The sequence below is a fragment of the Exiguobacterium sp. UBA3968 genome, assembly GCF_002385115.1.
In the GTDB taxonomy this organism is placed as follows: Bacteria; Bacillota; Bacilli; order Exiguobacteriales; family Exiguobacteriaceae; genus Exiguobacterium_A.
Map to the genome: position 1 here is coordinate 174,567 of NZ_DGCW01000008.1, position 48,733 is coordinate 223,299.

Genomic DNA, 48,733 nt, shown 5'->3' on the forward strand with positions numbered 1-48,733 from the left:
CATCTCCGTCAGCTCGGCATATGAAGCGATTGTATCGGATGACTTCGTCCGGTCAACGATCGCAACGACACTTTGCGCTGCTAGTTCGACGACGTATTGTCCTGTCGCCCCATAACCGTGTAACGCGAGTCTCATCGAACCACTCCTTTGTAAGCACGCATTGTTTCAAGTAAATGGGCATGACCCACTTCCGATTGACGGACGAGTGGCAAGCGCGGTGCACCGACAGCAAAGCCAAGTTCTTCAAGCGATGCTTTAACTGGAATCGGATTGACGTCACTGAACAAAGCACCGATGACTGGTAACAAGTCTGCCTGAATCCGGCGGGCCGTGGCGAGATCTTGCGCGAGTAACGCTTCAGCAAGTGCTTGTGTCTCTGCTGGATACGGATTTGAAAGAACCGAGATAACCCCCTGTGCCCCCCATGCCATGTAAGGTAGGATTTGATCATCATTTCCACAGAAGACCGCGAAGTCTTCCGGAATCGCCGCCATCAGTTCACCCATGAAGCTGACGTCTCCACTCGCTTCTTTAAACGCCTGGATCCGAGGATGACGTGCCAATGTCACCGCTGTTTCGACGGCAATCGCAACACCAGTCCGTGACGGGACGTTGTACAGCATGATTGGTAATTGTGTAGCATCAGCAACTGCCGTGAAGTGTGCGATGAGACCAGCTTGTGATGTTTTATTGTAATAAGGCGTCACAAGCATCACTGCGTCCGCACCGAGGCGTTCTGCGAGTAATGTTTTCTCGATCGTTACTGCCGTGTTGTTCGAACCCGTTCCTGCAATGATGGGTACTCGTCCTGCCGTGACCTGAACGGCAGTCGTCAGTAGTTGTTCGAATTCCGTATTCGTCAATGTCGAGCCTTCTCCTGTCGTCCCTCCGACGACAAGTGCCTGAATCCCTGCTGCGAGTTGTTGCTCGATCAAGCGTTCGAATACATGTAAATCCAACTCGCCTGCTTCATTAAATGGTGTGACGAGTGCTGTACCTGCTCCTTTGAACATGAAGAACTCCTCCTTTTTTATGAATGAATCGACTGTTCGATCGCTTGGCGTGCAACTTGTACGGCGTTCGACGCAGCACCTTTTCGGATGTTGTCAGCTACACACCAAAGATGGAACGTGTTCGCGAGACTATCATCTTGTCGAATCCGACCGACGTAGACGTCGTCCGTCCCACTCGCATCGAGTGGCATCGGATAGCGTGTATTCGCGACATCATCGACGAGGACGACGCCGGGTGCGTTTTTAAGTGCTTCACGGATCGTTGCAACCGTCGTCGGTTGTGTAAACGTGACATTGATTGCAACCGAGTGAGAGTTCGTGACCGGAACCCGGACACACGTCGCACTGACAGGCAATGCTGGAAGATTGAAGATTTTTCGTGTTTCATCAATCATCTTCTGTTCCTCTTTCGTATAGCCGTTCTCAAGGAACACATCGATATGCGGCAAGATGTTATCGTGAATCGGATGCGGATAATTGACAGGTTCTTCTCCGCGCGCCCCACGCGCCAAGTCCTCGATCCCTTTTTGACCAGAACCCGATACTGCCTGATACGTCGTGTAATTGATCCGTTCGAATCCCAGTGACTGGAGCGGTGCTAAGGCGACGACGGATTGAATCGTCGAACAGTTCGGATTCGCGATTAAGCGATCCATCGCTTGAATTGCTTGTGGATTAACTTCTGGTACGACGAGTGGAATCGTCTCCTGCATCCGGAAGGCACTTGAGTTATCGACGACGAGTGTTCCATTTTCAGCTAGTAAAGGGGCATATTGTTCACTGATCGTTCCGCCCGCTGCGAACAGCGCGACATCGATACCGTCTTCCGTAATGTTCGGTGTCAACGCTTGAATCGTGATGTCTTCTCCTTTGAACTGTACCGTGTTCCCTGCTGAACGAGCAGAAGCATAGGCGGATAAGCGGCTGACCGGGAAATCCAGTTCTGCGAGTACTTGTAACATTTTTTGACCGACGGCGCCGGTTGCTCCAATGACGGCTACATGATACATGCTGTTTTCCTCCTTATAACTCGAACGCGTTTGCAATCGCTGCAACCGTCCGTTCAATATCTGCTTGTGCAATCGTATACGAGATGCTGATTTCTGATGTCGTGACTTGATAGAACGGGATGTTCTCTGCTCGGAAGATCGCGAACAACTTTGAGGCAACACCTGTCGCATCCCGCATCCCGATTCCGACGACAGACAACTTCGCGTGCTGATCGTGGCGATCGACCTTGACTGTCGTGAAGCGATCCATGATATCTTTCAATGCTTCATCGAGGAACTCTTCTTCGTCGAGTGGACAAGAGAACGATAAGAAGATGTCACTGTCGAACGTCGTTTGACTGATCATGTCGATATTGACGTGACGGTTCGATAAGAGTTCGAAGATATCGGCTACTGCTGCGTTCGTTTGCGGTACGTGTTTGATTGATACCGTCAAGACGTTCTTCGTGACACTGACACTCGTGACCGCTTTTTGTTCCATTGTTTCCGTCGCTTCCATGATCCATGTTCCCCTTTTTGATTCAAGTGTTTTCCCGACGAAGATGTGTACGCCGTATTTTTTTCCTAATTCGACACTCCGCATTTCCATGACCTTCGACCCGAGAGCGCTCATCTCCATCATCTCATCATATGAGATGTGCGGAATCGGTTGAGCAGTGGCATGGATTCGTGGATCAGCCGTATACACACCGTCGACATCAGTGTAGATTTCACACCGTTTATCAAGGACTGCCGCAAGAGCAACAGCCGTCGTATCCGATCCGCCTCGTCCGAGTGTCGTCACGTCACCAAGTTCGTTGACACCTTGGAATCCGGCGACGATGACGACATCGTACGTTTCGAGTTTTTGTCGTAATAGATCTCCATCGATCTGTTTGATTTTACTTTTCGTATGCACGCCCATCGTGCTGATCCCTGCTTGCGCGCCCGTTTGCGATAACGCTTTGACACCGAGCGAGTTGAGGGCGATGCTGAGTAATGAAATCGTCTGTTCTTCTCCGATGGCAAGCAACCGATCGAGTTCTCGCCGCTCAGGGCGATCCGTGATGGCTTGTGCCTGAGCGATCAAAGAATCTGTCATCTTGCCCATCGCCGAAACGACGACGACGAGTTTTTCACTTTCGGCTGCGCGACTCTTCAAATAATTCGCAATAGACTGAATCTGTTCGACAGTCGCAACCGAGCTTCCACCAAATTTAAGTACAGTTGTCACAATCCTATCTCCTTTGTCCCGATACAGAAAAAAACGACGGGCCGGTAGGAGCGTTCCTACGGCCCGTCGTTATCACGATCGGACAAACGAAGACAAAGTCATTCGTTCTTTTACGTAAGATAGCGCTCCGAAACATCGGTTTCGGCAGTACAACGGATCTTAACCGTTGTACCAGCAAATAAGAAGAAGCATCTTCTCGTTCACTTCGGCGGACTTCCCCTTTCACATCATTCAGCATGCTTGCCTTCAAGAATGATGCTACTCATGTCATCCGCGCCTCTATCTGTCGGTTGTTAGTTACAGTTATAGCAGACATCTTTTGTTAAATCCAGTCATTTGACTGATTTTTTCAAAATTCGTCAATTCGCAAGATGCTGTTTCGCGAGTTCGAGTTGCTCCGAAACGGCAGCAAACCCTGTACCGCCGTAGCTTGTCCGGCGTGCCACTGCTTGAACCGGATCGAGGAGCGGATAGACGTCTTCTGTGATATCAGGATGGAACGTTTGATACGTCTCGAGATTCAAGTCCTTCAGGAAACAACCGTTCTGCACACAGTAAAGGACGGCTTTCCCTACGATTTCATGCGCTTCCCGGAACGGTATGCCTTTCGTTACAAGGTAGTCGGCGAGTTCCGTTGCATTCGAGAAGTCTTGCATTGTCGCCTTCTTGAGCGCTTCGGTCTTAAACGTCGCGGATTCAATCATTCCGGTGAAGATTTGAACGGACTTGAGAACGGTATCTGCTGTATCGAAGACCCCTTCCTTATCCTCTTGCATGTCTTTGTTGTAAGCGAGTGGTAATGCCTTCATCGTCGTCAAGAAGCCCATCAGGTTGCCGTAGACGCGACCTGTTTTTCCACGAATCAATTCAGCAAAATCAGGGTTTTTCTTTTGTGGCATCATGCTTGAGCCTGTCGAGAAGGCGTCAGACAACTCGATGAAGCCGAATTCTTGCGACGCCCAGATGATGATTTCTTCACAAAAACGTGAGAGATGCATCATGACGGTCGAGGCGATTCCGAGATATTCAATGACGAAGTCGCGGTCGGAGACAGCATCGAGACTGTTCGGATAGACCGACTCAAAACCGAGCAACTCGGCAGAACGGAAACGGTCGATCGGGAACGTGGTCCCCGCGAGCGCGCCTGCCCCGAGTGGTGATTTCCGAATTCGTTTTTGATTGTCCGTCAACCGTTCGACATCACGTTCGAACATCCAGAAATAAGCGAGCAAGTGATGCGCAAGCGAGATTGGTTGTGCCCGTTGCAAATGCGTATACCCCGGCATAACCGTCTCGATATGTTGCTCAGCTTGTTCCTTAATGACCGATTGGAGCTCGCGTAATGCCGTCGTCAACGCTTCGACATGCTGCTCCATCCATAGATGTAAATCGATTGCGACTTGATCGTTTCGGCTCCGTGCCGTATGCAGTTTCCCTGCAACTGGACCGATCTGTTCCGTCAACAAACGCTCAAGATTCATATGAATGTCTTCGTCCGCTAATGTGTAGGAATGGTCCTTTAACGTCGCTTCGAGTTGCTTTAATCCTTGCTGGATTTGTGTCCACTCATCTTGAGCGAGAATCCCTTGTTCAAATAACATCTGTGCATGTGCGAGACTGCCTTTCAAATCAACGCTTGCTAATTTTTGATCGAACGTGATTGATGCTCCGAAGGCTTCCGCTTGAGCGGAAGCACTTTCCGTAAAACGTCCACCCCAGAGTTTGGTCATTTCGTTACACCCGCCTGACGATGTACACTCGCATGCGTTGAAACGGCAAGACCGTGTAATTTGATGAAGCCTTTTGCTGCTTCATGATCGAATGCATCTTCTTTCGTGTACGTCGCAAGTTTCTCATCATAAAGCGAGACAGCCGACTGACGACCTGTAACAGTTGCATTTCCTTTGAACAGTTTAACGCGAACTTCTCCGGTAACGTCCTGTTGTGTTGCCGTCAAGAAAGCTTTCAAGCCTTTCGTCAATGGCGCATGGAAGAGACCGTTGTAGATTGTTTCTGCGTATTGTTTGCTGAGTAATGGTTTGAAATGCGCGACGTCCTTCGTCAATGTAATCGTCTCGAGTGCAGCGTGCGCTTTGAGTAAAACAGTTGCGCCTGGGCACTCATAGACTTCCCGCGATTTGATACCGACGAGACGGTTCTCGACGTGGTCGATCCGTCCGACCCCATGTGCTCCAGCGATGATGTTCAGTTCCGTAATCAGTTTCGCTAATGGATACTTCGTCCCGTTGATAGAAACTGGAACACCTGCTTCAAAGCCGATAATGACTTCTTCTGCCTGATCCGGAGCGTCTTCTGGTGCTACCGTCAACGCATATGCGTCTTGTGGTGGTTCTGTCCATGGATTTTCTAGGACGCCACATTCATTACTCCGTCCCCAAAGGTTCATGTCGATCGAGTATGGGCTGTCGAGGTTGATCGGGATTGGCACATTGTTTTCTTTCGCGTAGGCGATCTCTTCTTCCCGTGACCATTTCCATTCCCGAACCGGTGCGATGACTTCGAGTGACGGATCAAGTGCCGCGACCGAAACTTCGAACCGGACCTGGTCGTTCCCTTTTCCGGTACATCCGTGTGCGACCGCCGTCGCACCATGCTGATGTGCGACTTCGACGAGCTTTTCTGCGATCAATGGACGCGAAAGCGCTGAGATCAACGGATAGGCATTTTCGTAATGGGCGCCATATTGAAGTGCTGGCAAGACAAAGTCTTGTGCGAATTCTTCTTTGACATCGAGAACGATTGATTCGATCGCACCGACGAGGAGTGCTTTTTCCTTGATGACGGATAAATCTTTTCCTTCTCCGACATCCATGCATAAGGCAATGACATCATAGTCCTTGCTCAACCATTTGATGGCTACTGATGTATCGAGTCCCCCAGAGTACGCTAAGATTAATTTTTGTTTTGACATGTATAATTCCCTCCTGGTTTTTAATTCATTTGTCTGTATAAAAATTCATTATGAATTATATATATACATAGAAAACAAAAAAAAGAAACCCTTTTTGCAGGATTTCTTTCAAAATAACTTACATTTTCTTCTCCATCGTCCGGTGTGGAATGCCCGCATCGTCGAATTCATCGGAGACGATCGTATAACCAAGACCTTGATAAAACGGGATGGCTTGGACTTGTGCACCGAGTGTCAGCAGTTGTTTTCCTTCACGCCGCGCGACACGTTCCATCGCCTGCATCAACTCACCACCGTATCCTTTTCCTCGGGCTGTCGACAGCGTCGCCACACGTTCCACCTTCATCCGTTGGTCGTCATATGGACGTGTGCGACCCGTTGCAACCGGTCGACTCTGTTCATCGAGGACAAGCAGATGAATCGCTGTTTCATCATGTGTATCGTATTCAAGATGACGTGGTACGCCTTGTTCCTCGACAAAGACACGCTCCCGGATCATCCGAACGGCTTGTTGTTGTTCTGCTGTACGTACTTGAATGACTGTCATGACTGATATTCCTCCCGTAATCGATCGACATATGCCATCGCATCATCCCGATTCGTAAATTGTGCTTGTGCCTGAACCGCACTTCCTCCACCTCGTCCATTGAATGCTTGGACATGCGCTTTAGCGAACTTCCCGAGATGGGGTTCCCCTGGACTACTCATCAGTAACTTGTTTGTCGTCGCATTCCAGACGACGCCGACGCGTCCCGCACCTTGGATCGCTTTAGCGAGTTGCTCGGACGCTTTGATTTCTTCATTCAGATGTTCAAACATCAGAATGCCTTCTTGTTGTTCTAAAGCTTGAGTGAGCGTGAATGTTGCAAGTTGTTCCTGGGCGTGTTCGACCTGTTTCGTTAAGCGTTTCTGTTCTTCTTGTAACGCTTGAACGGCTTCTAGCATTTGAACCGGCTTGACTGACAAAGCTTGCGCCGCTTCCCTCAAGGCGTGACGTTCTGACTGAACAAGTTGGTATGCCCGTTCCTTTGCGACATAGGATAGACGAATGTTCCCACGAATCCGTTCGACCCCAGTAAAGAGAATCAACTCGAGCTGTGCCGTCGAATCGAGATGCGTCCCACCACAGGCACTATAATCAAGTGTGCCGATTTGAACGACACGAATTCGTCCTTCGACTTGTGGTGTTTTTCGTAATGGTAGACGTAGGGCTTCCTCCTCGTCATATTCAGTCGCCGTGATCGGTAATCCTTGTTCAATCACATGTCGTAATCGTCGATCCAGCTGTTCTTGTTGAATAGTTGTCCATTCAGGTGTCTCGATATCAAGCGTCGAAACCTCACTTCCCGTCCGAAAACTAAGCGTTTTGATGTTCGACTCATCGTGTAAGATCGCAGAGATGACGTGTTGTGCCGTATGTTGCGCCGCATGATCAATTCGGACTGCATCATCTATGATCCCGGTGACGTCTCCTGTGAGCGGATTCGCCAGTTGATGCCAGACGACACCGTCTTCGATTTGAACGTCAAGGACAGGTTGGTTGTTCAATGTTCCACGATCCGCTGGCTGTCCACCGCTCTCCGGATAAAAGTAACTTTTCTCTAAAGCAACCCAATAGCCGTCTACTTGTTTTGTCGCACGAAGGGATGTCTGAAAGGTTCGGACATCGGATTCTATTTGTTCGGGGCGCATGCCTCGACCACCTTTCTCTGTCAGTTTCACTCTGTATTATGCCATATTTCATCCAGAACCGTTTGTCGGCTTGCCTTTTTCCTAGTACACTAGACGAAAGACTACCGATCGCGAAGGGACGAAATGCCGTGATTCAGCACATCAATAAAAATTCACCACTCCCCATTTACTATCAAATTGAAGCTGCCTTAAAACAACAAATCGAAAGCGGCGTCCTTCAACCTGGAGACTTGATTCCGTCCGAGCGCGAATTCGCCGAGGCCCACCAAATTAGCCGAATGACGGTTCGTCAAGCCATTTCAAACTTGGTCAACGCTGGTTACTTGATTCGTCAAAAAGGACGAGGAACATTCGTCGCGAATAAAAAAATCGTCATGCAACTTTCCGGTTTGACGAGTTTCTCGGAAGAGATGGAACATCTTGGACTAGAACCGACGAGTGCGCTCCTCTCCTATCAAATCATCGACGCGTCGATGACGATCGCAAATAAGCTCCGGATTCGTGAAGGCGCATCCGTATATGAATTGAAGCGTTTACGTATTGCTGATGAGCAAGCTCTTGCTCTTGAGACTGTCTACATCCCAGAGCAACTCCTGCCTGGACTCGATCAAGACGTCGCGACCGCATCACTTTATGCATTTGCTGAAGCGAGTGGATTAAACCTCGGACGTGCGAGTCAAACGTTTGAATCACGTCTCGCGACAAAGGAAGAAGCGAGTCACCTTGGCTTGTCGACCGCTTCGCCTGTCTTATCCGTCGAGCAACTGACGTATCTCGCGACGGAACAACCGTTTGAATACGTCATCTCTGCTTACCGAGGAGATCGATATACCTTCACTGTCGAAATGGAACGCCAACGTTGAAAAACCCCTCGAACCGCCGTACTGTGACGGTGATTCGAGGGGTTTTCGTGTATAGATTACTGCGCAGGGATCGTTTCTGTCTCTGGTGCTTGTTCTGTCGTATCTTGTACAGCATCCGTTTCATCTGCGATCGGCTTGACTTCTTGACCTTGCATCGCTTTCGCTAAGTTGCTCTTCACTTGTTCCAGTTGATTCGGATCGAGGTGGTATTCCCATTTCCCGCTAATGCCGATATAGCCTTCTCCAGCGAGCTGATACTCCGTTGTGTCACGGAGTGCTGCAGTGAAATCTGCTAAGCGTGTGTAATCATTCGGTCCTAAGTTTGTTTCAACATTATCACCCACGGCATCCAAAATATCACGGTATGCACTGAGCGAACGGAAACTTGCCGCTTCTTTTGCGACCGCTTGAATGACTTGCATCTGTTTTTGTCCGCGACCGATATCACCGAGCGGATCATCATGACGGTTCCGGACATAGGCCAGTGCCTGTTCCCCCGTCAAATGTTGCTTTCCTTTATCAACGGTGATGGTACCCGCTTTACGTTTTGAATCTTGTTCTTTAAACGCATACCGTACATCGATATTGACACCATCTAATGCATCAATCAATTGAACGAATCCTTGGAAATTAACTTTGATGACGTGATCGATTTGAATCCCGAGTAGGTTTTCTGTCGTTTCACGTGCTAATTTAATGCCGTTGTAGGAATTCGATTTATCCATCGAACCGAAGTAAAGGGCATGTGTGATCTTATCTTGCTCAACAGCTGTCTTGCCGTACGGGATGTCATATTTCGAATAATCGATGTTCACAAGTGAATCACGTGGGATACTCGTCAACACTAATTGTTCCGTCTTTTTGTTCAAAATTCCGACGATCATGACGTCTGAACGAGCTGGTTCATGACGTTCCTTGCTTTTTTTCGTTTCATCCGTTCCGAGAATCAAGAATGATTCAGACGGAACATCATCATATTTAGAGCTCACTTTTGAGCCGGGAATCTTAATCTGCGTCTTTGCCAATGTTTCTTGCGTTTTGATAAAAACAGCTCCAGCATAACCAGAACCGATGATTGTGACGAGCAGGACGAGTGCAGCGACGACTTTCATGAACATCTTGCCAGCACTTGGCTGTCTCTTTCGTGCGGATCGCGTTTCCATCATGTAAACCCTCATTTTCATGTAAATTTTCCGTAAAGTTCGCTAATCTCCATTATCCGGACATTTAATGAAATGTCAATTTACGTTTCGATTAAAGAAACCGCACAGAATAGTTGCATCTAAAATAATTCCGGTATCGTAGCACTTTGCCTGATTAGCATGAATGCTACCAGCATGTCGTCTTTCGTTATTTCCTCACCTATCTCACGTTAAAATATAAAATCGCATGAGACCGGGCTTTATTCCCTTCTTTCATGAACCACAAAAAAGGTACAAAGCCAATTGATGGGGTGGCTCTGTACCTTGTAATTCATTCGTGTTTCTCCATCATGCTTTCATGAAATTCAAATAAGCAGCCCGCCCTGTACGTTTAGCGTCATCTGACAATAAAGAGGCGGCCTCTTCGTCGAGGATCACCATGACATCGGCATGGCGTTTGAGCACGGTCGCCGGACAATCCGTCGTCGCGACCCCTTCCATCATATCGCGTACGGCTTCTGCCTTTCGTTCGCTTGAAGCGACGAGAAGGATTTTTTTTGCTTCCATGATCGTACCGATTCCCATCGTGATCGCTTTCGTCGGCACTTCCTCCAATCGATCAAAGAAACGTTGATTCGCTTCTCGCGTCGATTCCGTCAATTCCGTCACGTGTGTCTTCGCATCGAACGGCGTACCTGGTTCATTGAAAGCGATGTGTCCATTCGCTCCGATTCCGAGCAATTGGATATCGATTCCTCGCTTGCGCACGAGCGCCTCGTATCGTTCACTTTCTTTAACCGGATCTTCCGTATTCCCGATTGGTACGAAAGACTCTTTGAAACGTACATCATTAAACAAGTGTTCTTGCATGAACGTATGGTAGCTTTGTGGATGTTCTGGGCTAAGACCGACATATTCATCTAGATTGACCGTCGTCACATGTCTGCAGTCAAGCGAGTCCTTCCGCCATTCTTCATACACACCGACCGGTGAACTGCCCGTCGCAAGCCCTATTGTTAATCCTTCCGGATGACGCTCAATTTCCTGTTTCAAAAATTGATACGCCACATGCGCTAATTCTTCTCCTTTTTCTACAATCATCCATTTCATGAGGTAGACTCCTTTCCGTTCGTGATCCGGTATCGCGTACCACGATGAATCGTTTCTTGAATGTGTAATCCCTCGTCGAGCAACACAATATCCGCATCCTTACCGACCGAGAGACTTCCCTTTTGTGTCAACTGAAGCTCTTTTGCCGCATTGACCGATGTCATACGAACCGCTTCTTCGAGCGTACAACCTGTATAGGCGATGATGTTTCGTAAAGCGGCGTCCATCGTCAAAATACTTCCGGCTAAACTACCATTCTCAAGGCGTGCCGCACCGTCTCGAACGAATACAGCTTGTCCCCCTAACTCGTATTCACCTTCTGCGAGTCCTTTGGCGCGCATCGCATCCGTGATGACGATCAATCGATCTGCACCCTTCATCCGGTAGGCGAAGTCCACCATTTCCGGTGCACTATGAATCCCGTCCGGAATGATCTCGGCATAGACTTCCGGTGTCAGGAGACAGTACCCGACTGTTCCCGGTTCCCGGTGATGCAGCGCACGCATTTGATTGTAGAGATGAGTACCATGGGTGACATGACCAGCTTGGTTTTGGGTATACGTCGCATCCGTATGGCCGGCAGACGGAATCGCACCCGTTAATCGCACTGCCTCCTCGAATGCACGCGCTCCCGGGCGTTCTGGGGCATAGGTCACGAGTTTGATCGTATTGCCAGACGCTTCCTGCCATTTCAGGAACTGTTCGACATCGGGTTCAACGATATATTCGCGCGGTTGCGCACCAGCATAATCCGGGTTGATGAACGGTCCTTCGAGATGAACACCGACGATCGTCGTGTCCTCTTCCTCAACGACTGTTCGCACCGTCTCGAGCGCTCGTGTGATGTCTGCCCAATCTTGGGTGATCGTCGTCGCTAAAAAGGACGTCACGCCTTCTTGTAACATCTGTCGACTGAAATGATGCAACCTTTCGGCATCTCCATCCATGACATCGACATCATATCCCCCATGAATGTGCACATCGATCATTCCAGGAATGAGTGATTGATGGTGCGCATCGATCGTCTCTTCTCCTGCGATTTCCTCAAATTCCGACATTGTTCCAATCGCCTCGATGGTTCGGTCAAAGCGAATGAACCCGTCTTCAATCGTCTGCTCTCCCGTGTAAATCCGGGCATTGATGATCACTGTCATCTGGCATCACCCTTTCTCTATCCGTTCCATGACTTGCTTTCGTATTTAGTATAACGTGATTATTTCTAGTTGTATAGACCTTTATACATTTGAACTGAAATTGCAAAAGGGCGATCCCGTTTGTCCTTAGACAAAGGGTCGCCCTTTGTATACCCGTCTACTGCCATCTTCATGCGTCAGTCGATCAGGGTAATAAAATTCGGTCTTTCTTTCGAGAAATCAGACGCGTCGCTTTTAAGATTGCTATCGGTAACGATTGCCGCTTTCGGTAAGCAAGGTAGCGCCCTTCCCATTTTGGATCGTATTTTTCTTTGTATCGTCGTAGACCCGTGAAACTATACATGTAACGAATATTATTGAAGACATCTGCCGCCACACGTTCTTGCCAGAAGGACGTTTCATCCTCGCCAACGGACGAGAGTGGCGCCATTCCCATGTTGAATGTCCGGTAGCCTTCTTCTTTCGCATATTCGAATAGCCGAATGAACATCGCATCCATGATCCCGTTCGGTCCGTCCGGTCGAAAACGCATCAAGTCAATCGATAGGACTCCCTCTTGGTAAGCAGGCATGAACGTCATGAATCCGATCAACCGTCCTTCCGCTTCACGCATGATGCCGATTGGTGCTCGATTTAAGTAAGGTTTGTGGAAGTAACCGAGTGAGAAGCCTTTTTCAGACTTCCCACCTAACCATTCATCCGAGACCTCTTGCAGTTCTGCTAACAATGTATCCGAAAAAGGTGGCTCGATCACTTCAAACGTCATACCTTCTCGTTCAAAGCGATTTTTAATCGAGCGAAGTCCAGCTCGTTTTTTTCCTGATACGGTGAAAGACGGAATATCGACGATCGCTTCTTCGCCGAGTTTGAAGAAGTTGAAGCCGAAATCATGATACAGCGACATGTTTTGTGCTTGAATCTGATAGATGTTCGGAATGTATCCGAGATCTTCGACACGGCGCAGAAAGGAGGCGATGACTTGTGAATGCTCCTTTGGATCTCCACTTGGATCACCGAGTACCATGATCCGGTTGCCAGTCTGACTAAACTGAATGAACGAACGACCTGTTTCGGAAAAGAAGAAGCGCTTATCTCCGAGAAACGCCAAATGGCTCAAATAATTGCCACCCTGTTCACGTAATACCGTTTCGATTTTTTCAGCATCAAACTGCTCCCCGAGCACCGGTTGATTAAATGTGTTAAACAAGCGTATGAAAACTAATCCATAAACGAGCGCAAAGATGGATGAGCTCGCGGCAAACATGAAAATCTCATGCGACGGATACACTTCTGTTCCGTCTGCCGACCCGAGTGTATAAAAAGCGTATCCGAAAAAGACGAACCCGCCAATGTACAACAGACCAACGAACGCAACCCGGATGAAACGCGACGTCGTAATCAGTGTCCGTTCCCGATGAAACGCGTTACGAGACATCAGTAACAATCCGAGGACGACGACGACGGCAAGGAAGGAAATCAAGTTAAATCCACGAAGTGCCATCCCGACCAGCGCGAAGAACGATGCGCCATACATCATATACAAGGAACGCTTCGTTCGACGATAGAGCGCCGTCGATAAGAGGACAAATAATAGTCCGCCCATCAAAAAGAAACTGTTTGCGAGCAACAACGCTTCATGGGGCAATTTAGATTCCAGATATTCATATTGTGTCGAGACCGGTGGCAAAATCGCTAGCCCCCAGATCGTGATACCCGCGACAAGCGTAATCAACGCTAAGGTGAAGTGACGAATTTTACTGAGGAATCGCAATTGCAAGCGCCAAATGACACCCCCGACCTCAACCGACGGACCAACAATGGGTTTATCTTCGATCATCTTGACGACTGGACCACTAAACTCTCGAGCCGAGAAGACGACACCGATTAAGAAGGGAATCAAGTAATAAACGAGACGATAAATCAATAATCCCGTCAAGACGATGCCTTCCTCGACTCCGGCACGCTGCATACCGATCAAAAAGACTAAGTCGAATGAACCGAATCCGCCAGGTACCATCGAAATCAAACCGGCTGTCGCAGCGATGATGAAGACACCGATCACTTTTGCAAAACTGACGTCTGTTCCGAGTGCTGCCAAAATGAGATAGACGACGACACCGGCACTAAACCACTCCGCAAACGATACAACGGAGTATAAGGCAATCGATTTCGGATGAATGCTGCTGTTCCCACGTCGAAACGAGAACAATAGATAGAGCGGGAAGAATAAGGCAACACCGATGATGACAGGCCATAACCATTTCTTCATTTCAAGCACTTCAAACGCTGGGAAGATGTGCAAGAGGGATAATGTCGATAAGATTGACAAACCGCTAATCAATGTCGGCGCCATCCAACCGATCGCTTTCAACAGGCGTCCGCCTTCAACGAATGGTCGATACAGGGCGGACCGGATGGCCATCCCTGCGAGACCTCCGAAACCGATGATGCCATTAAAGGAGTTCGCAATCCAGGACGCTCGGAAAATCAATCCGACTGGTGCTTTTGCTTCTAGCGAGCGCAACAAAAAGAAGTCATAAAAGAACATCGTCGAGACTGCCACGAGACCTGCGAGAATCAACAGGATGAACTGCCAAGATGGTACTTGGCGGATCGCTTGAATTGATTCCTTTAGAGACAAACTGCGTAATTCATTTTGTCCTTGATAAAAAATGAATCCGATCAAGACGATCGGCAAGATGATCTTCGCAATCGTCATGAGCCGTTGTTTTGAGAATTTCAAGATGCCAGCCTCCTTGATTTACGGATTAAGTACATAAGACGAACAAGCAATAGTGTCGCTCCGACCGCAAGACCGATGATCAATCCCCACCAGTATCCATCTGGTCCAAGTGCTGTGTAGCGTTCAAGATAAAAACCTAATGGTAGTCCAATGACCCAGTAGGCTACGATCGTCAATAAGAAGGTGACGTTGACGTCCTTGAACCCACGTAGTGCACCTTGCGTTGGTGCAGCGACGGCATCTGACAATTGGAAGAAAATCGCGAGAATCATAAAGTGTGCAGCTGCTTCGATGACTTTTGGGTCTCGACTATATAACGCTGCGAGTTCTTCATTCTTTAAGTACAACAGGATACCGGAAAACACGGAAACCGCAACACACATCGTCAACCCGATGCCAACATACTGAACCGCATCCTTGATCCGTTTAGCACCGACCTCGAAACCGACTGTGATTGTCAATGCGGACGCAGCGGACAACGGAATCATATAGACGAACGAGGCGAAGTTGATGGCAGCCTGATAGGCACCGATGATGACGTCGCCATACGCTCCAAGCAACAAGGTGACGGCTGAAAAAATACTGACTTCTGAAAAAATCGCGAGACCGATCGGCGCACCGAGTAGAATCAACTCCTTGATCCGCTTCATGTCCGGACGGTAAAAACGTCGGAGAACACCAAGACGCTGGAACAGCTCTCCTTTCATGACGACAGCGATGATTGCTAGACAAAGAATCCAGTACGTGATGGCAGTCGCAACTCCCGCACCGACACCACCGAGTTCCGGAAAACCGAAGTTTCCGAAAATGAATAGATAATTGAAAAGGACGTTAATGGGTAAAGAGATTAGTAGTAAGACCATCGTAATGTTCGATTTTCCTAATGAATCGATGAGTGTTCGTAAGACGAAGAAAACGAACATCGGCACGATGCCGAGCGCTAGCATCACGAGATAGTTCCGCGCGACTTCGCGCGCTTCTACCGATAACTCCATCCGCTCGAGAATCGGATTGACAGCGAGAAGTCCGATGACGACTGTCAAACCGATGATCACGACAGCGACGTACAACGCCTGCATGACGATCCGTTTGACTTCCCGCTCGCGTTTCGCTCCCATCGCTTGAGAAACGAGCGGCGCGACGGCAAGTAGAATACCGGTCAATCCTGTGTAAACAGGTGCCCATAGACTCGCTCCGACACCGACTCCTGCTAAATCAGCAGAGCCATATCGACCGGCCATGACCGTATCAAAAAAACTGATTAAATAAAACGCGACTTGCGTTACGAGAATTGGAAAGAAGATTTTCATGAATTGTTTCATCTTTCCTGAGAACGTAACTGTTTCTAACATGTTTCCACCACATTTCAGGAGGAGTCCTCCTTAATTTTAAAACGCATCATTCTTGAACTCTTACGAAATCAATCCAAGGAGGGATTCATCTCATGAACCATCGAGATACTGAAAAGCTAACTTTTGAACTACTCGAGACCTGGTCTACCTTCAATCATTATGCCAAAGAATCACAAACGTTTGAAAATCCGGAAGATATCCATCAAGCCCGGATTCGCTTGCGGAAACTGATCACGTTCGCTCGATTGGTCGAGTTGACGGAAGAACCCGTCTATTTGATTTGGAAGCGTCTGATGCACGCCTTCGGTGAAGTGCGCGATCTCGACGTACAGCTCGAAGCGACTTCGAAAAAAACAGAAATCGACCAATTGTTCGCAAACCATGTCGCCTTACAACTCCAAGGAAAACGTTCGACCTTGATTGAGACGATGCATCTCTTGATCTCAAATGAACTAGATCGATCCGTCCGTCGATTTTTAGCGAGTCCGATGACAAAACGCCTCAAGCGGATGTCAGAAAAAGAACTGATTCATGCCGCGGAGAAACGCTATGAGAAAAAACGTGAACAATTTGAAAAAGTACAACGAAAGGATGGTCCAAAACGTATCGAACGGATGCATGAGTTGCGGCTTGCGACGAAAGCGTACCGCTATACGGTCGAGTACTTGCGTCCCTATACGAATCAACCGAAGTCCGCTGTCGATCGTCTAAAAACTACCCAGACGCAACTCGGACATATCAATGACACGTATCAGCGACTGGAAAGATGGCGGTCATTCGAGGTTCCGACTGCTTATCAAGCAGAGCGCTTGCATCAGATCAAACGCTTAGAGGATGAACTGCGTAACGCACTCGATCAAGTTGAGATCGCTCACGGGTGACGTTGAACAAGTAGTTCAAGCATCTTTGTTCCGGCAATCGAATTGCCTTTCGCGTCAAGGGAAGGACCAAACACACCGATTCCGAGATCAGCCATATCGAAATCACTTCTACCACAGGCAACGACCGCACCGGAAACACCACTTTTTCCAGGAAGTCCGACTTGGACAGAAAATTCTCCAGATGCATCATACATGCCACATGTCGTCATGATGGCCCGGATGATTCGTGCGTTACGTCGCGAGATGACTTGACGCCCGGATGGCGTTTTTCCAGATGTACTTAAAATTTTCCCCATCATGGCAAGTCCTTTACAGTTCGTCAAAATCGCACATTGTTTCGTGTAGACGTCGATGATTTCTTCGACGTTGCCTTCGATGACGCCGTGATAGCGCATGAAGTAGAGCAACGCTCGGTTCAAATCTGTCGTTTCGAATTCTGATTCAGCGACATCTGCGTCATATTTTACCATTTCTACTTTAATATCCAATAGTTTTGCGATGAATTGACGCAATTGCAGTAATTTATCCGCAGCATCCGTTCCCGGCAACATGCTGGTCACTGCTAGTGCTCCTGCATTGATCATTGGATTGAGCGGTTTTGTCGGAATCGTCTCTTCAAGTTTCGCAATCGAATTGAACGCATCACCCGTCGGTTCCATCCCAACTTTCGAAAAGACATAATCTTCTCCGAATGTCTCGAGGACGAATGCCAGTGTAATGATCTTCGACACACTCTGTAATGTAAACATCGTGTCCGCATCACCTGCCGAAACGAACGTCCCGTCGGCATTACAGACAGCGATACCAAGTTGGGTCGGATCAACTTTCGCAAGCTCTGGGATGTAACTTGCGACTTGTCCAAGCACCGTATACGGACGACACTCCTCAATCAACTCCTCGAGTTGGGCTTGTGTAACATTCATGGCGTTCCCTCTTTCTCTTTTTTTCTAGCTTATCACGCATCTGGTGGATGCGGATATGGTTCTTCCGTAAACGCTAAAAGGAGTCGACTCGTTTCAGCCGAGTCGACTCCTTTTTCTAGCATCTGCTTTATCCGTTTACGACTAGTTCACCGTCTGCTACATCGATCGCAATCTGGGAACCATCTTGAATCGCCCCACTGATCAAAGCTCGGGCAAGCTTCGTCTCAATCGTCCGTTGCATATAACGGTTGATTGGACGCGCACCGTATTGCGGTTCGAATGCTTCTTCAAAGATCAGCGTCTTCGCAGCATCCGTGACATTAATCGTAATGCCGCGTCCAGACAAGCGAGAAGTCATCTTCTCGACCGCTTTGTCGATGATTCGTTCGATCTCTGTCCGGTGGAGTGGATGGAACAAAATCGTATCATCAATCCGGTTTAAAAATTCCGGTCGGAAGTGACGCTTCAGTTCTTGGCGAACGGCTTCTTCTTCCGCCGCATCGATGACACCATCTTTTGCTGCTTCAAGCAAGATGGGCGCACCGATGTTTGATGTCATGATGACGATCGTGTTCTTGAAGTCGACGACACGTCCTTGCGCATCTGTTAACCGACCATCGTCGAGCAACTGAAGCAAGATATTGAAGACATCTCCGTGCGCTTTTTCGATCTCATCGAATAGAAGAACCGAATACGGGCTCCGTCGGACGGCTTCCGTCAATTGACCGCCTTCTTCATAACCAACGTATCCTGGAGGCGCACCGACGAGACGGGAGACATTGTGTTTTTCCATATACTCCGACATATCGATGCGGACGATATGATCTTCACTATCAAACATCGCTGCCGCCAAGGCTTTTGCAAGTTCTGTCTTCCCGACTCCTGTCGGACCAAGGAACAAGAACGAGCCGATCGGACGATTCGGATCCTTGATACCTGCTCGCGCTCGAATGACAGCATCCGCGACGAGACGGACCGCTTCGTCTTGACCAAAGACACGCTCATGAAGCGTATCCTCGAGATAGAGTAGCTTTTCCCGTTCGCCCTGCGCGAGCCGCGTCACTGGAATGCCGGTCCATTTCGAGACGATGTCGGAGATCTCTTCTTCCGTCACCGCTTCCCGAACCAGTTCGTGGGAGACGTGTTCAGATGATTCTTCCGCGACTTTCAGACGCGCTTCAAGGTCTGGAATTTGACCGTACTTGATTTCCGATGCCCGGTTTAAGTCATAGCGCCCCTCGGCTTCTTGTAACGCCAGTTTCGCTTTCTCAAGATCCGCGCGTAACTGTTGGACACTTTGCGAACTTTCTTTTTCCCGTTCCCATCTTGTCCGAAGCGCACTCTCATCTTCTCGGGCAGAACTGAGTTCTTGTTGTAAGACGGCAAGTCGTTTCCGGGATGCTTCATCCGTCTCTTTCTTTAATGCTGCTTCCTCGATCTCGAGCTGCATGACCCGGCGGACGAGGGAATCGAGTTCAGCCGGCATCGACTCCATATCCGTCCGAATCATCGCACATGCTTCATCGACGAGATCAATCGCTTTATCTGGCATGAACCGATCCGTAATATACCGATCGGATAACATCGCCGCCGCGACGAGTGCATTGTCATGAATCCGCACACCGTGGTGAATCTCGAACCGTTCCTTTAATCCACGCAGAATAGAAATCGTATCCTCGACATCCGGTTCCGCGACGAGGACTTGTTGGAAGCGACGTTCTAGCGCCGGGTCCTTTTCGATATACTTCCGGTACTCGTCAAGCGTCGTCGCACCGATACAGTGCAATTCTCCTCGCGCAAGCATCGGCTTGAGCATGTTTCCGGCATCCATTGCGCCGTCCGTCTTTCCGGCACCAACGATCGTATGCAGCTCATCGATGAATAAGAGAATCTGTCCTTCGGCTTCCTTGACTTCATTCAAGACCGCCTGCAGGCGCTCTTCGAACTCACCACGGTATTTTGCACCAGCGACGAGCGCACTCATGTCTAAACTGAACAACTGCTTGTTTTTGAGACTCTCGGGTACATCTCCTCGGACGATCCGTTGCGCGAGTCCTTCAACGATTGCCGTTTTCCCGACACCAGGTTCTCCGATTAAGACGGGATTATTTTTAGTCTTCCGACTCAAAATCCGGATGACACGTCGAATCTCATCGTCACGACCGATGACTGGATCCGTTTTCCCGGACCGGAAATCCGCTACGAGATCGCGTCCATATTTTTTCAGCACATCAAACGTCTCTTCGGGATTTTTCGTCGTGACCTTGCGATTGCCTCGCATACTGACGATCGCTTCCCGAAGTGTCTCTTCCGTAATGCCTTGACGACGTAAATATTGAGCTGCTGGACTTGATTGTTTGATCAGGGCTAATAATAAATGCTCAACGGAGACGTAGTCATCCTGCATGAGTCGCGCTTCCGTTTCTGCTTCCGTCAACACGTTCAGCAACGAGCTACCGATCCGAGGCGTCGTCGCCTGGGACAAAGCCGGAAGCTTACCAATCGCTTCGTCAATCGCTGCATTCAATGTCTCAATCCGTTGATTCAACTTTTCAAAAATGACCCGTGCAATTCCCTCTTCTTGAGCAAGTAAGGCAAGTAACAAATGCCACTCTGTGATTTCACTATGACGACGTTGTTTCGCAATCGCTTGGGCAGAGACGATTCCCTCATGTGCCCGATCCGTTAAACGTTCAAAATCCATCCTTGATCACTCCTTCACTGCAAGTTGACGTTCCCACTCTTCATAAAAGGCGCGGTCCATCTCAGGTAACTTGACTTCGAGTTGGACGAGTAATGCCCCACGATGACCATTCGCTTGACTCAGACCACGATTTGGAATCCGAAGTCGTGCTCCTGGTTTTGTGCCCGGTTTGACTTTCAGTTTAATTCGTTTTCCTTCAAGTGTATCTGCGACGACTTCTCCTCCAAGTACAAGTGTCGTCGGATGAACGCGGACGGTCGAGATGACGTCTTGGTCGACCCGTCGGAACTGATCGTCATCCTTCAGGTGAATCGTCACGTAAACATCTCCCGCGACACCTTGTCGGTTACGCATCGAACTTTTTCCACGTAAGCGGACTTTTTTGCCGTCATAGACATCTTTCGGTAGCGTCAACTGAATCGAACCAGTCGCAAGACGCACCGTGACTTTTTCATTCGTACTGAGATGACTGAGTGGAACCGTCAATTCAAGCTCTTCATCGGTCGACACTTCTTCCTGACTAAAGAACGAACCGAACATGTCTTCAAATCCGAACGATTGTCCAGGTCGTGTCCGTCCACCACCTCCGAACTGTCGGAACAGATCTTCATAATCTCCAGCGCCCCCAGCTCCAGCACCTGCCATCCGGTCGAAGTTACTGCCGTATCGATCGTACTGGGCTCGTTTCTCCTCATCCCCAAGCACATCGAAGGCTTCTTGGATATCCTTGAAGCGCTGGTCCGCACTCGCCTCCTTGTTGACGTCTGGGTGATATTGCTTCGCCAGTTTGCGGTACGCGCGCTTGATATCTTGATTCGATGCATCCTTTGCGACACCGAGTGTTTGATAATAGTCTTTTGCCATTCGAGTTCACTTCCTTTTCCTATACTTCATTACCTTAATTATAAAAGTCACATCTTAATTGGTCAAATATAGTCAAACTTTTTCTGACATTCTGTTCTCTTTTCACTTTACGTCCTTGCGACAAACAAGTTTCACCGGCTGAACCATGTTATACTGATAGCCAAACAGGAAATGAACGATGGGAGGATCTACAAATGGACGGTAAAACACGTAAAAATATCACACCTGGTCTTAAAGTCAGCATCGTGTTGAAACAAGATCAACGAACAGGTAAACGAACAGAAGGAATCGTTAAAGACCTTCTCACGAAATCACCGCAGCATCCGCACGGGATCAAAGTGCGATTAGAAGACGGACAAGTTGGTCGTGTTCAAGAAATTTTAAGTTAAAAAGACAATAATCGCTCGCCCTGATTCCTTTTCGGAGTCAAGACGAGCGATTTTTTCATGCTTCAGCAGTTTGTTCTAAATACCGCCACGTTGCTTCGACTAGAATACGCGCTGCGTCAAGCATCGCTGGCTCTTTAAAATCAAACTGGGGATGATGATGCGGTGGATAGGAAGCGTCCCCGGCTCCTGTAAAGAAAAATGCACCGGGTACGTGTTGCAGATAATACGCGAAGTCCTCGCCGCCCATCGTCGGTTCGATTTCAAATACATGCTTGTCTCCTAAGATTTCTCGTGCGACGGATTCGATCAATACGGTGGGTACCGCATGGTTGACGACAGCTGGATACCCTTTTTCGTATGTAAATTGATACGTCGCTCCGACCGCCTGACAGATTCCTTTGATCGTCTGCTCCATCCGCTCAATGATTTCGTCCGCTGTCGCTTCATTAAACGTTCGGACCGTTCCTGTTAATGTCGCTTGATCTGCGATGACATTAAACGTATTCCCCGCGTGCAACGTTCCGACGGTCACGACTGCCGGCTCTAGCGGATTAAGTTGACGACTGACGATCGATTGTAATTCCTTGACGATCGTTGCCCCGAGTAAGACAGCATCAATCGTCTCGTGTGGCTTCGCACCGTGCCCGCCTTTTCCATATAAGATCAGCTCGAACTTATCAGCTGCTGCCATGATCGGACCGGTTCGAATACCGACGTGTCCTTGATCGATCGTTGACCAAAGATGCGTTCCGAAGATGACATCGACCCCTTCAAGACAACCGTCGGCAATCATATCTCGCGCACCACCCGGGACGACTTCCTCCGCATGTTGATGAATCAAGACGACATTCCCCGGTAACGATTCCCGCTGTTGCATGAGCGTCTTTGCGACGGCAAGCAACGTCGCCGTATGACCGTCATGACCGCACGCATGCATCACGCCCGGAACTGTCGATCGATACGCGACCTTTTTTCCGTCAGCAATCGGTAAAGCATCGAAGTCGGCACGTAACGCGACGGTCTTCCCCGGTTTTCCTCCACGAATGTACCCGACGACACCACGTCCACCCACTCCTGTCTTGACTTCGATTCCGAGCGTTTTTAAATGTTGCGCGATATAACGCGGTGTCTCGACTTCTTGAAACGATAACTCCGGGTGCTGATGGAGATAACGACGACGCTCCACCATTTCCGGATACAACGCGTCTAGTCCGGCAGTTCGTTCTGACATGTATGTATCCCCCTTATTTTTTTTGATGCAGTGTCTTAACGCTCTCCCGCGTAAATTGGAGACGTTCGAGTGTATCTTCATAGTGTCCCGCAGCATAGGACAAGAATAAGACGTCAATCGCAAACAGTTGAGCCAGTCGTGAACTGAGTGCCGCGCTACGAAGCGGTGCTTCCGGTGCGCGCGAAGTCCAAAGCGCAATATCTGCTAGTTGGCTGATCCGATTGTCCCCAAAACGCGTCAGACTAATAACCTTTAACCCTTGGATTTTCGCCAAGCGAATCAACTCGACGACTTCTTCTGTCTCACCACTGTAGGAAATCGCAAAAAAGACATCTTCTGGGCGTGCATTCGCTAAAATCGTCGCAAGTAGATGCTGATCCGTTTCTTGAATCGCTAGTTTCCCGACACGCGTCCATTTTTGAGCAGCGTCTTCCGCTACGACATGTGACGCCCCGATTCCGTAAAAATAGATTGCACGTGCTTGGTCGATAACGCCGATCGCTTTTGCAATCCAATCATCATTTAACTGCTTCGCTGTATCCTGCAACGCTTGAATACTGTTACTAAGCGTTTTTTCAATCAAGTCGACCGGACGTTCATCCTTTTCGATATCATGATATCCTTTTAAATCCGTGCGTGCCGTATCAGCCGAAATCCGCATCCGCAGCTCTGGATATCCCTTTAATCCGAGTGCACGGCAAAAGCGAACGACTGCAGCAGCACTTGTATCCGACTCCTCTGCGAGTTGGTGGATCGTCATGCGCGCAATTTGGTTCATATGCGTCAAGACGTAGTCTGCGACTTTTCGTGAGGACGATGGTAGTTCTTCTCGAACTGCTCCGATTTGTGAATAGATACCGCCATTCATCTAGATCTCTCCTTTATCATCTTCTTTAAAAGAACTGGCGATTCATCGCGCCGTCCCCGTTTATAGAACTGTTCTTCTTCCATTATGCTCTCTCCTACTGACTTTCGTAAATCTAAAAAATGGGAAAGTGAAACAAAATATCATTCTTCTTCCATACCCTTCCTTTCATACTCATATACTTCTATCTTCAAGCGTTCGTCATACAAAAAAGCGACATTCCGCTAAATAAGGAATGTCGCTTTATAAAGTAAATGGAGAAATCAACGAATCTTGACGATTGGTTTTTTTGTATCCGGATCGAGGAATAGCATCGCTTCCGTATCACCGTTCAAGTTCGTCACAGTGATCGTCGTCGGAATGTTTCGATTATATTCCCAGCGATTCTCAAGCAGGTACGTCACGTACTGAACGAATGCGACGAGTTCTGCTTTTCCGTAAAATTGAACGGGAATCTTCATTTCAAGCTTTTTAAGTTCATCTTCTTGATAGAAGCCTTCCCCCATCATACCGGTGTAGTTCGGGAAGTAGTCTTCTAGACGGTCTTTGAATAAATCAAATTTCGCCGCATCATCACGAACATCATTCGTTGCACGTGCTGACGGGTAGTAGTAATAGCGTTCATTGTAGTTCTTCCAATCATTCGCGCTGATTTGATTCCCGCGACCGATGAATGCAGACGAGAGATAATGACCGGAAACCGGTGAACCTTCTTTTTCCTGGAGGTAGAGGGCGACGTGAATCGGTGTCGTCTTCATACCCTGCGTCTTACGCATTTTCTTGACTAAATTGTTTGCCATCCGCTTCCCTTCAGCAACGACTTTCTTTTCATCAAGTTTAACGGTATAGGTCGGTCCATAGTTTTCATCTTGGAAAACATACTCACTATTTAAGACGAGAGCGATTGATGTACCACCGAGTTCAAGCTTCTTATCTTCTTCAAGCATGTAGTCTTGCTCTAAGATATGCGATAGAATCATAGGTGACTTTTGATTTTTTTCTTTATATGACTTACCTGACGTGTAGGCTGGGTTTAAACCTTCAGGATCGCTGACGCCATCGCCTGCTTTCCCTTTTCGTAACAACCATTTTGCGATTTGGTCGGCTTCTAGTAACTGACCTTCTTGGTAATAGTATTTTTCCGGATCAAAAAATTGTGTCGAATGACGCATCAATCCTGTTTCGATTTCATCGAGTTCAAGACGCGAACTGACACGCTTTTGTGTCATTCCACGTGCGACGCTTGGACGAAACGGTAAGACCGTCCGGTAATACGAATCCGTCGTATCAATGGCTGGACTGACGACGGCTTGGACTTCCTTACCTTGTTCACTTTCAGTAATGACTTCTTTTGTATCGCTACTTGGCGAAAGGTCGAACGAACAAGCACCCAAAAATAACGTGCTCGATAACGTCAACGCTACTGCTTTTTTATAGTTCATCTCTATTTGCACCCCATGTTTTCAAATCGTTCTCTTTATCATAACAGAATCGTTTTCCATCGGGGAAGGACAAGTTTTCCCCTGTTTTTCAAAAAAGATGATGCGCCCTCACGCATCCGAAAGGACTTTTTATCATGACACGCCGTAAATTCATCGGTCTGCTTTTTTTGTTAGCAGGCATCGCACTCATCGTTTGGCCCTTCATCAGTGATTATCAGCGCGAACGAGAAGCTGAACATTTAAAGAAACAATGGACCAACAGTCTAAAAATCGTCGATGCAAAAGAAACCAAACAACCTCTTGCAAAATCAGGTGTCGGATTACTCTCGATACCAAGCATTGATTTTGAACAAGTCATCTTAGAGGGGTCGACGACAGCAGTCCTCGATCGAAGTATCGGTCATATTCCGAAAACCGGATCGCCTGGAAAAGGCAATTATGCGCTCGCCGGACACCGAAGCTTCACAGAAGGTCTCCACTTCAATCGTCTGCCTGACGTCAAGAAAGGCGATACCGTTATCGTCACGACGAAAACACATCGGTATACGTACCGGATCACGTCAAGTCGTCTCGTCACACCGACGACGTTGTCCGTTCTCAATCAATCCGTCGCCTCTCCGACGATTACGTTGATCACTTGCGATCCACCGGAAACGGCAACGAATCGTCTCATCAAACAAGGTACCTTAATTCGAAGCGAGACGATTGCTTCGTGACAATTGGATCAATACGAATAAAGGAAGGCGGAATCCCGCCTTCCTTTATTCATTTAGTTCATATAGCAGTGGTCTTAAGCCTCGTGTTTGGCTAATTCTTCTAACAGACGCGCTTCATCCCAAATTTCGATGCCGAGCGATTCTGCTTTCGTCAGCTTAGAACCTGCCTTTTCCCCTGCGACGAGCACGTCTGTCTTTTTACTGACGCTTCCCGTCACATCGGCACCAAGTGCTTCAAGACGCTTCCCTGCCTCTGACCGTTTTAGGCTTTCGAGTGTTCCCGTCAAGACGATCGTTTTTCCACCGAGCGGTGCATTCGTCTGATTAACTCGTTCACCAAGGAACTGTTGATTAACACCGAGTTGTTCCAAATCACGAATCAATGCTTGTGCTTCTGGGTGCTCGAAGTACTTTACGATGGAGTCCGCGATTTTCCCACCGATACCATCGATCGCGACGATCTCCTCGTAGCTAGCTGCCGCAATCCCTGCTAACGAATCAAAACGTTCCGCTAAGAGATACGCCGCTTTTTGACCGACGAGTCGAATTCCGAGACCAAACAAGAGACGTTCGACTGAGTTCTGCTTCGAGGCTTCGATCGCCGCAAGTAATTTATCGACGGACGTCTCACCCATTCGGTCGAACGTCAACAACTCGTCGCGATCGAGTCGATATAAATCGGCAATCGTCCGGATTGCTTCATGGTCATACAATTGACGGACGACTTTTTCACCGAGACCATCGATGTTCATCGCTTGACGCGAAACGAAGTGAATGATACCTTCCATCAATTGCGCTGGACATTCCGGACTGACACAGCGGATGTCGACTTCGCCTTCGAGACGGACGAGTTCCGATTGACAGGCCGGACAATGGGTCGGGAAGACGATTGGTGTCTCTTCTCCCGTTCGCTCTGCCGTGACGACTTGTACGACTGCCGGGATGACATCTCCCGCTTTTTTGATGATGACCGAATCTTGAAGGCGAATATCTTTTTCGGCGATGAAATCAGCGTTATGCAGTGTTGCATACGTCACCGTCGATCCTGCAACGACGACCGGTGCAAAACGGGCACGCGGCGTCACTTTCCCGGTCCGACCGACACTGAAATCAACGTCTTCGACTGTCGTCATGACTTCTTCCGCCGCAAACTTATAGGCTGTCGCGAAGCGGGGACTTTTTGCTGTGAAGCCGAGCTCTTCCTGATCATCGTATCGATCGACTTTCAGGACGATTCCGTCGATCTCATATGGCAGGCTCGCACGTGCTTCTGTCCAATGTGCGATGTAGGCAAGAATCTCTTCGACCGTCTCACACGTCTGCATATGTTGATTGGTCGGTAAGCCAAGTGAAGCGAGTTGCGCCATCGCTTCGCTATGTGAACGAGCCGTCAACGTATTGACGCCGACGCCATACACGAACAACGACAGATTACGCGACGCCGTGATCGACGAATCCAACTGACGCAGACTACCTGCTGCCGCGTTACGTGGATTCGCGAATAACGTCTCTTCCCGGCTTGCCCGGTCTTCATTCAATCGTTCGAACGATTGTTTCGGCATATAGGCTTCACCGCGGACTTCGACCGTCTCTTCTGCCTGTAGACGAAGCGGTAAGGCTTTGATTGTCCGTAGATTCTGCGTGATGTTTTCGCCGACTGTTCCATCACCCCGCGTCGCCCCACGAACGAATCGACCGTCTTCGTATTTCAGCGAGATGGCAAGTCCATCGAATTTCAGTTCGGCGACATAAGTTGTCGAACGTCCGAGCGACCGCTCAATCCGAGCGACCCATTCGCGAATTTCTGTCTCATCAAAGACGTTTCCGAGTGACAGCATCGGTAAGTCATGCGTCACCTTCTCGAACGCTTCAAGCGGTACTGCACCGACGCGCTGCGTTGGCGAGTCTGGCGTGATCAGTTCCGGATGCGCTGTTTCTAGCTCCGTCAGTTCACGAAGCAATTGATCGTACGTCGCATCTGGTACCGTTGGTTGATCCAGTACATAATATTCGTAGCTATATCGGTTCAATGTTTGACGAATCTCATCTATACGCTGGCTTGCATCCATCTGTGGACCTCCCGTCATACCTTTTTAATCGGTGCGAATTTTGCGAGCAATCGTTTGATTCCGACTGCTGGGAATGCGATATCGATTTCAAGATTATCTCCTTCACCCCGAGTCTGGACGACTGTACCGAGTCCCCATTTCCCATGCTCTGCCTTATCTCCGACCGACCAACCGAGCGTTTCCGCACCTGACGTCTTCATCGCTGTCGGTTTACTGATTGAACGACCGATGACCGCTTTGCCTTGTGGGACAGGGCGATCTTCCCATGGGAGTGGCTTCGCTTTTTTACCGGTCCGCTCGATGACGACTTCCGGCAGCTCCGCTAGGAACCGTGATTCTTGGTTTGCGTTCGTTCGTCCGTACAGGGAGCGCATCCGCGCATGTGACAAGTAAAGACGTTTCTCAGCACGTGTGATCCCGACATACGCGAGGCGACGTTCTTCTTCCATCTCGTCTTCATCTTGAAGCGAACGGCTATGCGGGAACAAACCTTCCTCCATCCCAATCAAGAAAACGACTGGAAACTCGAGTCCTTTTGCCGAGTGGAGTGTCATCAACGTGACTTGTTCTTCCGGATCCGTCTCGTCGAGTGAATCGACATCGGCGACGAGTGTCAAGTCAGTCAAGAAGGCGATGATCGTCCGGTCTTCCGGATCGGCTTTTGCCGTCTCCTTCTCAAAGTTCTGTGCAACGGTGATAAACTCGTTGATGTTCTCAAGACGACTCTGTGCTTCAAGCGTCTTATCTTCCTTCAGCACTTGACGATAGCCCGATTTCTCAAGCACTTCTTCAACCAGTTCTGAAAGACTGATGAATTCTTGCATTTGACTGAGTCCGAGAATCATCGTCCGGAAATCCGTCAATTTCGCTGCCGTTTTTGGTGCGATACTCGACAATTCGATATCGCGAATCGCTTCCATCAGTGACACGCCTTGTAAATCGGCGAAATCACGCAGCTTATCAATTGTCGTCGCGCCGATACCGCGTTTTGGTTCATTGACGATTCGCGCGAAGGACAGGTCTTCGTCCGGATTCGAAATTAAACGGAGATAAGCGAGCACGTCTTTGATCTCTTTACGATCGTAGAACTTCGTGCCGCCAATCATTTTGTACGGAACGTTCGATTTGAGAAGTGTTTCCTCGATCGCACGCGATTGTGCGTTCGTCCGGTATAAAATCGCGATATCACTCAGTTTCATCCCGTAGCGAAGTGAATTCCGAATTTCCTGGACGATATAAAATGCTTCTTCCCGCTCGTTCTCTGCCGTATGAACGATCAGCTTCTCGCCTTCGTCGTTATCCGTCCAAAGTTTCTTATCTTTACGTGTTGAGTTGTTTTGGATGACATGGTTGGCCGCTTCCAAAATTCGTTTCGAGGAACGGTAGTTTTGCTCGAGTAGAATGACGGCTGCATTCGGATAATCCTCTTCGAACGAGAGGATGTTCGCAATGTCAGCACCACGCCAGCGGTAAATCGACTGATCCGAGTCCCCAACGACACAGAGATTCTGATGTCCCGAAGCTAACAGATTGACGAGATCATACTGAGCTTTGTTCGTATCTTGATACTCATCAACATGAATGTAGCGAAACTTCTTCTGATAGTACGCAAGGACATCCGGACTCTTCTTGAATAACTCTGTCGTTTTTCCGATTAGATCATCAAAGTCGAGCGCGTTGTTCCGGCGTAGGACCGCTTCGTATCCTTTATAGATTTCAGCAACGGTCTTCTCATACGGACTCGTCACGATCGAGGCGTAGAATTCAGCACTGCGTAATTCATTTTTCTGTGACGAGATGATCGTCAGCATCGATCGCGGATCCCATTTTTTAGGGTCCAAGTTTTGTTCCTTTAAGACGAGCTTGATCGCCGATTGCTGATCACTTGAATCAAGGATCGTGAAGTTGCGATCGTATCCAAGCTGATCGATGTCGCGACGTAACATCCGGACACACATCGAGTGGAAGGTCGAGACCCAAATATCGTTTGCGACACCACCGACCAAACGACCAATCCGGTCCCGCATTTCCCGCGCTGCCTTGTTCGTGAACGTAATCGCAAGGATGTTCCACGGCGCGACTTGTTTAGCCGCCATCAAATAAGCGACCCGGTGTGTCAGGACGCGTGTCTTCCCGGAACCGGCTCCTGCCATGATCAGCAGTGGACCTTCCGTATGCTTGACTGCTCTTGCTTGCTCAGGGTTTAGTCCACTGACGAGCTGTTCACTCAAATTAAACATATCAATAGCCTCATTTCTTATATTCCGAACTTTTGTTCCTATATTTTATCGTGTCGCTGCGACGGTCGCAAGCGCTGCTTTTAAATCCTCATAAATGACGTTCCCAACGACGATCGTATCCGCATACTGCAACATCTCACGCGCCCGCTCCTCGGAGTCGATGCCGCCGCCGTAAAACAGGCGTGCCTGCTTCAACACATCGCGAACGGCTGCTACTCGTTCCGGTTCCCCGTAAACGCCACTGTATTCGAGATAGACGACCGGTAAGCGGAAGACGCTATCCGCAAGTTGTGCGTAAGCGACGGTTTCATCCAACGTTAACGGCTTTGCTTGTGTCACACGCGCGACCTTCGCATCAGGATTCAGGACGATATACCCTTCCCCGACAAGATCAGCGTGCGCCAGCATATGACCGACTTGTTCTAATGCCTCGACCTGTTTTTCGACGACATACTCTAATGTTCCCGCATTCAGGACCGTCGGCGTCAAATACGTATCGAATCCCATCGTTGCGGCTTCGAGTTCTGAAATCTCAAGTGCCACCGCGACTGGATATCGTCGCAAACGCATTAAGAGATCAAGCGTTGCATCGAGTGTGATGTCATCTGTTCCACCGACAAGAATCGCATCCGTTCCGGACGTCGCAATCGCCTGTAGGCTAGCATCATCAATTGGTTTTGCTGGATCTAGTTTAAAGACATGTCGCCATTCATTAAAAGGTAATAACACGGTTCGTCCCATCCTCTCTTTCTCATTCCACATTCAGTATAAAACAAAAAACCATCTCGCGCAGAGCGAGATGGTCAGACGTGTGTCCGTCGTTTCGTCAACACTGACGCCAGTAACAACGCAAAGACGGCATATACCGGCACGAATGCCCACGGTTCTGCCAAAAAGAAGCCGAGTACCGGAACGTCCAGTAACGGTGAATCTGGCGAACAGAGCGCTCGCCCATTGACGAGCGCCAAAAACGGTAAGACAGGCACAGCAAAGATATACGCGAAGTTGATCCAAAAGGCACGTTTCATACAAGAGCCTCCTTATCCGATAATGACGGATTCCTTCGGATAGTTGTAGTTACGTTTCGGTTGGTTCGCTTTCAACAGAAGAACGAACGAGATGACACCGATTCGACCAATGAACATCAGCACAGACAACGTCCATTTTCCGATATCCGATAATTGATCCGTGATGCCGAGCGATAGACCGGTCGTACCGAACGCTGAACACGCTTCAAAGAACAGCACCAGGAACGGCGCGTCCTCAACGATCAACAAGACGATCAATCCAACCATCGTCACGCCAGTCGAGACGACGATGACGACAAAGGCTTTCCAAATATCCGATTGACCAATCTCACGACCGAAGATTTTGATACCATATTCCCCTCGTATGAAGGCGATGACACTCAAGACAGCGACGGCGAACGTCGTCGTTCGAATCCCCCCACCAACGGAAGACGGTGACGCTCCGATGAACATTAAGAGCGACAAGACAAAAATCGAGGCTTGTGAGAAGGACGTGATATCGATCGTCGTCAATCCACCGTTACGAGTCGTAACGGATTGGAACAAGGCGTCGACGAGCTTCTCATCGATTGGTAAGCCTTTAAAGGATTGGTTCCATTCGAATAGTAGTAGTGCTACCATTCCAAAGAGAACGAGAATGAAGAACGTCGACGCCGTCAATTTCGTGAACAGTGAAAAATGATACGGTTGACGTGTCGCTTGACGTGTCGCCCGGTAGGAAATATAACGTCGGACTTCAACGAGTACCGGAAAACCGATCGCGCCGAGCGTCAAAAGCAGAATTTGCATGAAGACGACGAACAAATCCCCGCGAAACGGCAGTAACGATTCTCCCGTGATATCAAAACCGGCGTTCGTCGTCGCACTGACCGATCCGAACAACCCTTGAAGCATCGCTTCTCCGAGCGTCGGAAAATACTTTGTGTAGTACAGCCCGAGAATCAAAGCACCAATCAATTCAATCGAGACGATGATCAAGATGACTTCCCGAATGTATTTGACGACACCTTGCATCGTCGTCTGGTTCTGATCTCGGACGACGAGCTGACGCTCCCGGAAGCCAATTCGTTTTCCGAGGATGACCCACATCGCGATATGAAGCGACATCAAGCCAATCCCGCTGACTTGTACTAAAATCATGATCATGAAGTACCCGAACGTCGTAAAGGTATCCGAAACCGAGACCGTTGTCAGACCGGTGACACTAACACAACTGACCGCCATGAAGACAAGGTCCGTGAAGTCCCAGTCGTAATTTCCTTTCGTCGACCACGGTAAGCCGAGCAGAATGATCCCAATGATGACAGCAACGAAGTAGATGATGACGAGCGACTGGATAGGCGTCAGCTTACGAATGAAATGTTGAATTCTTTGTTGTAACGCAAAATCCAATGTAACACGCCCCCCTTCATAAAAGTAGCGGATAACATTAGTTATCCGCTACTTCTTGCTCGATAAGACCTAGGCGGGCAAGCGCCAGATCATAACCGCCCGAACCGTAGTTCAAGCAACGTTTGACACGCGAAATCGTTGCTGTTGAAGCACCGGTCGCCTTTTCGATTTTGTGATACGTATTGCCTTCACGTAATTGACGTGCGACTTCCAGACGTTGGGCGAGCGCCTGGATTTCGTTGACGGTCGCTAAGTCTTCGAACAACGTATAACAATCTTCTAATGAATCCATCTTCATGATGGCTGTAAATAACTGATCTAATTCTTTTCCACGCAATTTATCGAGTTGCATCTTGTGACTCCCTTTCCCATTCAATTGCTCTTTAATAGTTTAAAGCGCGACGTTTTAAAATTCAAGCGTCATCGCAAAATCGCCGGGAAAAGGACTTTTTTCCGAAGGACTTCGTAAATACCTTGTGGTGTGATTCGCACATATGGTAGATGTGTAGACGCTAGGAATAGCAACGTATAGACCGGATCTTCAAAGGCATATCCACGGGCAAATAATGCCTCCCGTAAAGCGGTTTCTTGAACGATCAAATCCTCGAGTGGTAAGTCGGACGTCTGCCCCATTAAGGTCAATGGAACTTCAGCGATGACTTCTCCGTCTTCGACGAGAACGATTCCACCGCCAAATGTTTTCATCCGCTCAAACGCGACTTGCATATCTCGTTTTGATTTACCGATCATCAAAATATCACCACTAATCGAGTACGAACTGACGAGACCTCCGACTTGTGTCGCAAAGTTCTTCAAGACGGTATTCAAACGCCACTTCCCTTCGCGGTCCAGTAACATCAGGAAGGATTCATCGCAACCTGCTGGTAGCATAGGTACACTCGTGTCATGCTCGACTTGATAGAGCTTCATGATGACGGAATTGACCATTTCAAGACCAACCGGCATGCTGAATGAAAAATCCTGCTCCGTTAAGGAAATCTGGACTTCTGATTGTGGCATAAGGGCATAAGCAGCATCAAGCGCTTCGGCTGGGTAACATGGAATGTCGGCTTGACGGACCCATATGCCGCGTGCAAGTACAGCGATAGGTGTCGGAGCATCTTTTGCCTCAAGGAAATTGAGATGTGCAATCCGTCCTGGCGCGATACTTCCGAGTAGATGATCGAAATTAAAATGACGTGCTGCATTGTATGACGCAATCCGGTATGCTTCTTCGACCGGAATGCCTGCCTCGAGCATCAGTCGGATCGTCTCATCCATCATACCCGCTTTATAAAAGGACGGTGTCGAACCATCTGTTGTCACTAGTACCTTATCGAACTGCGTCAATCCCGCTTCGACAAGCCCCTTAAAGATATCCGGTAGATCCGGACGAATCGATGAATAACGAATCGTCGTCGTATAACCAAGTTCAAGACGTGTCATCGCTTCTTCGACCGTCATTGCCTCGTGATCACTCGTCACACCATACAGCGCCATCTTTGTCAGCGTCTTCGCTGAAGCACCAGGGAAATGACCTTCGATTGGTTTTCCAAGTTTGATCGCATCCTGCATCCAGTGGAGCAGTTCATCGTCCCCTTGCGAGAGACGTGGCCATCCCGTCAACTCACCCGCTTGGATGACTTGTGGATGTTTAAGCCATGCTTGAATCCGGCGATTATCGATCGAGATACTATCGGCATCAAGCTCGGTCTGCGCGTCGAGTCGTGCCCACCAGTACATCGAGGTCGGTAAGTCCGCTAGCGCCTCGACTTGAGCAAACGCTTGCTCCGTCGGCTCTAATAATAACAACATGTTGTCGTTGACGAGGGTCGATGTTCCTCGCTCTGCTGCGAATTTTGCAAGACTCGCTGGATTATAAAGTTGAAACGGATGGGCATGAGGTTCAATGTAACCGGGTACGATATATTGACCTGTCGCATCATGGTAGGCATCGGCTTGTTCCGGCATCTCTGGACCGACATAGACGATCCGGTCGCCACTGATCCAGATGTTCGCCGTCCGCCATGCTTTGACACCATGATTTAGGTAAGTGGCATTCTGTATGACAAGTGTCGGTGCAAGCTTTCCGCTGATGACCGCTTGGTGTGTTCGTACTTCAGATTTCGTCCAAGGGGATCTTCCACAATTTTTTTTCACGAAAGCTCGACCTCCTTTATTTTATTGAAAACGCTTTCTTATAGTTCTTATACTAAAATGTTGCTAAGTAAGTTTCAAGAAGTTTTGCCCCGTTACGGATTCATTTGGTCAAAATAACACAAATTCGCCATGGAAGACAAATCTTTTCGTGCACTTCGCCAAGAAATAAAAAAACCAGACGAGACTCTGTCGAGTGCGTCTGGTTCAACTATCATGATTCATGTGAGGCACGAAAGGCTTTTTGAGCGATATCAGTTCGGTAAAAGAATGGCTGATGCGTCACGTCTGGTAAGTTCGCATAGACCTGTTCGACAGCTTGCTCGATCGTCTCTGCACGACTGACACAGACGAGGACACGTCCACCGGCTGAGACAAGTTGACCGGATTGTTCTGCTGTTCCGGCATGAAAAACGAGAAGGTCATCCCCGATCTGATCGAGTGGAATCATTTGTCCCGTTTTTGGCGCTTCTGGATATCCTTCTGCAGCGACGACGACACCGACAGCTGCTTGGTCCGTCCAAACGACTTCTGGTGTCTGTCCGTCCATCAGTGGTCTGATGACATCAAGTAACGGTGTCTCTAAGCGTGGGAGAATGACTTCCGTCTCCGGATCACCGAACCGAGCATTGAACTCGATGACGAACGGTCCTTGTTTCGTTAACATCAGACCGGCATAGAGGAAGCCAGTGAACGGTATTCCTTCGCTTGCCATCTGATCGACGAGCGGCTGTATGATGCGATCAACAGCTTCTGTCGTCAACGCTGCCTCGTCCCACTGAGGTAACGGTGAATACGCGCCCATTCCTCCTGTGTTCGGACCTAAGTCACCGTCAAATGCCCGTTTATGATCTTGCGACAATACCATCGGAATGACCGTCTCTTCGTGGACGAACGCCATCAACGAACACTCTTCCCCGACCAAACACTCTTCGATGACGACGCGGCTTTGCTGCCCGTATTCCCCGGCAAACGTATCGTGGATCGCTGCAAGTGCCTGGTCCACAGTTTCTGCGACCGTGACCCCTTTTCCGGCAGCGAGTCCGTCGGCTTTGATGACAATCGGTGCACCCGCTTTGCGAACATACGCTTCTGCCTCTGCTGCTGAAGTAAAGACGGCGTGAGCAGCGGTCGGAATACCGGCACGCGCCATCAATTCCTTCGCGAACTGCTTACTTCCCTCGATTGCCGCAGCTTCCCGTGTCGGTCCGAAAACCTGCAGTCCCGCTGCCTGAAAGGCGTTAACGACCCCGAGAACGAGTGGTCCTTCTGGTCCGACGATCGTCCAATCAATCTGTTCGTCTTGTGCGAACGCCACGAGTTCATCGATGGCATTTTCGGCAATCGGAACACATGTAGCTTGTGTCATCCCGGCATTCCCAGGCGCAGCATACACTGTCTCGATCCGTTCATCCTGTGCCAGCTTCCAGACGAGCGCGTGTTCACGCCCTCCTTTACCAATCACCAATACCTTCATTCAAATCGCCTCCGCTTAGTGTTTGAAATGTCGAACGTTCGTAAAGACCATCGTGATGCCGTGTTGGTTACACGCATCGATCGACTCTTGATCGCGAATCGAGCCGCCTGGTTGAATGATTGCTGTAATGCCAGCTGCTGCTGCCGCTTCGACCGTATCGCCCATTGGGAAGAAGGCATCGGAAGCAAGGGACGCGCCGATCGCTTTTTCTCCAGCTTGCGTGATTGCAATGTTCGCTGAACCAACACGGTTCATCTGTCCTGCACCGACACCGACGGTTACTTCGTCTTTTGCGAGAACGATCGCATTCGACTTGACGTGTTTGACAGCGCGCCATGCGAGTTTCAAATCTTCCCATTCCGCTGCTGTCGGTTTGCGGTCTGTCACGACACGTGCTGCTGCATCATCTAATGTCTCATCGTCACTGTCTTGGACGAGCATACCGCCGGCAACTGCTGTATAGCGGATCGCTTGAACACGTTTGACGTCGAGTTCAAGCAGACGAATGTTCTTTTTCGCTGACAATAAGGCGAAGGCTTCTTCCGTGAAGGACGGGGCAATGATGATTTCAAGGAAGATACCGCTTAGTTGTTCTGCTGTCTCTAGGTCGACTTCACGGTTCAAGGCGACGATGCCTCCGAAAATTGAAACCGGATCGGCTGCATGCGCGCGACGGAATGCCTCTCCGATCGTTGGACCGACGGCAACACCACACGGGTTCATGTGTTTGACGACGACGGCTGCTGCTTCGCGGAACTCGTCGAGAATTTCGAGTGCAGCGTTCGCATCTTGGATGTTGTTATACGACAACTCTTTACCATGCAACTGTTTCGCTGAAGCGAGGGAAGCCCCACGGTAAATTGGTGTTTTATAAAAGGCTGCTTCTTGGTGTGGATTTTCTCCGTAACGGAGATCCTGGACTTTCTCAAGCGTGATCGTCAACTGGTCCGGGAACTTCTCGCCTGTTTGCGTCAAGAAATAATCCGCGATCAACGCATCGTACGCCGCTGTATGACGGAAGGCTTTCGCTGCAAGACGTTGGCGTGTCTCAAACGTTGTTCCACCTTCAAGAACCTCAGCAACGACTGTTTCGTAATCAGCTGGATCGACGACGACCGTCACAGCCGCGTGGTTCTTCGCTGCAGATCGCAACATGCTTGGACCACCGATATCGATGTTCTCAATCGCATCCGCATAAGCAACGTCTTCTTGTAAAACTGTCTGCTTGAACGGATACAAATTGACGACGACGAAATCAATTGGTTGAATCTGTTGCGCAGCCATCTGTTCGCGATGGGATTCAAGATCACGACGACCAAGTAGTCCACCGTGGACCATCGGATGAAGTGTCTTGACACGTCCATCGAGCATCTCTGGGAATTGTGTGACTTCACTGATACCAATGACCGGAAGCCCAGCTTCCTCTAATGCTTGATGTGTTCCGCCTGTCGAGACAAGCTCGATCCCTGCTTCATGAAACGCTCGTCCTAGTTCGACGATCCCTGTTTTATCCGACACACTAATTAACGCTCTCATACGTTTGCCTCCTCTTTCATCCACTCTTCGATGACTTGCGGATACAGTCTATGTTCGACACGCTGAATCGCTTGTTGCAACGTTTCACGCGTCATCTCTTTTGTAATCCGAACGGCTTCTTGAGCCATGATGGGTCCTGTGTCCATTCCTTCATCGACTATATGAATTGTAACACCTGTGATTTTAACTCCGCCACGAAACGCTTGTCCGATCGCATCTTTTCCCGGGAACGCCGGAAGCAGCGACGGATGAATGTTGACGATTCGCCCTGCGTATCGTCCGAGCAACTCTTCCCCGATCAAACGCATGTACCCGGCAAGGATGATCCGTTCAACACCTTTTGCTTCAAGACGAGCGATGATCTCCCGCTCAAAGCTCGGTTTATCCGGATAGTCCTTTGCTCGAAAGACGAAGATGTCACATCCACGTCGTTTTGCTCGCTCGATGACTGTTGCGTCCGGTTGGTCGCAGACGATCAGTTCGATCGAGGCATGTAACGTCCCTGCCTCGATTGCTTCAAAAAGTGCTTCGACATTACTACCGCTTCCTGATGCAAAACAGGCGATCTTCATGCGTCGACCCCTTGAATCCGGACACCTTCTTGATCGGTCACGTGACCAATCACGTACGCCGTCTCATTTTCACGAGCGAGGCGTGCTGTTACTTCCGCGACATCTTCCGGTTTGACGATCAACATGAAACCAATCCCCATGTTGAAGACATTATACATGTCATGTCGTGGCAGATCACCTGCTTGCTCGAGCCAGTCGAAGACCGGTAACGTCGGCCACTTTTTCGGATCAAACGATGCACCAAGACCCTCTGGCAAGACGCGTGGTACGTTTTCGTAGAAACCGCCACCTGTAATATGGACCATCGCTTGAATCTTTTCCGTCTCAAGGGCAGCTTTGACCGCTTCGACGTAGATACGTGTCGGCATGAGAAGCGCATTACCAAGTGTATGACCGAGCATCATGACTTCATCTTCGTAGCTAAGGCCACTCTCGGCGACAATTTTACGGACAAGTGAAAAGCCGTTCGAATGGACACCGGACGAAGCAAGACCGAGAATGACATCGCCTGCTGCGACCTTGTCACCGGTAATCAATTTTTGCTTCTCGACGGCACCGACGGCAAAACCAGCGATGTCGTATTCGCCATCCGCATACATCCCTGGCATTTCTGCCGTCTCACCACCAATCAACGTACAGCCCGCTTGGACACATCCTTCAGCAACACCGGCGACGATCCGTTCGATCTTCGCTGGAATCGCCTGACCGAGCGCGATGTAGTCGAGGAAATAAAGTGGTTCTGCACCTTGGACGATGATATCGTTCACACACATCGCAACACAGTCGATTCCGATCGTATCGTGTTGTTCGAGTGCGAAGGCAAGCTTGAGTTTCGTACCGACCCCGTCTGTCCCACTGACGAGGACCGGTTCTTTCAACTGCAATTGGCTGAGGTCGAACATCGCACCAAAGCTACCGAGTCCCGTTAATACTTCTTTGCGCATCGAACGGGCGACGTGTTTTTTCATTCGAGTGACGGACTCATATCCTGCCGTCAGACTCACACCTGCTGCTTCGTAATGTTTGCTCATGTTCTTCCCCCATCTATCAAAGTTTAGCTTCTAACTCGAGCGAACCGAGCGGTGTCGGATACTCTCCTGTGAAGCAAGCGGTACATTGTCCTTTTAATGGTCCATCGAACGGGCGGTCGATTGCATCGACCATACCCGGTACAGTTAGGAATTCAAGTGAATCAGCACCGATTTCTTGACGGATTTCTTCCGGCATCAACCGGGCAGAGATCAACTCGTCTTTTGACGATGTATCAATCCCGTAATAACATGGATTCGTAATCGGTGGTGCCGTGATACGGACATGAACTTCCGTTGCACCGGCTTCACGTAATAAACCGACGATGCGGCGACTCGTCGTTCCTCGGACGATCGAATCATCGACCATGATGACACGCTTCCCTTGTACGACACCGCGTAACGCAGACAACTTCATTTTGACCCCACGTTCCCGTAACTCCTGTGACGGCTGGATGAACGTCCGTCCGACATAACGATTCTTGATCAATCCCATTTCATACGGAATACCACTCGCTTCCGCGTAACCGATCGCTGCCGAGATACTGGAATCCGGTACCCCTGTAACGACGTCTGCTTCGACCGGTGCTTCTTCATACATCTTTTTCCCGAGTGCTTTCCGGGCCGTATGGACGTTGACACCATCAATGATTGAATCTGGACGTGAGAAGTAGATGTATTCCATCGAACACATCGCTCGTTCGCGTGGTTGCATGTATTGACGAGACGACATGCCGTGTTCTGTGATCGTCACGAGCTCCCCCGGCTCGATATCACGAATGAACTCTGCACCGACGATATCAAAGGCACATGTCTCTGACGCAAATACGATGCCGCCGTCCGGTGTCTTCCCGAGTGACAGTGGACGCAGTCCGTGTGGATCAACCGCCACGAATAACGTATCTTCCGTTAAAAAGAGGAAGGCAAATGCCCCGACAAGACGCGCGAGACTGTCGGCAATCCGGTCTTCAAGTGTATCGAGCTTACTGCGTTTGACGAGATGGGCGACGACTTCCGTATCGCTCGTCGTCTGAAAGATTGCACCTTCTGCTTCGAGTAGATGTTTCAGTGAATCCGCGTTGACGAGGTTCCCGTTGTGTGCGAGAGCGAGATCTCCCGTCCGCGACTTGAAATGCAGCGGTTGGGTATTCTCAAGTGTGTTTCCACCTGCTGTCGAATACCGGACGTGTCCGATCGCATGATGTCCTTTAAGATTCGTCAGTATCTCTTCCGAAAAGACTTCCGTCACCAATCCTTGCCCGCGGTGCGGGAAGAGGTCGTCGCCGTCACTCGTAACGATGCCTGCCCCTTCCTGTCCCCGGTGTTGCAAACTATGCAAGCCGTAGTAAGCGAGTTGCGCTGCATTCGGTTGTCCGAAGATCCCGAAGACGCCACACTCCTCATTTAGTCCTTTGATGTCATATAACACGCGATTGCTCCTTCCCAGTCTCCCTGTAAGGTCGAACGGTCTGCTTCGATCCGTGTCTCTGCCGTCTCGATGACAAGAAGCTCATCGTTCGTGACGACACCGATCGCTTGAGCACCGGTCCGTTGTTCGAATGCTGCAACGTGCGTTTGTGGCACAGTGACGACGAAACGTGATTGCGATTCACTGAACAGATGTAACGTTGGTCCATCAAACTGAACCGTCAACCCAAAGTTCGTTCCAAACGTCATCTCAGCGAGGGCGATTGCGAGACCACCTTCTGATACATCATGCACCGCATTGACTTCACCTGCTTGTACTGCTTGTTGTAACACTTGTAAGCGTGCATGTTCGACTGCTAAATCGATTTGTGGTGCGCGACCGAATGATTTACCGAATTGCATATATTGAAGCTCACTACCACCAAACTCGGCTGTTGTTTCACCTAACAGATAAATCTGGTCACCTGCTTGTTTGACGTGTTGCGTTGTGATCCATTCGGTTTGCTCGTGTAATCCGACCATTCCGACGACCGGTGTCGGGTGAACCGCTTGACCAGCTGACTCATTGTAGAGCGAGACGTTTCCACCGATAACAGGTGTCTCAAGGACACGACATGCTTCTGCCATACCGGCTGTTGCTTGCTGCAACTGCCAGAAGCCTTCTGGTTTATCCGGATTTCCGAAGTTCAGGCAATCCGTGATGGCAAGTGGTGTCGCCCCACTCGCGACGATATTACGAGCTGCTTCTGCAACGGCAATCTGTCCACCGACATATGGATCCAAGTAGACGAAGCGACTGTTGCAGTCGGTCGTCATGGCGAGTGCCTTGTTCGTACCACGGACACGAATGACGGCTGCATCTGATCCCGGTGCGACGACCGTCGATGTCTGGACCATATGATCGTACTGATCGTAGACCCAGCGTTTTGAAGCGATCGTCGGCTGACGGAGTAGTGCTCGCCATGTCTCAACAATGTCCTCGACGACTGGAAGTGTCTCTTCCATCGCTTGAAATTCTTCATAATACGCAGGCACGCGAGATGGTTTTTCATAGACTGGTGCTTCTTCCGCTAACGCGTCAACCGGAACTTCCGCCACGATATCCCCATGATGGATCAACCGTAAGACTTTCTCTTCAATGACTTCTCCGACGTGAACGGCATGGAGCCCCCATTTGCTGACGATTGCTTCAATCTCTGCTTCGCGCCCCCGTTTGACGACGAGTAACATTCGCTCTTGTGATTCTGAGAGCATCATTTCGTAGGCTGTCATCCCTGTCTCCCGTTGCGGGACGTCATCGAGGTGCATCTCGATGCCCATGCCTGCTTTTGAAGCCATCTCTGCTGAAGAAGATGTTAGTCCAGCAGCGCCCATATCCTGCATCCCGACCAGTGCTGGATGACCAACGATCTCAAGACAAGCTTCAATCAATAGCTTCTCCATGAACGGATCGCCGACTTGAACAGCCGGTCGTTTTGCTTCCGTATCTTCTCCGAGATCTTCCGAGGCAAATGTCGCACCATGAATACCATCGCGCCCAGTCGCTGCACCGACGTACATGACTGAGTTCCCGACACCTTTTGCCTGACCTTTTTGAATATCGGCATGGTTGATCAAACCGATACACATCGCATTGACGAGTGGATTTCCTTCATACGAACGATCAAATCCGATTTCGCCACCGATCGTTGGAATACCGACACAGTTGCCATACCCCGCGATCCCTGCAACAACTTGTTCGAACAGTTGATTAACACGTGGTGTACCGAGATGACCGAAGCGGAGCGAGTTCATGAGCGCAACTGGGCGCGCACCCATCGAGAAGATGTCACGAATGATACCGCCGACGCCTGTTGCAGCACCTTGATACGGTTCAACAGCGGATGGATGGTTGTGGCTTTCAATCTTAAAGACGACAGCCTGCTCATCACCGATATCAACGACTCCTGCTCCTTCACCCGGTCCCTGTAAGACACGTGGTCCAGTCGTCGGGAATTGACGGAGGACGGGTTTAGATGTCTTGTATGAACAATGCTCAGACCACATGACCGAAAACAATCCTGTTTCCGTATAGTTCGGTTGGCGTCCGAGTAAATCGACGACCATCTGGTATTCCGTATCACTTAATCCCATCGTGGCATAAACGCGTTGCTCTTGAATCAATTCTGGTGTTGGTTCAGACTGTTGTTTTAGCATGGTGTGCCCCCTGTTTGACGAGTGAAGTAAAGAGTTTCAATCCATCTGTTCCGCCAGTCAATAGCTCGACTGCTCGTTCTGGGTGTGGCATCATCCCAAGAACATTGCCAGCTTTATTCGTGATCCCGGCGATATCGCCGCGCGAACCGTTCGGATTATCGACATATGTGAAGGCGATTTGCCCGTTCGTTTGGAGCATCGCGTAAGTCGCATCGTCGCAGTAGTAGTTTCCTTCGCCATGTGCGATTGGAATCGAGATCGTCTCGCCTGGCAGATAATCTGATGTAAACCGTGTCTTCGTGTTTTCAACCTTCAGTTCGACCGTCCGACACATGAACTTCAAACCGTTATTTCGATGCAAGACACCTGGTAAGAGTCCCGCTTCGACAAGAATCTGGAATCCGTTACAGACACCGAGGACGGTTTTTCCTTCTGTTGCAAAACGTTTGACCTCTTCCATAATCGGTGAGAAGCGTGCGATTGCCCCGCAACGAAGGTAATCTCCGTAGGAAAATCCACCTGGTAACAGGACACCATCGTAGCCTTCAAGTGATGTTTCGGTATGGAAGACGTATTCGGCTTCTTCTCCGAGCGCATCCTTAACCGCATGGTACATATCTAAATCACAGTTCGACCCCGGAAAGACGATGACCGCGAACTTCATGCTGGCGTCACCTCTTCGATCGTAATCTGATAATCTTCCATCACCGTGTTAACGAGTAGTTTTTGACACATCTCATGAATCATCGCTTCTGTCGTTTCCGTTTCAACGAGCAGTTCAATCTGTTTTCCGATTCGAACACTCTCGACACCCGTAAAACCAAGCTGTTGCAATCCGCCTTTTACAGCAACTCCTTGTGGATCTAAAATGCTTTCCCGTAATGCGATCGATACGATGACTTTTTTCATTGTGTGTTTCCCCCTAGGCGATTGAATAGTGTTTGGTAAGTCTCTGTCAGTGAACCGATATTGCGTCGGAAGACATCTTTATCGAGATGTTCTCCAGTTTCCTGATCCCACAGGCGGCATGTATCAGGTGAAATCTCATCAGCCAGTAGAATCGTTCCATCTGCCGTCTTGCCGTATTCCAATTTAAAATCAATCAACGTGATTCCGTTTTGACGGAAGTAAGGTTGCAAGACTTCATTCACGCGAAGTGCTTTGTCCGACAGCTCTTCTAGCTCCTCAGAAGTCGCAATCTTCAGTAAATTGATGTGCGATGAGGTGACGAGTGGATCGCCTAACGTATCATCTTTATAGTAGAACTCAACGATTGGTGTTTCGAGCACCGTACCTTCTTCGATACCGAGCCGTTTACTCAAGCTTCCTGCGACGACGTTCCGGACGACGACTTCGAGTGGAATGATAGTGACACGACGTACGAGCTGTTCGCGCTCCGAGACACGCTCAATGAAATGTGTCGGAATGCCCGCTTGTTCGAGGATTTCAAAGAAATGACTCGTCAATCGGTTGTTCAATTCGCCTTTTCCAGCAAATACTTCTTTTTTCTCGCCGTTGAATGCCGTGGCCTCGTCTTTATAGACGATCCGGAGCACATCCTGCTCCTGCGTCGTGTACAATCGTTTTGCTTTTCCTTCATAAAGTGGTTGCATCGCTTTCGTCCCCCATGATCCTAAGATGTAGACGGGGCAAGTGCCCCGTCTCAGGTTGATTAGTTCAAGCCACACCGTTCAAAAATTTCATCGACACGACTCGTATGGTACGTCGGATCGAAACACGCATCAAGCTCTTCTTCTGTGAAAAGCTGTTGAATGTCCTGTTCTTGCCACAATAAGTCACGGAACATGATTTGCTCTTCCCACGCCTGCATCGCACGCGGTTGAACGAAATCATACGCTGCTTCACGCGACCAGCCTTTTTCGATTAAAGCGAGTAAGACATGTCCAGAGAAGATGACCCCAAACGTCCGGTCCATGTTCCGCTTCATGTTGTCCGGGAAGACCGTCAAGTTCTTCACGATGTTTCCGAAACGGTTCAACATGTAGTTGAGCAGTCCTGTTGCGTCCGGAAGAATGATGCGTTCTGCCGAAGAGTGCGAGATATCCCGTTCGTGCCAGAGTGAGACGTTCTCGTACGCCGTCACCATGTGTCCACGGATGACTCGGGCAAGACCTGTCATGTTCTCAGAGCCGATCGGATTCCGCTTGTGCGGCATCGCCGATGATCCTTTTTGACCTTTAGCGAAGAATTCTTCGACTTCACGCGTTTCCGTCTTTTGTAGACCTCGGATCTCCGTTGCCATTTTTTCAATCGATGTCGCGATCAGAGCAAGCGTCGACATATAGTGTGCATGACGATCGCGTTGTAACGTCTGTGTGGAAACTGGAGCTGGTTTCGTTCCTAACTTTTCGCAGACGTATTTTTCAATGAACGGATCGATATTCGCGAATGTTCCGACGGCTCCTGACATCTTGCCGTATTCGACCGTCTCACGTGCTGCTTCGAAACGGACTTTGTTTCGTTTCATCTCTTCGTACCAAAGCGCTAGTTTCAGACCGAACGTCGTCGGTTCTGCATGTACGCCATGCGTTCGTCCCATCATGACCGTATATTTATGTTCGTTCGCTTTGACTTTTAAGATGTCGATGAATCGATCGAGATCCGCAGCAAGAATGTCATTTGCTTGCTTCAACAGATATGAGAGTGCTGTATCGACGACGTCCGTTGACGTTAGTCCGTAATGAACCCATTTACGTTCTTCTCCGAGTGTCTCAGAGACAGCACGCGTAAAGGCGATGACATCATGACGTGTCTCTTGTTCGATTTCAAGGATCCGGTTGACATCAAAAGAGGCATTGTCCCAAAGTAATTGAACGTCCTCTTTCGGGATGACTCCTAGTTCACTCCATGCTTCACACGCAAGAATCTCGACTTTTAACCAAGCCTCGAATTTGTTTTGTTCGGTCCAGATCGCTTTCATCTCAGGACGTGTATACCGTTCGATCATTGAACTGTCTCCTTCCATATCGACAGGCGTTCGACTTCTGCCAAAGCATCGTCGACCGTGTCCGCAAGGATGTTTAAATGTCCCATCTTGCGACCTGTCTTGGCTTCTGCTTTTCCATATAAGTGAACTTTCGTCCGAGCGTTCAGTCTCGGCAGTTCCTCGTATAATGCTGTGACATGCTGACCCAGGATGTTCGCCATGACGACCGGTGTCGTCAGACGGGTATCACCGAGTGGAAGACCACTGATGGCACGGATATGTTGCTCGAATTGGGATGTTTCGCAAGCATCGATTGAATAGTGACCCGAATTGTGTGGTCGGGGTGCTAGTTCATTGACGATCAGTCTAGAATCGACGACGAACAACTCGATGGCGAGTGTACCGATCAACCCGACAGCATCCGCGATCGATTCAGCGAGCGCAATTGCTTCTTGTTCGAGCGATTCCGAAATGCGAGCCGGTACGATCGATAGATGCAAGATATTTTCCCGATGAATGTTCTCACTGACTGGGAAGACGCGTGTTTCTGTTGCGCTTCGCGTCACGATGACGGAAATTTCCTGATCAAACGGTAACCACTGCTCCGCGACATACTCTGTCGGTTCGAATCGTTCGATTGCCGCTTGGAACTGTTCTTCCGTCCGAATGACGGTCTGTCCTTTTCCGTCGTATCCGAATCGTGCTGTCTTCAAGACGAACGGTAATCCGAGTCGTTGCTTCGCTTCCTCTAAGTCAGCAGGATCTGTCACCGGATAGTATGGAGCGACGGAATGCCCGATGCGTTCAATCATCTCTTTTTCTCGAACCCGATGTTGCGTTTGAAAGAGGAGATTCGTTCCGTGAATCAGTTTCGTTCCGATCGCTTCAGCGACTTCCGTTGAGATATTCTCGAATTCGTAGGTGACGACATCCGATTCAGCTGTAAGTTGCTTCGCTGCTTCAATATCCGTGAAAGCTGCCTGAATGTGTTGATCCGCCACTTGCGCACACGGTGCGTTGTCTGTTGGATCAAGCGTCAGAATCTCAAAGCCCATCTCACGGGCGGACAGTGCCATCATTCGACCGAGTTGACCTCCACCTAATATTCCGATTCGCTTCATAGTAGGTTCCCTCCAGATGCAATGACGTCCCCTTCGAGTTCAACACGCATATGATCGAGCTTACGGGCAAGTCGTTCATCTTGAATCGACAGAATTTGAGCGGCTAGCAATCCAGCGTTTTTTGCGCCTGCTTCTCCAATCGCGACTGTTGCAACCGGTACACCACCTGGCATTTGAACAATCGAGAGCAAGGAATCAATTCCTTGGAGCGCTTTACTCTTCACAGGAACACCGATGACGGGTAATGTCGTTTTAGCGGCGACCATGCCTGGTAGATGAGCGGCACCGCCTGCACCGGCAATAATGACCTTCAGTCCTCGTTCACGTGCTGATTCAGCATAACGAAACATCAGATCCGGTGTCCGGTGTGCGGAGACGACTTTTTTTTCATACGGAATCTCAAGTTGCTCCAACACATCGCATGTATGTTTCATCGTTTCCCAATCCGATTGACTTCCCATGATGACGCCGACTTCTACATTTCCCATCGCTGTTTCCTCCTTTGTGCATAAAAAAAGCCCAAACCACGGCTAAAAGGGTGGCTTAGGGTATAAAAAGGTACGCCAAAGAAATATCGACGAACATCCATATACCCCATAGTCCAACGATTTAGGGTCGTTGGGTAGAAACTTGCAAGCCATATCCCTGCTATTATACGAGGTGTTTATATTCAATCATCCTGTCACGACTTCATCTTAACAAGTCCATCCCAAGGCGTCAACCAAAGGCGAACAATTTAATTATCTGAAAATTTATCGTTCGGTTTTAAAAGCGGTTTTTCTGATTTCATCGATTGTCCATTCGGAGTTTATTTTCTTGAAAGGCATCACATGGAATCAAGAACGAAAAGAGCACCCTCCACATGAATCGGAGGATGCTCTAGGCAGTTACTCATTCTCTTTCACTTTACAATCGAAGACGATTTGTTGACGAATTGGATACGGTTCGCCATTAGCGTCTAATCCAAAGATCGGTTCTTCTCGTCGGACCGTCGGGCGGTATCCCATGGCATCGATACGATCCAAACAAGCACCAATCGTCTCGTTCTCTTCGACGGCTACACGTAGTTTCGTTTTTTTCGCCATATCCCTGTTCAGTCCCTTCATTAAAATGGATACGTGTCTTTCTACAAAAAGACACAAAAAAGCGGCGGCCCTTGAGCGTATGCTCCAGAACCACCGTTTGCCTGGCAACGTCCTATCCTCACAGGGGGAAGCCCCCAACTACTTTCGGCGTTCAAGTGCTTAACTTCCGTGTTCGGCATGGGAACGGGTGTGACCACTTGGCTATCGTCACCAGACGA

Annotated in this window: 43 protein-coding genes, 1 rRNA gene and 2 riboswitches (1 of these 46 running past the window's edge); of the genes, 4 read left to right on the forward strand and 40 right to left on the reverse strand. The window is 49.2% G+C overall.

Translation table 11 applies throughout. The features are described from left to right. From dapB to B3S86_RS14835, 8 genes are all read right to left on the reverse strand, one after another. A protein-coding gene (dapB, locus tag B3S86_RS14800) for a 4-hydroxy-tetrahydrodipicolinate reductase (RefSeq protein ID WP_056063458.1) crosses the window boundary here: on the reverse strand, window positions 1-135 show its 5' portion. Its footprint begins 612 nt before the window's first position; the window shows 135 of its 747 coding nt (coding positions 1-135); its start codon is at window positions 133-135; the stop codon falls past the left edge of the window. Continuing rightward, a complete protein-coding gene (gene dapA, locus B3S86_RS14805; protein WP_290754163.1) occupies window positions 132-1,013 on the reverse strand; it encodes a 4-hydroxy-tetrahydrodipicolinate synthase in 882 nt (293 codons plus the stop codon). The genes dapB and dapA overlap by 4 nt, the downstream gene beginning before the upstream one ends. A gap of 17 nt (window positions 1,014-1,030) precedes the next feature. Continuing rightward, a complete protein-coding gene (locus B3S86_RS14810; RefSeq protein WP_290754166.1) occupies window positions 1,031-2,023 on the reverse strand; it encodes an aspartate-semialdehyde dehydrogenase in 993 nt (330 codons plus the stop codon). 13 nt (window positions 2,024-2,036) lie between these two features. After that, on the reverse strand, window positions 2,037-3,236 hold the full coding sequence (locus tag B3S86_RS14815; RefSeq protein WP_290754169.1) for an aspartate kinase: 1,200 nt from the start codon (window positions 3,234-3,236) through the stop codon (window positions 2,037-2,039). 112 nt (window positions 3,237-3,348) lie between these two features. Beyond that, window positions 3,349-3,526: riboswitch (Lysine riboswitch) on the reverse strand. 69 nt (window positions 3,527-3,595) lie between these two features. Beyond that, the gene (gene argH, locus B3S86_RS14820; protein ID WP_290754172.1) at window positions 3,596-4,966 is read right to left on the reverse strand and encodes an argininosuccinate lyase; all 1,371 of its coding nucleotides are present in this window, start codon (window positions 4,964-4,966) and stop codon (window positions 3,596-3,598) included. Then, window positions 4,963-6,168, reverse strand: coding sequence for an argininosuccinate synthase (locus B3S86_RS14825; protein ID WP_290754175.1), 1,206 nt, complete (start codon window positions 6,166-6,168; stop codon window positions 4,963-4,965). The genes argH and B3S86_RS14825 overlap by 4 nt, the downstream gene beginning before the upstream one ends. Window positions 6,169-6,286: 118 nt before the next feature. Continuing rightward, window positions 6,287-6,715, reverse strand: coding sequence for a GNAT family N-acetyltransferase (locus B3S86_RS14830; RefSeq protein WP_290754178.1), 429 nt, complete (start codon window positions 6,713-6,715; stop codon window positions 6,287-6,289). After that, window positions 6,712-7,860 carry an alanyl-tRNA editing protein gene (locus B3S86_RS14835; RefSeq protein WP_290754181.1) on the reverse strand — a complete coding sequence of 383 codons (1,149 nt, stop codon included), beginning with the start codon at window positions 7,858-7,860 and terminating at the stop codon, window positions 6,712-6,714. The genes B3S86_RS14830 and B3S86_RS14835 overlap by 4 nt, the downstream gene beginning before the upstream one ends. A gap of 128 nt (window positions 7,861-7,988) precedes the next feature. Here B3S86_RS14835 and phnF point away from each other — a divergent pair, with 128 nt between their 5' ends. Next, window positions 7,989-8,723, forward strand: coding sequence for a phosphonate metabolism transcriptional regulator PhnF (phnF, locus tag B3S86_RS14840; protein WP_081780439.1), 735 nt, complete (start codon window positions 7,989-7,991; stop codon window positions 8,721-8,723). A gap of 56 nt (window positions 8,724-8,779) precedes the next feature. Here phnF and B3S86_RS14845 read toward each other — a convergent pair whose 3' ends face one another. The 5 genes from B3S86_RS14845 to B3S86_RS14865 all read right to left on the reverse strand — a co-directional run bounded on the left by B3S86_RS14845 (window position 8,780) and on the right by B3S86_RS14865 (window position 16,224). Then, entirely contained in the window at window positions 8,780-9,889 is a 1,110-nt protein-coding gene (locus B3S86_RS14845; RefSeq protein WP_290754186.1) for an LCP family protein, read from the reverse strand. A 324-nt stretch (window positions 9,890-10,213) separates the two neighbouring features. Continuing rightward, complete coding sequence (nagB, locus tag B3S86_RS14850; protein WP_290754190.1) at window positions 10,214-10,975, reverse strand: glucosamine-6-phosphate deaminase; 762 nt, start codon at window positions 10,973-10,975, stop codon at window positions 10,214-10,216. Continuing rightward, window positions 10,972-12,129 carry an N-acetylglucosamine-6-phosphate deacetylase gene (gene nagA / locus B3S86_RS14855; RefSeq protein WP_290754194.1) on the reverse strand — a complete coding sequence of 386 codons (1,158 nt, stop codon included), beginning with the start codon at window positions 12,127-12,129 and terminating at the stop codon, window positions 10,972-10,974. The genes nagB and nagA overlap by 4 nt, the downstream gene beginning before the upstream one ends. A gap of 184 nt (window positions 12,130-12,313) precedes the next feature. Next, window positions 12,314-14,872 (reverse strand): bifunctional lysylphosphatidylglycerol flippase/synthetase MprF, encoded by a 2,559-nt coding sequence (mprF, locus tag B3S86_RS14860; protein WP_056063428.1) that lies wholly within the window; start codon window positions 14,870-14,872, stop codon window positions 12,314-12,316. Then, on the reverse strand, window positions 14,869-16,224 hold the full coding sequence (locus B3S86_RS14865; RefSeq protein ID WP_290754199.1) for an MATE family efflux transporter: 1,356 nt from the start codon (window positions 16,222-16,224) through the stop codon (window positions 14,869-14,871). Before B3S86_RS14865 ends, mprF begins: the two co-directional genes overlap by 4 nt. A 92-nt stretch (window positions 16,225-16,316) precedes the next feature. Here B3S86_RS14865 and B3S86_RS14870 point away from each other — a divergent pair, with 92 nt between their 5' ends. Beyond that, window positions 16,317-17,105 carry a CHAD domain-containing protein gene (locus B3S86_RS14870; RefSeq protein ID WP_035412333.1) on the forward strand — a complete coding sequence of 263 codons (789 nt, stop codon included), beginning with the start codon at window positions 16,317-16,319 and terminating at the stop codon, window positions 17,103-17,105. Here the strand turns inward: B3S86_RS14870 and glsA are convergent. The 3 genes from glsA to B3S86_RS14885 form a co-directional block, all read right to left on the reverse strand. Beyond that, window positions 17,096-18,028 carry a glutaminase A gene (gene glsA, locus B3S86_RS14875; RefSeq protein WP_035412330.1) on the reverse strand — a complete coding sequence of 311 codons (933 nt, stop codon included), beginning with the start codon at window positions 18,026-18,028 and terminating at the stop codon, window positions 17,096-17,098. The two genes, B3S86_RS14870 and glsA, sit on opposite strands and share 10 nt — an antisense overlap. A gap of 127 nt (window positions 18,029-18,155) precedes the next feature. Then, window positions 18,156-20,732, reverse strand: coding sequence for an ATP-dependent chaperone ClpB (gene clpB / locus B3S86_RS14880; protein WP_290754206.1), 2,577 nt, complete (start codon window positions 20,730-20,732; stop codon window positions 18,156-18,158). Window positions 20,733-20,738: 6 nt separating this feature from the next. Then, entirely contained in the window at window positions 20,739-21,596 is an 858-nt protein-coding gene (locus B3S86_RS14885; protein ID WP_035412324.1) for a DnaJ C-terminal domain-containing protein, read from the reverse strand. Window positions 21,597-21,790: 194 nt separating this feature from the next. On the opposite strand from B3S86_RS14885, the gene B3S86_RS14890 reads away from it, so the two are divergent. Beyond that, complete coding sequence (locus B3S86_RS14890) at window positions 21,791-21,985, forward strand: YwbE family protein (RefSeq protein WP_290754208.1); 195 nt, start codon at window positions 21,791-21,793, stop codon at window positions 21,983-21,985. A 55-nt stretch (window positions 21,986-22,040) separates the two neighbouring features. Here the strand turns inward: B3S86_RS14890 and B3S86_RS14895 are convergent, their stop codons facing one another. From B3S86_RS14895 to B3S86_RS14905, 3 genes are all read right to left on the reverse strand, one after another. Next, entirely contained in the window at window positions 22,041-23,216 is a 1,176-nt protein-coding gene (locus B3S86_RS14895; protein WP_290754210.1) for a M20 metallopeptidase family protein, read from the reverse strand. Between the two features lie 13 nt (window positions 23,217-23,229). Further along, complete coding sequence (locus B3S86_RS14900) at window positions 23,230-24,084, reverse strand: MurR/RpiR family transcriptional regulator (RefSeq protein ID WP_290754212.1); 855 nt, start codon at window positions 24,082-24,084, stop codon at window positions 23,230-23,232. Between the two features lie 260 nt (window positions 24,085-24,344). Then, window positions 24,345-25,523, reverse strand: a complete 1,179-nt coding sequence (locus tag B3S86_RS14905; RefSeq protein WP_035412315.1) for a CamS family sex pheromone protein — start codon at window positions 25,521-25,523, stop codon at window positions 24,345-24,347. A gap of 134 nt (window positions 25,524-25,657) precedes the next feature. Here B3S86_RS14905 and B3S86_RS14910 point away from each other — a divergent pair, with 134 nt between their 5' ends. Beyond that, window positions 25,658-26,239 (forward strand): class D sortase, encoded by a 582-nt coding sequence (locus B3S86_RS14910; protein ID WP_290754214.1) that lies wholly within the window; start codon window positions 25,658-25,660, stop codon window positions 26,237-26,239. Window positions 26,240-26,313: 74 nt separating this feature from the next. Here B3S86_RS14910 and ligA read toward each other — a convergent pair whose 3' ends face one another. The 21 genes from ligA to rrf all read right to left on the reverse strand — a co-directional run bounded on the left by ligA (window position 26,314) and on the right by rrf (window position 48,730). Then, window positions 26,314-28,308, reverse strand: coding sequence for an NAD-dependent DNA ligase LigA (gene ligA, locus B3S86_RS14915; RefSeq protein WP_290754216.1), 1,995 nt, complete (start codon window positions 28,306-28,308; stop codon window positions 26,314-26,316). Between the two features lie 14 nt (window positions 28,309-28,322). Then, the gene (gene pcrA / locus B3S86_RS14920; protein WP_035412308.1) at window positions 28,323-30,548 is read right to left on the reverse strand and encodes a DNA helicase PcrA; all 2,226 of its coding nucleotides are present in this window, start codon (window positions 30,546-30,548) and stop codon (window positions 28,323-28,325) included. Between the two features lie 45 nt (window positions 30,549-30,593). Further along, a complete protein-coding gene (locus B3S86_RS14925) occupies window positions 30,594-31,277 on the reverse strand; it encodes a heptaprenylglyceryl phosphate synthase (RefSeq protein ID WP_035412748.1) in 684 nt (227 codons plus the stop codon). Window positions 31,278-31,351: 74 nt separating this feature from the next. Next, complete coding sequence (locus tag B3S86_RS14930; protein ID WP_290754217.1) at window positions 31,352-31,576, reverse strand: hypothetical protein; 225 nt, start codon at window positions 31,574-31,576, stop codon at window positions 31,352-31,354. A gap of 12 nt (window positions 31,577-31,588) precedes the next feature. Next, window positions 31,589-32,968 carry a TrkH family potassium uptake protein gene (locus tag B3S86_RS14935; protein ID WP_056063401.1) on the reverse strand — a complete coding sequence of 460 codons (1,380 nt, stop codon included), beginning with the start codon at window positions 32,966-32,968 and terminating at the stop codon, window positions 31,589-31,591. Window positions 32,969-33,005: 37 nt separating this feature from the next. Next, complete coding sequence (locus B3S86_RS14940; RefSeq protein ID WP_023467078.1) at window positions 33,006-33,320, reverse strand: YerC/YecD family TrpR-related protein; 315 nt, start codon at window positions 33,318-33,320, stop codon at window positions 33,006-33,008. 68 nt (window positions 33,321-33,388) lie between these two features. Beyond that, window positions 33,389-35,128 carry an adenine deaminase C-terminal domain-containing protein gene (locus B3S86_RS14945; RefSeq protein WP_290754218.1) on the reverse strand — a complete coding sequence of 580 codons (1,740 nt, stop codon included), beginning with the start codon at window positions 35,126-35,128 and terminating at the stop codon, window positions 33,389-33,391. Window positions 35,129-35,339: 211 nt separating this feature from the next. Then, entirely contained in the window at window positions 35,340-36,602 is a 1,263-nt protein-coding gene (gene purD, locus B3S86_RS14950) for a phosphoribosylamine--glycine ligase (RefSeq protein ID WP_214856360.1), read from the reverse strand. A 15-nt stretch (window positions 36,603-36,617) separates the two neighbouring features. After that, window positions 36,618-38,138 carry a bifunctional phosphoribosylaminoimidazolecarboxamide formyltransferase/IMP cyclohydrolase gene (gene purH, locus B3S86_RS14955; RefSeq protein WP_290754219.1) on the reverse strand — a complete coding sequence of 507 codons (1,521 nt, stop codon included), beginning with the start codon at window positions 38,136-38,138 and terminating at the stop codon, window positions 36,618-36,620. Further along, entirely contained in the window at window positions 38,135-38,710 is a 576-nt protein-coding gene (purN, locus tag B3S86_RS14960; RefSeq protein ID WP_290754220.1) for a phosphoribosylglycinamide formyltransferase, read from the reverse strand. The genes purH and purN overlap by 4 nt, the downstream gene beginning before the upstream one ends. Continuing rightward, window positions 38,707-39,741, reverse strand: a complete 1,035-nt coding sequence (gene purM, locus B3S86_RS14965) for a phosphoribosylformylglycinamidine cyclo-ligase (RefSeq protein WP_035412289.1) — start codon at window positions 39,739-39,741, stop codon at window positions 38,707-38,709. Before purM ends, purN begins: the two co-directional genes overlap by 4 nt. 16 nt (window positions 39,742-39,757) lie before the next feature. After that, window positions 39,758-41,167, reverse strand: a complete 1,410-nt coding sequence (gene purF / locus B3S86_RS14970) for an amidophosphoribosyltransferase (protein WP_290754221.1) — start codon at window positions 41,165-41,167, stop codon at window positions 39,758-39,760. Continuing rightward, complete coding sequence (purL, locus tag B3S86_RS14975; RefSeq protein WP_290754223.1) at window positions 41,143-43,362, reverse strand: phosphoribosylformylglycinamidine synthase subunit PurL; 2,220 nt, start codon at window positions 43,360-43,362, stop codon at window positions 41,143-41,145. The genes purF and purL overlap by 25 nt, the downstream gene beginning before the upstream one ends. Further along, window positions 43,343-44,026 carry a phosphoribosylformylglycinamidine synthase subunit PurQ gene (purQ, locus tag B3S86_RS14980; RefSeq protein WP_035412283.1) on the reverse strand — a complete coding sequence of 228 codons (684 nt, stop codon included), beginning with the start codon at window positions 44,024-44,026 and terminating at the stop codon, window positions 43,343-43,345. The genes purL and purQ overlap by 20 nt, the downstream gene beginning before the upstream one ends. Continuing rightward, window positions 44,023-44,271, reverse strand: a complete 249-nt coding sequence (gene purS, locus B3S86_RS14985) for a phosphoribosylformylglycinamidine synthase subunit PurS (protein WP_023467069.1) — start codon at window positions 44,269-44,271, stop codon at window positions 44,023-44,025. Before purS ends, purQ begins: the two co-directional genes overlap by 4 nt. Next, window positions 44,268-44,975 carry a phosphoribosylaminoimidazolesuccinocarboxamide synthase gene (gene purC, locus B3S86_RS14990; RefSeq protein ID WP_290754225.1) on the reverse strand — a complete coding sequence of 236 codons (708 nt, stop codon included), beginning with the start codon at window positions 44,973-44,975 and terminating at the stop codon, window positions 44,268-44,270. The genes purS and purC overlap by 4 nt, the downstream gene beginning before the upstream one ends. 59 nt (window positions 44,976-45,034) lie before the next feature. Continuing rightward, window positions 45,035-46,330 (reverse strand): adenylosuccinate lyase, encoded by a 1,296-nt coding sequence (purB, locus tag B3S86_RS14995; protein WP_035398969.1) that lies wholly within the window; start codon window positions 46,328-46,330, stop codon window positions 45,035-45,037. Further along, window positions 46,327-47,430 (reverse strand): 5-(carboxyamino)imidazole ribonucleotide synthase, encoded by a 1,104-nt coding sequence (purK, locus tag B3S86_RS15000; protein ID WP_290754227.1) that lies wholly within the window; start codon window positions 47,428-47,430, stop codon window positions 46,327-46,329. Before purK ends, purB begins: the two co-directional genes overlap by 4 nt. Then, the gene (gene purE, locus B3S86_RS15005; protein WP_290754229.1) at window positions 47,427-47,918 is read right to left on the reverse strand and encodes a 5-(carboxyamino)imidazole ribonucleotide mutase; all 492 of its coding nucleotides are present in this window, start codon (window positions 47,916-47,918) and stop codon (window positions 47,427-47,429) included. Before purE ends, purK begins: the two co-directional genes overlap by 4 nt. 89 nt (window positions 47,919-48,007) lie before the next feature. After that, window positions 48,008-48,109, reverse strand: a riboswitch (purine riboswitch). Between the two features lie 208 nt (window positions 48,110-48,317). Beyond that, the gene (locus B3S86_RS15010; RefSeq protein ID WP_023467064.1) at window positions 48,318-48,515 is read right to left on the reverse strand and encodes an NETI motif-containing protein; all 198 of its coding nucleotides are present in this window, start codon (window positions 48,513-48,515) and stop codon (window positions 48,318-48,320) included. 99 nt (window positions 48,516-48,614) lie between these two features. Next, window positions 48,615-48,730 (reverse strand): 5S ribosomal RNA (gene rrf / locus B3S86_RS15015). Window positions 48,731-48,733: the final 3 nt, after the last annotated feature.

Excerpts from the sequence above, each read along its gene's own strand:
- dapA (WP_290754163.1), bottom strand. The coding sequence starts at position 1,013 with ATGTTCAAAGGAGCAGGTACAGCACTCGTCACACCATTTAATGAAGCA.
- B3S86_RS14810 (WP_290754166.1), bottom strand. The coding sequence starts at position 2,023 with ATGTATCATGTAGCCGTCATTGGAGCAACCGGCGCCGTCGGTCAAAAA.
- argH (WP_290754172.1), bottom strand. The coding sequence starts at position 4,966 with ATGACCAAACTCTGGGGTGGACGTTTTACGGAAAGTGCTTCCGCTCAA.
- B3S86_RS14825 (WP_290754175.1), bottom strand. The coding sequence starts at position 6,168 with ATGTCAAAACAAAAATTAATCTTAGCGTACTCTGGGGGACTCGATACA.
- B3S86_RS14830 (WP_290754178.1), bottom strand. The coding sequence starts at position 6,715 with ATGACAGTCATTCAAGTACGTACAGCAGAACAACAACAAGCCGTTCGG.
- B3S86_RS14835 (WP_290754181.1), bottom strand. The coding sequence starts at position 7,860 with ATGCGCCCCGAACAAATAGAATCCGATGTCCGAACCTTTCAGACATCC.
- B3S86_RS14845 (WP_290754186.1), bottom strand. The coding sequence starts at position 9,889 with ATGATGGAAACGCGATCCGCACGAAAGAGACAGCCAAGTGCTGGCAAG.
- nagB (WP_290754190.1), bottom strand. The coding sequence starts at position 10,975 with ATGAAATGGATGATTGTAGAAAAAGGAGAAGAATTAGCGCATGTGGCG.
- nagA (WP_290754194.1), bottom strand. The coding sequence starts at position 12,129 with ATGACAGTGATCATCAATGCCCGGATTTACACGGGAGAGCAGACGATT.
- B3S86_RS14865 (WP_290754199.1), bottom strand. The coding sequence starts at position 16,224 with ATGTTAGAAACAGTTACGTTCTCAGGAAAGATGAAACAATTCATGAAA.
- B3S86_RS14870 (WP_035412333.1), top strand. The coding sequence starts at position 16,317 with ATGAACCATCGAGATACTGAAAAGCTAACTTTTGAACTACTCGAGACC.
- glsA (WP_035412330.1), bottom strand. The coding sequence starts at position 18,028 with ATGAATGTTACACAAGCCCAACTCGAGGAGTTGATTGAGGAGTGTCGT.
- clpB (WP_290754206.1), bottom strand. The coding sequence starts at position 20,732 with ATGGATTTTGAACGTTTAACGGATCGGGCACATGAGGGAATCGTCTCT.
- B3S86_RS14885 (WP_035412324.1), bottom strand. The coding sequence starts at position 21,596 with ATGGCAAAAGACTATTATCAAACACTCGGTGTCGCAAAGGATGCATCG.
- B3S86_RS14890 (WP_290754208.1), top strand. The coding sequence starts at position 21,791 with ATGGACGGTAAAACACGTAAAAATATCACACCTGGTCTTAAAGTCAGC.
- B3S86_RS14895 (WP_290754210.1), bottom strand. The coding sequence starts at position 23,216 with ATGTCAGAACGAACTGCCGGACTAGACGCGTTGTATCCGGAAATGGTG.
- B3S86_RS14900 (WP_290754212.1), bottom strand. The coding sequence starts at position 24,084 with ATGAATGGCGGTATCTATTCACAAATCGGAGCAGTTCGAGAAGAACTA.
- B3S86_RS14905 (WP_035412315.1), bottom strand. The coding sequence starts at position 25,523 with ATGAACTATAAAAAAGCAGTAGCGTTGACGTTATCGAGCACGTTATTT.
- B3S86_RS14910 (WP_290754214.1), top strand. The coding sequence starts at position 25,658 with ATGACACGCCGTAAATTCATCGGTCTGCTTTTTTTGTTAGCAGGCATC.
- ligA (WP_290754216.1), bottom strand. The coding sequence starts at position 28,308 with ATGGATGCAAGCCAGCGTATAGATGAGATTCGTCAAACATTGAACCGA.
- pcrA (WP_035412308.1), bottom strand. The coding sequence starts at position 30,548 with ATGTTTAATTTGAGTGAACAGCTCGTCAGTGGACTAAACCCTGAGCAA.
- B3S86_RS14930 (WP_290754217.1), bottom strand. The coding sequence starts at position 31,576 with ATGAAACGTGCCTTTTGGATCAACTTCGCGTATATCTTTGCTGTGCCT.
- B3S86_RS14940 (WP_023467078.1), bottom strand. The coding sequence starts at position 33,320 with ATGCAACTCGATAAATTGCGTGGAAAAGAATTAGATCAGTTATTTACA.
- purD (WP_214856360.1), bottom strand. The coding sequence starts at position 36,602 with ATGAAGGTATTGGTGATTGGTAAAGGAGGGCGTGAACACGCGCTCGTC.
- purH (WP_290754219.1), bottom strand. The coding sequence starts at position 38,138 with ATGAGAGCGTTAATTAGTGTGTCGGATAAAACAGGGATCGTCGAACTA.
- purN (WP_290754220.1), bottom strand. The coding sequence starts at position 38,710 with ATGAAGATCGCCTGTTTTGCATCAGGAAGCGGTAGTAATGTCGAAGCA.
- purM (WP_035412289.1), bottom strand. The coding sequence starts at position 39,741 with ATGAGCAAACATTACGAAGCAGCAGGTGTGAGTCTGACGGCAGGATAT.
- purL (WP_290754223.1), bottom strand. The coding sequence starts at position 43,362 with ATGCTAAAACAACAGTCTGAACCAACACCAGAATTGATTCAAGAGCAA.
- purQ (WP_035412283.1), bottom strand. The coding sequence starts at position 44,026 with ATGAAGTTCGCGGTCATCGTCTTTCCGGGGTCGAACTGTGATTTAGAT.
- purS (WP_023467069.1), bottom strand. The coding sequence starts at position 44,271 with ATGAAAAAAGTCATCGTATCGATCGCATTACGGGAAAGCATTTTAGAT.
- purC (WP_290754225.1), bottom strand. The coding sequence starts at position 44,975 with ATGCAACCACTTTATGAAGGAAAAGCAAAACGATTGTACACGACGCAG.
- purB (WP_035398969.1), bottom strand. The coding sequence starts at position 46,330 with ATGATCGAACGGTATACACGTCCTGAGATGAAAGCGATCTGGACCGAA.
- purK (WP_290754227.1), bottom strand. The coding sequence starts at position 47,430 with ATGAAGCGAATCGGAATATTAGGTGGAGGTCAACTCGGTCGAATGATG.
- purE (WP_290754229.1), bottom strand. The coding sequence starts at position 47,918 with ATGGGAAATGTAGAAGTCGGCGTCATCATGGGAAGTCAATCGGATTGG.
- B3S86_RS15010 (WP_023467064.1), bottom strand. The coding sequence starts at position 48,515 with ATGGCGAAAAAAACGAAACTACGTGTAGCCGTCGAAGAGAACGAGACG.